This window comes from Nonomuraea sp. MTCD27, from assembly GCF_041950495.1.
Taxonomy (GTDB): Bacteria; Actinomycetota; Actinomycetes; order Streptosporangiales; family Streptosporangiaceae; genus Nonomuraea.
This window is the reverse complement of sequence record NZ_JBGNUW010000012.1, coordinates 285,000-340,713: the sequence shown is the minus strand read 5'-3', so window position 1 is coordinate 340,713 and position 55,714 is coordinate 285,000. Positions and strand designations below refer to the sequence as shown.

Here is a 55,714-nt window from a genome sequence, read left to right as displayed (position 1 = left end):
GACCTACGTGCTGGCGGGCTGGTCGGGGGCGATGATCCTGCACGGGCTGTGGAACGGGCTGGCCTCCTACGGCGGGTTCCCCGGGCTCGTGGTGGCCTACCTGGCGCTGCTGGTCGTGCTGGTGGTGCTCATCGGCGTGGTGTTCAGGGACCGGCGGCGGATCGTGGCGCTCATCCAGCGCTATCTGCCGCCGTACGAGCCGACCAAGCTGGTCAACGAGGCCGACATCTACATGCTGTCGGCCTTCTCCCGGCGCCGCCAGGCCCGGCAGTGGGCCAAGGCCCACGGCGGCAAGCGGGGGCTGCGCGCGATGCGCGACTACCAGCTCGCCGCCACCGAGCTGGGGCTGCTGCACGAGCGGGCGGGCCGCCACATGGTCGACGAGCACACCTTCCACGAGGAGCAGCGGGCGCTGCTGGAGTGCATGAGCACCGCGCGCGCGGACTTCCCGGTGCCGTCGATGCACGCCCGATCGGTGGCCAGGGGCTCACCGCCGCCGGGTTACGCGCCGGGCGCGCCCGGCTGACCGAGGATGCGGGTGAGCGAGACCTCGCGCGGCCCGGGGTAGATCGGGTCGGAGTGCAGGACGAGGGCGTCGGCGAAGGCCTTGGCGGTGGCGAGCAGCTCGCGGGCGGCGTAGGCGTAGGTGGTGGAGGCCCATCGACGGGCCGAGTCGTCGCCCGCCCCGAAGGCCTCCAGCCCCGCCGTCCGGCACAGCGTGACCGCCCTGGGGATGTGGAACTCCTGGGTCACCACCGTCACCCGCTCGGCCCCGAACACCTTGCGCGCCCGCACGCACGAGTCCCACGTGTCGAACCCGGCGTAGTCCAGCACCATCACCGTGTCGGGCACGCCTCTGGCGCGCAGGTAGTCGCGCATGGCCGTGGGCTCGTCGTACTCCTTGCGGCTGTTGTCGCCCGACAGCAGCAGCGCCCGCACCTTGCCCGCGTGATAGAGCTCGGCGGCGATGTCGAGCCGGCGGGCCAGCATCGGGGTGGGCTGCCCGGCGTAGAGCCCCGCCCCCAGCACGAGCGCGGCCTGCGTCTCGGGCACCTGCCCGAGCCACTCCCGGCCCTCGGCCATCACCCGGTGCCCCGAGCTGCCGAGCCAGGCCCACGTCATGGGTGCCAGGGCGAGCACGCTGAGCAGCACGAGTCCCTGGTACGCCCGGCGCAGCCCCTTTCGAGTGGGGCGGACTTTTCCCAGCAAATCGCACCCCTTCTGGGCCGGGGGAGTGGCGAACTTAACACCACATACCCTGGCATATCCGCTCAGGCGATGGCGGCGGCCTCGGTGGGGGAGTGGTGCGCGGGGGCGGTCTCCGGGTCACGCGCCCGCAGCGAGGTGACGACCCTCAGCGCGGCGATCCAGACCAGGGTCGAGCCGAGGACGTGCAGCAGCACCAGGGCGGCCGGCACGGCCAGGAAGTATTGCGTGTAGCCGATCACGCCCTGGAGCAGCTCCACCCCGAGCAGCGCCAGCGCCGCCCGCCGGGCGGGCCGGGGCGCGTTGGTCACGTGCAGGGCGAACAGCAGCGCGAACGTCAGCCCCACCACGAGGTAGGCCACGTCGGCGTGCAGCCGGGCCACGGCCTCGATGTCGAGGTCGAAGCGGGAGGCCCGCTCGTCGCCCGAGTGGGGGCCCGTGCCGCTGACCACCACGCCGGCCACCACCAGCGCGAACACGGACGCCAGCAGCACGTTGCCCAGCCGGCGGATGTCGCGGTGCACGATCCGGCGCACCGGGCCGTCGCCCTCGCCGGCGCGGGCGTACAGCAGCCAGCAGGCGGCGATCAGGCCGACGGAGAAGACGAAGTGCATGCCGACGGTGAACGGGTTGAGCATGGTGTTGACCACCAGCCCGCCCCACAGGGCCTGCACCACGATGCCCGCCGGCTGCAGCCACGACAGCAGCACGAGCGAGCGGCGGCGCTGCGCCATCCGCAGCACGGCCACGACACAGGCGGCCCCCACGGCCAGCACCAGGAACGTCAGCAGCCGGTTGCCGAACTCGACGGCCATGTTGAGCGGCGAGACCTCGGGATGCGCCACCGGGATGAAACTGTCGGGCGTGCACCTGGGCCAGGTCGGGCAGCCGAGCCCGGAGCCGGTGACGCGGACGCCCGCCCCGGTCACCGCGATGCCGGCGTTGACCACCACGGAGGCCAGAGCCCAGGCCCGCAGGGACCGCGTCGTCGGTGCCCAGAAGGACAGCAGAAAGCGCACGAAGACGTTGGAGTTGTCCGCGGGTAGCTTCACGTCATCGATGGTAGGGGCCCGGCCGGTCGGTCCCGCCATCGGGAACGGGCTTCTCAAGACAGCAAGGTATGTGACATATTACTGAGAGGAGGTGGTGATGTCCGACGTGATCGTCGTCGGCGCGGGCGTGGTGGGGGCGGCCTGCGCCTACTATGCCGCGCGCGCGGGGCTCGACGTGACCGTGGTCGACCGGGGGCCCGTGGCGGGCGGCACGACGGGCTCGGGCGAGGGCAACGTGCTGGTGTCCGACAAGGAGCCGGGGCCCGAGCTGGAGCTGGCCGTGCTGTCGAACCGGCTGTGGCGCTCGCTGGCCGGCCTCGGCGGGTTCGAGTTCGAGCCCAAGGGCGGGCTGGTCGTCGCCGAGACCGATGAGGTCCTGGGGCAGCTCGCCGGGCTGGCCGCCAAGCAACAGGTGGAGCACGCCCCGGTGACCGGGACGGAGCTGCGCGACTACGAGCCGCACCTGGCCGAGGGGCTCGCGGGCGGCGTCTACTACCCGCAGGACGCGCAGGTCCAGCCCATGCTGGCCGCCGCGACCCTGCTCCGGCACGGCGCCGAGAGCTTCGGGCACGGCACGCTGCGGCTGCGCCTCGGGGTCCGCGTGACCGGGTTCCTCCGGTCGGGGGACCGGGTGACGGGCGTACGCACCTCTCACGGCGACCTGCTCGGCGGCGCCGTCGTCAACGCGGCCGGGACCTGGGGCGGCGAGGTGGCCGCCCTGGCGGGCGCGAACCTGCCGATCCTGCCCAGGCGCGGGTTCATCCTCGTCACCGAGCCCCTGCGCGAGCCGCTGATCAGGCACAAGGTCTACACCGCCGCCTACGTGACGAATGTGGCCAGCGACTCCGCCGACCTGGAGACGTCGGCCGTCGTGGAGGGCACGCCCGCCGGGACCGTGCTCATCGGGGCCAGCAGGGAGCGGGTCGGGTTCGACCGGACGACGTCGGTGCCGGTGCTGTCGCGGCTGGCCGCGCAGGCGGTGGCGCTGTTCCCCGCGCTGCGCGACGTGCGGGCCATCAGGTCCTACTGCGGATTCCGGCCGTACTGCCCCGACCACCTGCCCGTCATCGGCGCCGACCCGCGCGTGCCGGGGCTGTACCACGCGTGCGGGCACGAGGGGGCCGGCATCGGCCTGGCCCCCGCGACCGGCCACCTGCTCGCCCAGCTCCTCGCCGGCCGGCGGCCCGACCTCGACCTGCACCCCTTCCGTCCCGACCGCTTCGCCGAGGAGGCCGCGTGACCTTCGACATCACCGTGGACGGCCGGCCGGTGCCGGTCGTGCCGGGGCAGACGATCGGCGCGGCGCTGCACGCGGCCGGCGTGCGCTCGTGGCGCACCACCCGGTTCGGCGGGCGGCCGCGCGGGCTGTTCTGCGGGATCGGGGTCTGCTTCGACTGCCTGATCTCGGTCAACGGGCGCGCGCCCGAACGGGCCTGCCTGCTGGAGGCCGCGCCGGGGGACGAGGTGACGACGGCGTGACGTACGACCTCGTGGTGGTCGGCGGCGGGCCCGCCGGGGTGGCGGGCGCGCTCACGGCCGCGCTGGCCGGGCTGCGGGTGGCGCTCGTGGACTCCGGCACGCGGCTCGGCGGCCAGTACTTCCGGCACGCCGCCGCCCCCAAGGCCGCCCCCGGGCTCGACCGGTTCCTGCGCCAGGCGCGGGCGCTCGGCGCCCGGGCCGACGTGCTGCTCGGGCACCAGGTGTGGAGCGTGTCCCGCGAACCGGACGCCGGTCTCCTCGTGCACTGCGTGACCAGACCTTGTCGAGCGGCAGACGCCTCGGGCGAGCGGCCGGCGGTGCTGCGGGCCCGGCGGCTGCTGATCGCCACCGGCGCGCACGACCGGCCGCTGCCCTTCCCCGGCTGGGACCTGCCCGGCGTGCTCACCGCCGGCGGCGCGCAGGCGCTGCTGAAGGGCGGTGGCGTCGTCGCGGGCGGGCGGATCGTCGTCTCCGGCACCGGCCCGTTCCTGCTCCCCGTCGCCACGGGGCTGGCCGGCGCCGGGGCGCGGGTGCTCGGTGTGTACGAGGCCAACGGCGGGCTCGGCCTGGCCCGGCATCCGCTGCTGGCCCTGGGCAAGGCCGGGGAGGCGGCGGGGTACGCGGCCGCCCTGGCCCGGCACCGGGTGCCGTACCGCACGCGCCAGGCCGTGGTCGCCGCCCACGGGGACCGCGAGGTGGAGGCCGTCACCGTGGCCCGCCTCGACGAGGAGTGGAACGTTCTGGCCACCCGGGTCGTGGAGTGCGACGCCGTGGCCGTGGGGTACGGGTTCGTGCCGCAGATCGAGCTGGGGACGCAGCTCGGGTGCGAGACCCGGCACGACGTGGACGGCAGCCCGGTGCTGGCCGTCGACGCGACCCTGCGCACGACCGTGCCCGGCGTGTGGGCGGCCGGCGAGCCCGCCGGGGTGGGCGGCTGGCGGCTGGCCGAGCTGGAGGGCCGCATCGCCGGCCGCGCCATCGCCGCCGACACGACGTCCCCGCCCGGTCGCGACCCCGCCACCCCGCCCGGTCGCGACCCCGCCGCCCCGGCCCCGGGTGACGTGGTCCCGCCGGTGCTCGCGCGGCGGCGGCAGCGGTGGCGGGCGTTCGGCGAGGCGCTGCAGCGGGCCTACCCCGTGCGGCCCGGCTGGCAGGGCTGGTTGCGCGACGACACGCTCGTGTGCCGGTGCGAGGAGGTGCCGCTGGCCCGCGTACGCGAGGCGCAGGCCCTCGGCGCCACCGACGCGCGCTCCATCAAGCTCCTGGCCCGCCCCGGCATGGGCTGGTGCCAGGGCCGCATCTGCGGCTACGCCGTCTCCTGCCTGGCCGGGGAGCCGCCGCAGCCGCCCCGCCGCCCCATCGCCCAGCCCGTCACCCTGGGCGCGCTCGGCTCCCTCGACCTCGACACCCCCGGCGCGCCGGGGCCCGACGACCACCCCGCTCACTGACTTCCCGACATGGAGGACTCCCAGATGGAACATCGCAGCAAGCCCTGGCACGGCGTCATGGTGGCCACCGCGCTGCCCCTGCGCGAGGATCTGTCGGTCGACTACGACGGCTACGCCGAGCACTGCCGCTGGCTCGTCGAGAACGGCTGCGACGGCGTCGTGCCCAACGGCTCGCTCGGCGAGTACCAGACGCTCATCCCGCAGGAGCGGGCCAAGGTGATCGAGACCGCCGTCGAAGCCGTCGGCGGCGACAACGTGATGGCCGGGGCGGGCGCGTACGGCGCCGCCGAGTCCCGCCGCTGGGCCGAGCAGGCGGGCGAGGCCGGCTGCGGCTCGGTGCTCCTGCTGCCGCCCAACTCCTACCGGGCCGACGAGCGCTCCGTCGTCGAGCACTACCGCGAGGTGGCCAGGGCCGGCGTGCCGGTCGTGGCCTACAACAACCCCTACGACACCAAGGTCGACCTGACCCCCGCGCTGCTGGCCAGGCTGCACGAGGAGGGGCTGATCGTGGCGGTCAAGGAGTTCAGCGGGGACGTACGGCGGGCGTACGAGATCGCCGAGCTGGCCCCCGAGCTGGACCTGCTGATCGGCTCCGACGACGTGCTGCTCGAACTGGCCGTGGCCGGGGCGGTCGGCTGGATCGCCGGCTACCCCAACGCGCTGCCCGCGGCCGGCTCCGCCCTCTATCGTGCCGCCGTCGCCGGCGACCTGGAGACCGCGCTGCCCCTCTACCGCACCCTGCACCCGCTGCTGCGCTGGGACTCCAAGACCGAGTTCGTCCAGGCCATCAAGCTGTCCATGGACCTCGCCGGCCGCCACGGGGGCCCGTGCAGGCAGCCCAGGCAGCCGCTGACGGACGAGCAAGCGGCTATTGTGCGGGCGGCGACCGAGAAGGCACTGGCAGAAGGGCTGCGATGAGGACCAAACGGGTTTTCCACGCCGTCGACTCCCACACCGAGGGCATGCCCACCCGCGTGATCACCGGCGGCATCGGCGTGATCCCGGGCGCGAGCATGGCCGAGCGGCGCGTCTACTTCCGTGACCACCTCGACCACATCCGCACCCTGCTCATGACGGAGCCGCGCGGCCACTCGGCCATGAGCGGCGCCATCCTCCAGCCGCCCACCAGGCCGGACGCCGACTGGGGCGTGCTGTTCATCGAGGTGTCGGGACTGCTGCCGATGTGCGGCCACGGCACCATCGGCGTGGCCACCGTGCTGGTCGAGACCGGCATGGTGGAGGTCGTGGAGCCGGTCACGACCGTACGCCTGGAGGTGCCCGCCGGGCTCGTCGAGGTGGACGTGGCCGTCGAGGACGGCATGGCCATGTCGGTGACGCTGCGCAACGTGCCCTCCTACTGCGACCGGCTGGACGCCTCGGTGACCGTGCCCGGGTTCGGGGAGATCCCGTACGACCTGGCGTACGGCGGCAACTTCTACGCCGTCGTCGACCTCGACCGCTACGGCCTGCCCTTCGACCGCAAGGCCAAGAACGAGATCATCGCGGCCGGCCTGGCCACGATGGAGGCGATCAACGCCTCCGACGAGCCCGTCCACCGCGAGGACGACCGCATCCGCGGCTGCCACCACGTCTACTTCGCCGCCCCCGGCTCCGACGCCCACCACTCGCGGCACGCCATGGCCATCCACCCGGGCTGGTTCGACCGCTCGCCCTGCGGCACCGGCACCAGCGCCCGCATGGCCCAGCTGCACGCCCGGGGCGAGCTGCCCCTCGGCCGGGACTTCGTGAACGAGTCGTTCATCGGCACCCGGTTCATCGGCCGGCTGCTGGAGGAGACCGCCGTGGGCGGGCAGGGCGCGGTCGTCCCGTCGATCACCGGCCGGGCCTGGATCACCGGCACCGCGCAATACTTCCTCGACCCGCGCGACCCGTTCCCCGCGGGGTTCGAGCTGTGACGATCACCACGGTCGACTACCACACGGCCGGGGAGCCGTTCCGGATCGTGACCGGCGGGGTGCCCGAGATCCCCGGCGCCGACGTGCTCTCCCGCCGCACGACCGCCATGGCCGAGCTCGACGACGTGCGGCGGCTGCTGTGCCACGAGCCGCGCGGGCACTCCGACATGTACGGCTGCTTCCTCGTCCCGCCGGACGACCCCGGGGCCCACCTGGGGGCGCTGTTCTGGCACAAGGACGGCTTCTCCACCGCCTGCGGGCACGGCACGATCGCGCTGGGCGCGTACGCGGTGCACGAGGGGCTGGTCGAGGCGGTGCAGGACGGCGTGACGGACGTGGTCGTGGACGTGCCCTCCGGGCGCGTCACGGCCCGCGTGCGGACCGCCGGAGGCCGGGTCGAATCCGTGACCTTCGTCAACGTGCCCTCGTTCGTCATCGCCCGCGACGTGCCCGTCGCGGGTTTGAGCGCGGACGTCTCCTACGGCGGCGCCATCTACGCCTCGGTGCCGGCCTCGGCCCTCGGGCTGTCGGTCGAGCCCCGGCACCTGCACGCCCTCGTCGGCCACGCCGCCCGCATCAAGGCCGGGCTGGCCGGCCACCCGGTCGCGCGGCACCCGTCCGACGAGCGGCTGTCCGGCGTCTACGGGGTGATCTTCTACGACGAGCTGCCCGACCTGGACGGCGCCAGGCAGCAGCGCAACGTCACCGTGTTCGCCGACGGGGAGGTGGACCGCTCGCCGTGCGGATCCGGCACCGCCGCCCGGATGGCGCTGCTGGACGACGAGGGGCCGGACGAGGGGCCGGGCGGGGGGCCGGACGAGGGGCTGGACGGCGAGGGCGGGCGCGGCGGCCTCGTCCACCGGAGCATCGTGGGCAGCGTCTTCACCGCCCGGGTGGTCGAGCGGACCGGCGAGGGCGTGGTCGTGGCGATCGACGGCATGGCCTACCGGACCGGGCGGCACGTCTTCGAGCTCGACCCCGACGACCCGTTCCCGACCGGGTTCACGCTGCGATGAGCGGGCTGCCCTACCTCGACGCCGCCACGCTGGAGCGGCTGGTGCCCGTCGGCCGGGCCGTAACGGTCCTGGAGGACGCGCTGCGGGCCGGCCTCGACCCGGAGGCCACGCCGCCGCGGCCCATCGTGGACGTGCCCGCGGGGCAGCTGCTGCTCATGCCCGCGTCCATGCGGCGGTACGTCGGCGTCAAGGCCGTGAGCATCGCGCCCGGCAACGCGGAGCTGGGGCTGCCCCGGATCCAGGGGACGTACCTGCTGTTCGACGGCGCCACCCTGGCCCCGCTGGCGGCCATGGACGGGATCGCGCTCACCTCGCTGCGCACGCCCGCCGTCTCCGCCCTCGCCGTGCGGCACCTGGCCGAGCCGGGGGCCCGGCGGCTGGTGGTGTTCGGCAGCGGGCCGCAGGCGTACGGGCACGTGCTGGCGCTGCGCGAGGTGCGGCCGGTCGAGGACGTGACGATCGTGGCCCGCGACCCCGGCCGCGCCGAGGCCCTCGCCGCCCGCTGCCGCGACCTGGGCCTGACCGCCCGCGCCCGGACTCATCCGCCGGCGGCGGGCCCAACGGTGGGCCCAGCGGTGGGCCCAGCGGCGGGCACAGCGGTGGGCCCAGCGGCGGGCACAGCGGTGGGCCCAGCGGTCGGCACAGCGGTCGGCCCGGTGGCCGAGGCGGTGGCCGCGGCTGATCTCATCGCCTGCTGCACCACGGCCAGAGAGCCCCTGTTCCCCGGTAAGCTCGCCCGCGACGGCGTCACCGTCGTCGCGGTCGGGTCGCACGAGCCGGACGCCCGCGAGCTCGACGGCGACCTCGTCGCCCGCGCCACCGTGGTCGTCGAGGCCAGGGCGTCCGCCCTCGCGGAGGCCGGCGACGTCATCGTCCCGATTCGCCGGGGTACGATCACCTCCCGTCATCTCGCCGGAAACCTCGCCGAGCTGATCGCCGGAAGGGTGGTCGCCGGTCCGGGGCCGCGCGTGTTCAAGAGCACGGGCATGGCGTGGGAGGACCTCGTGGTCGCGGCTGCCGCTTACGAGGCGTGGACATAGAAGGGATGGGCGGATGGCTGCCGAGGACCGGCTCGACCTGCCGATGGTGGGGGAGCGGCAGAGCCTGCGCGAGCAGGTCGCGCACGCGCTGCGTGCCGCGCTGATCACGGGGGAGATGCGGCCGGGGGTGGTCTACTCCGCCCCGGTGCTGGCCGCCCAGTTCGGTGTCTCGGCCACGCCCGTGCGCGAGGCCATGCTCGACCTGGCCAAGGAGGGCCTGGTCGAGGCGGTGCGCAACAAGGGCTTCCGGGTGACCGAGCTGTCCGACCGCGATCTCGACGAGCTCACCGAGATCCGCCAGCTCATCGAGGTGCCCACGGTGGCCCGGCTGGCCGACAGCTCGCGGGCGGAGGAGTTCGAGCGGCTCAGGCCCATCGCCGAGGAGATCGTCTCGGCCAGCGAGCGCGGCGACCTGCTCGCGTACGTGGACGCCGACCTGCGCTTCCACGTCGAGCTGCTGTCGCTGTGCGGCAACGCCCACCTGGTCTCGGTGGTGCGCGACCTGCGCAACAGGGCCCGGCTCTACGGCCTGTCCCAGCTCTCCGAGCGGGGCACGCTCGGCGGTTCGGCCCGGGAGCACCTGGCGCTGCTCGACGCGCTCAAGAGCGGCGACAGCACGGCCGTGGGGCAGCTCATGGGAGAGCACATCGGCCACGTACGCGGCATTTGGGCCGAGCACTGAGCCGAGCACCGGTTCTGAGCGCCAAGTTCTGACATTCAGGGATCAGACACTCCCCGATGGCGGTAATCTCGACTGTGAGCCGACCGAGCGACGCCTCGCGCGAGCGCCGGCGGCCCCGAGATCCTGGTCCTCAGCGGACCGGCCACCCCCGACCTCCGGTGGTGGCACCTGCCTGGTCACGCGGACTCCCGCACTCCGCTGACCGTCCCCGGGCTCGGCACACCCCGCCCACCGAGGCCGAGCCCCCCGCCGCGCGCCCGAGACCCCATCCCACGGGCGCGCGGCGGCCCTCCTCCGGCTGGTTCGGCCCGGCTACTTCCGCCGCCTGCCGCCCGCCCGGGTCGAGCCCAGGCTGGCCGCCACGATGCAGATGATCGCCGCCCACTGCTGCGTGTGCAGGAACTCGCTCAGCAGCAGCACCCCGACCAGCGCCGCCACGGCCGGCTCCAGGCTCATCAGGATGCCGAACACGTGCTTGGGCATCCGCCGCAGCGCCTGTAGCTCCAGCGAGTAGGGGATCACCGACGACAGCAGGCCCACGCCCAGCCCGATCAGCAACAACTCCGGCTCCAGCAGGTCGGCCCCGCCGGTCGCGACGCCGACCGGGGCGATCGCCACGGCCGAGACGATCATCGCGAACGACAGCCCGCTCGTCCCCGGGAAGCGCTGCCCGGCCGCCGCCGACAGCAGGATGTACCCGGCCCACCCGGCCCCGGCCACCATCGCGAACCCGATGCCGACCCAGCTCACCGACTCGGACGCGCCCCACGGCGCCAGCAGTACCACGCCCGCCGCCGCCAGCCCGACCCACAGCAGGTCGATCCGGCGCCGCGAGGCGGCCACCGCCACGCCCAGCGGCCCGAGGAACTCGATCGCCACCGCGATCCCCATCGGCAGCCGGGACAGGGCCTCGTAGAAGGTCAGGTTCATGACGGCGAGCGTCAGGCCGAAGCCGACACCCACCGCCCAGTCGCGCCAGGACAGCCCCTTCAGCCGGGGCCGGACCACCGCCGCCATGATCAACCCGCCGGCCGCGATGCGCAGGAACACCACCGCGCTCGGCGGCAGCGCCGCGAACAGCTCCTTGGCGAAGCCGGCGCCGAGCTGCACCGAGAAGATCGCCAGCAGCACGAGCCCGGAGGGCGGGATCGAGTCGGCCGCGGTGCGCAGCAGGTTTCCGGGCCTGGGCACGCCGGAGCCGCGGTCGAAGGGGTCGTCAAGGGCAAAGTCGGTCACAGGACTCCTCTGGAACGCGAGGCAACCGGCTCAGCCTACTCACCTGGGGAGACATCCCTTGATTTAAGGTGGTACTACTGCTTACTGGATCATTTATCCGGACAAATAGACCATGGACGCATGAAATCCCCCACCTTGCCCGTGAGCCTCTCCCGCCCGCCATTGGCCCTGTCCGTGGCCTCCTTCGTCAGCAGCTTCGACCGCTTCGCCGTGAGCCCCATGCTCGTGCTCATCGCCGCCGACCTCGGCGTCTCGCTGTCGGCCTCGGTCGGCGCCGCCAGCGGCTACTACCTGGCGTACGGGCTGACCCAGCCGCTGTGGGGCCTGCTGTCCGACCGGTTCGGCCGCGTGCGGGTGATGCGCTGGGCGCTGTTCGGCGCCGCGGTGGCCGGGGCGGCCTCGGCGCTGATGCCGGTGCTGGCCACGCTGGTGGTGGCCAGGGTCGTGACGGGCGCCTGCTTCGGTGCGGTGATCCCCACGGGCCTGACGTACGTGGGCGACACCGTCCAGCCGTCGGTACGCCAGCGCGCCCTCACCGACCTGATGGCCGCCGCCGCCCTCGGCACGGCGCTGGCCACGGGATTGGGCGGGGTGGTCGCCGGGCTGGTGGACTGGCGGGTGGCCTTCACCGTACCGGCCGCCTGCGCCCTGGCCTGCGCGGTGTCGCTGCGCTCGCTGCCCGAGCCGCCCCGTGAGGAGTCGGCCCTGAAGGGCGGGACGGGAGTGCGCCGGTACCTGGGGGCGGTGCTGGGGCAGCGGTGGGCGCTGCTGGTGTTCGGGCTCGCCTTCACCGAAGGGGCGATCATGCTCGGCGCCATGCCCTTCCTGGCCACCGCGCTGCAGCACACCGGGCTGGCCGCCGCCGTGGCGGGCCTGGCCATCACCGCGTACGGGCTGGGGCTCTGGGCCTTCTCCAAGCTCGTCAAGGTGCTGTCGGGCCGCTGGCCCGCGCCCCTGCTGATGGTCGTGGGCGGCACGCAGCTCTGTCTCGGGTTCGCGATCGTGGCGGTGCACGTCAGCGTGCCGGCCGTGGCCGTCACCGCGCTGCTGCTGGGCGGCGGCTGGTCCTTCCTGCACTCCTCGCTGCAGACGTGGGCCACCTCGATCGTGCCGGAGGCCAGGGGGACCACGATCGCGTTCTTCGCCTGCGCGCTGTTCGTGGGCAGCGCGGTCGCGTCATGGGCGGCCGGGCCGCTGGCCGAGCACGGCAGGTACGGGCTGCTGTTCGGCCTGGCCGCGGGCGCCGCGATCCCGCTGACCGCGGTGGCCGCCCTCACCCGCCACCGCTACGGCGCCCTGCCGGCCGACCGCCCCGACCCGCTCCCTGAATGACACCGGGTGCCCCGGGCTACTCCCAGCGGAAGGTACGCGACACCAGCCCCAGCGACAGCACCGCCCAGACGGCGAGGACGGCCAGCGGGACCAGCGGCAGCGCCGCGCCCTCGGCGAGCACCGCGCGCAACCCGCCGGTGAGCGCCGAGATGGGCAGCGCCTCCAGGAACGGCCGCACCGCCTCGGGGAACTTCGTCAGCGGGAACACCACCCCGCCCGCCCCCAGCAGCACCAGGTAGACCAGGTTGGCCGCGGCCAGCGTGGCCTCCGCGCGCAGGGTGCCCGCCATGAGCAGCCCGAGCCCGCTGAAGGCCGCGGTGCCCAGCACGATCAGCAGCGCCGCGCCCAGGAACGACCCCTGCGGCCGCCACCCCAGCGCCAGCCCCACGACCACGATGATCACGGCCTGGATGATCTCCACGCCCACGACCGCCGCCGTCTTGGCCAGCATGAGCCCGCTCCTGGACAGCGGGGTCGCCCCCAGCCGCTTGAGCACGCCGTAGCGGCGCTCGAAGCCGGTCGCGATGGCCTGCCCGGTGAAGGCCGTGGACATGACCGCCAGCGCCAGCACGCCGGGCACCAGGAAGTCCACCCGCCGCCCGCCGCCGACGTCGATCAGCGGCGCCAGCGAGAAGCCGGTCAGCAGCAGCACCGGGATGATCATGGTCAGCAGGAGCTGCTCGCCGTTGCGCAGCATCGCGCGGATCTCGGCGCCCGCCTGCGCCGCCACCATGCGCGGGAACGGCGCCGCGCCGGGCGCCGGGGTGAGGTCGAGGGTCGAGTCGGGCGCGGTCATCGCAGCTCTCCCGCGGTGGGATGGTCGGGCGCGGTGGTCGGGCATGGGGCGGTCATCGCAGCTCCCTGCCGGTCAGCTCGAGGAAGACGTCTTCGAGGGTGCGGCGCTCGATGCGCAGGTCGTCGGCCGTGACGCCCTCGGCCGCGCACCAGGCCGTCACCGTGGCCAGCAGCTCGGGGTCGACCAGGCCCTCGATGATGTAGTGGCCGGCCGGTGACTCCTTGGCCGCGCTGCCCGCCGGGAGCGCGTTGAGCAGCTCCTCCAGCGCCAGCCCCGGCCGGGCCCGGAACCTGAGCTGCCGCTCCGCCCCGGTCAGCGAGGCCGGGCTGCCCTCGGCCACCACCCGGCCCCGGTCGATGATCACGACGTGGTCGGCCAGCCGCTCGGCCTCGTCCATGTGGTGCGTGGTCAGCACCACCGACACGCCCGCCGCGCGCAGCTCGCCCACCAGCTCCCAGCAGGCGTGCCTGGCCTGCGGGTCCAGGCCCGCCGTCGGCTCGTCGAGGAAGACCAGCTCGGGCCGGCCGACGACGGCCGCGGCCAGCGACAACCGCTGCTGCTGGCCGCCGGACAGCCGCCGGTAGGGAGTGCGTACGTGCTCGGCCAGCCCCAGCCGCACCAGCAGCGCATCGGGGTCGAGGGGCCGGGCGTAGAAGCGCGAGACCAGCCGCAGCCACTCGCCGCAGCGCATCGCCGGCGGCACGCCGCCCGCCTGCAGCATGACGCCCACCCGCGGGCGCAGCTCGGGCAGGGCGGGCGCCAGGCCCAGCACCCTGACCGTGCCCGCGTCGGCCTTGCGGAACCCCTCGCAGATCTCCACCGTGGACGTCTTGCCCGCGCCGTTGGGACCGAGGACCGCGGTGACCGCCCCACGCTCGGCACGGAGCGTGAGGCCGTCTACGGCGGTGCTGCCGCCGTAGCGTTTGACCAGGTCGACGATCTCGACGGCTGGGGAGTCCATGGCCACGAGTTTAGGGACTTCCCCAGGCGGTCCGGGCCGCAGGTGAACATGACCCCATTTGGACATGTCCAGCCCCGCCGTTCCTTTCGCGCCGTTCCTTTTGCCCGCGCGCACGGAGTGGCAGCCTGGCGGTGAGATCCCCTGCCCAGGAGGTGGCAATGTCTCGACGCAGTGAGTACGCCCCCGGAGTGCCGTGCTGGGTGGACCTGTCCAGCACCGACGTCGGCGCCTCCGCGCGCTTCTACGAGGAGGTCCTCGGCTGGCGGGCGGAGACGATCGACGACCCGGCGGCCGGCGGCTACGGCATGTTCCTCCACGGGGACCGCAAGGTCGCCGGGCTGGTCCCGGCCATGGCCGGCCAGCCGGTCTCGACCTGGGACACGTTCGTCGCCACGGACGACGCCGAGGCCCTCGCCGACCGGGTCAGGCAGGCGGGCGGCACGGTCGCGATGAAGCCCACTCAGGTCTTCGAGCACGGCATCGTGACCGTCTTCCGCGCGCCCGACGGCTCGTTCGCCGCCGGCTGGCAGGCCGGCGACCACCCGGGGGCCGAGCTGGTCAACGAGCCCGTCTCGTTCTGCTGGAGCGAGCTGGTCACCCGCGACCTGCCGGCCGCCGAGACCTTCTACCCGGCCGTCTTCGGGTGGGACCCCCGCCCGCTGGAGACGCCGCCCGGCAAGTACACCGAGTGGCACGTGGGCGGGCACGCCGTCGGCGGCATGCTGGAGATGGACCCCGGTTACCCGGCCGCGACGCCCTCGTTCTGGATGACGTACGTCGCCGTCGCCGACCTCGACGCCACGACGGCGGCGGCCGAGCGGGCGGGCGCCCGGATGCTCGTGAGCGGCGTGGACGCCACTCCCGGCCGGTTCTCGGCGTTCACCGACCCGCACGGCGCGACGCTCTCCATCATCCAGCTTCACGAGATTTCCTGAAATATCTGATAACCGGGAATTCGGAGGACCGGAACGTGGTTTGATCCCTCGGCCCTCGTGGGCCAGGCCTACGAGGGAAGGGGAGCACGCATGTCCGTGGCACAAATCGCCACGCCCACAGCCGTCCAGCCGGAGACGAGGAGCCGCCGCGGGCTGTTGCTGCTGATCCTCGGCGCCCTCTCGGCGATCGGCCCTCTCTCCATCGACATGTACCTCCCCGCGCTGCCCTCCATCGCCTCCGAGATGCTCAGCGCCCCCGCGCAGGTCCAGCTCACCCTCACCGCCTGTCTCATCGGCGTCTCCGTGGGCCAGGTGATCGCCGGTCCCATGAGCGACGTGCGCGGCCGGCGGGTGCCGCTCATGGTGGGGGTGGCCGGGTTCATGGTCGCCTCGCTGCTGTGCGCGTTCGCCCCCTCGGTGCCGATGCTCATCGCCTTCCGCCTGCTGCAGGGCATGCTCGGCGGCGCGGCGCTGGTGATCGTGCGGGCCGTGGTGCGCGACCTGTACGACGGCGCCGCCATCGCCCGCATCTTCGCCACGCTGATGCTCGTCAGCGGCCTGGCCCCGATCCTCGCGCCCATCGCCGGGGCGCAGCTGCTGGCGTTCACCTCGTGGCGGGGCGTCTTCGTGGCGCTCAGCCTCGCGGGCGTCGTGCTGCTGCTGGCCGTGCTGACGGGCGTGCGCGAGACGCTGCCCCCGTCCGAGCGCGAGAGCGGCGGTCTCAAGCACACCGTGCGCACGTTCTGGCAGCTTCTGCGCGACCGCGCGTTCATGGGCTTCGCCCTGACCGGCGGGCTGGCGTTCGCGGCCATGTTCGGATACATCTCCGGCTCGCCGTTCGTCCTCCAGGAGGTGTACGGCGCCACGCCCCAGCAGTACTCCCTCATCTTCGGCCTCAACGCCCTGGCCCTGACCGCCACCGCCCAGCTCGGCGGCCGGCTGTCCGGGCGGGTGCCGCCGACCCTGCTGGTCCGCATCGGCCTGTTCACCGGCCTGATCGGCGCGGTGCTGCTGATGACCGCCGCGCTGGCCGACCTCGGTCTCTGGGGCATCGTGGCCGGGCTGTTCGTCATCATGCTGGGCCAGGGCCTGACGCTGCCCGGCACCGGCGCGCTGGCGCTCGGCTCCCAGCCGGCACAGATCGCGGGGAGCGCCTCGGCGCTGACGGGCGTGCTGCAGTTCGCGCTCGGGGCCGCCGCGGCCCCGCTGGTCGGACTTGCCGGATCGGGCACCGCCGTCCCCATGGCCTGTGTCATGCTCGGGCTCATCACCTGCTCGGCCCTGACATTCATGATCTTGGGCCGGGCAAAGGTTAGGTAAGGCTACCCTGCGTGACAAATTCCATTCCCGTCCCTGCTCGGATCCGTTTGTGAAGCGGGAAGGAATTACGGCACACTGATGTTGTGAAAAACATGCCCACGATGGAGCCAGGCAACGAGCGCGGCACCCGCGCCCGTGTCGCCAGGCTGATTCTTGAGCATGGTCCCGTCGCGGCCGCGGCTCTCGGCGAGCGGCTCGGGCTCACGCCCGCCGCCGTCCGGCGTCATCTCGACGCGCTGCTGGCAGACGGGATGATAGAGCCTCGCACCGTGCGCCCTCGCGGACAGCGCGGGCGCGGACGGCCGGCCAAGCTGTTCGCGATCACCGACGCGGGGCGCAGTGCTTTCGAGCACGCCTATGACGACCTGGCCGGGAGCGCCCTGCGCTTCCTGGCCGAGCGCATGGGGGAGCAAGCCGTGGCCGACTTCGCCCGCGAGCAGGTTTCGAGCCTGCTGCAACGGCTGGAGCCGGTCATGCGGACGGTGCCGGCGGACCAGCGCGTGCAGGTGCTGGCGCAGGCGCTGTCGGCAGAGGGGTATGCCGCCTCGGCCAGCAAGGCCAAGTCGGGCGGCGACCAGCTCTGCCAACACCACTGCCCGGTGGCGCACGCGGCCGCGGAGTTCCCGCAGCTGTGTGAGGCCGAGACGGAGGCGTTCGCGCAGCTGCTCGGCACGCCGGTGCAGCGCCTGGCCACGATCGCCCACGGCGACGGGGTGTGCACCACGCACGTCTCCCCGCAGTCCTTGGCCGATTCCGCACATAGAGACAAGAGCAAGGAGACCGGAAGGTGACTGTCACCGACCGCCCGGAGCTGGAAGGCCTCGGGAATTACAAGTTCGGCTGGGCCGACTCGGATGCCGCCGGGTCGGCGGCAAGGCGTGGCCTGTCCGAGGAGGTCGTACGCAACATCTCCGGACTCAAGAACGAACCGGAGTGGATGCTCGACCTTCGCCTGAAGGGCCTCCGCCTGTTCGACAAGAAGCCGCTGCCTACCTGGGGCTCCGACCTCACCGGCATCGACTTCGACAACATCAAATACTTCGTGCGCTCCACCGAGAAGCAGGCCGCTTCCTGGGACGAGCTGCCCGCCGACATCAAGAACACCTACGACAAGCTCGGCATCCCCGAGGCGGAGAAGCAGCGCCTCATCGCCGGCGTCGCGGCGCAGTACGAGTCCGAGGTCGTCTATCACAAGATCCGTGAGGACCTCGAGGAGAAGGGTGTCATCTTCGTCGACACCGACACGGGCCTGAAGGAGCACGAGGAGCTCTTCAAGGAATACTTCGGCTCGGTCATCCCGGTGGGCGACAACAAGTTCGCCGCGCTCAACACCTCCGTGTGGTCCGGTGGCTCGTTCATCTACGTGCCGCCGAACGTCGAGGTCGAGATCCCGCTGCAGGCCTACTTCCGGATCAACACCGAGAACATGGGCCAGTTCGAGCGGACCCTGATCATCGTCGACGAGAACAGCTACGTCCACTACGTCGAGGGCTGCACCGCGCCGATCTACTCGTCCGACTCGCTGCACAGCGCCGTCGTCGAGATCATCGTGAAGAAGAACGCCCGCTGCCGCTACACGACCATCCAGAACTGGTCGAACAACGTCTACAACCTGGTCACCAAGCGCGCCGTGGCCTACGAGGGCGCGACCATGGAGTGGATCGACGGCAACATCGGCTCCAAGGTCACGATGAAATACCCGGCCGTCTACCTCATGGGCGAGCACGCCAAGGGCGAGACGCTGAGCGTCGCGTTCGCGGGCGAGGGCCAGCACCAGGACGCCGGCTCCAAGATGGTCCACCTGGCGCCCAACACCAGCTCCAGCGTCATCTCCAAGTCGGTGGCGCGCGGCGGCGGCCGCACCTCCTACCGCGGTCTCGTGCAGATCGAGGAGGGCGCCCACGGCAGCGCCAGCACCGTCAAGTGCGACGCCCTGCTGGTCGACCAGATCAGCCGCTCCGACACCTACCCCTACGTCGACGTCCGCGAGGACGACGTCTCGATGGGTCACGAGGCCACGGTCTCCAAGGTCAGCGAGGACCAGCTGTTCTACCTCATGAGCCGCGGGCTCGGTGAGGACGAGGCGATGGCGATGATCGTGCGCGGCTTCGTGGAGCCGATCGCGCGTGAGCTGCCCATGGAATACGCGCTCGAGCTGAACCGGCTGATCGAGCTGCAGATGGAAGGAGCCGTCGGCTGATGGGCCTGAACGAGAAGCCCCTGTCGACCCTGCACGAGAAGGCGTCCTACGACCTGGGCGACTTCGAGGTCCCGACCGGGCGCGAGGAGGCGTGGCGCTTCACGCCGCTCTCGCGCCTGAAGGGACTGCACAACGGCAAGGCCGAAGCCGTCGGTCACGTCCGGGTGGACGTGGACGCGGCCCCGGAGGTCACCGTGGAGACGGTCGGCCGCGACGACGCCCGCGTGGGCAAGTCGTTCGTGCCCTCCGACCGGGTGAGCGCGCAGGCGTGGAACAGCTTCGAGAAGGCCACCGTGATCACGGTGCCGCGCGAGGCCGTCACGTCCAGGCCCACCGTCCTGACGCTGACCGGCGAGCCGGGCGGCGACGGTGCCGGCGCCGCCTACGGCCACATCGTGGTCAAGGTGGAGCCGCTGGCCGAGGCCGTGATCGTGCTCGACCACAAGGGCAGCGCGGTCTACGCCGACAACATCGAGTTCGTCGTCGGCGACGGCGCCAACCTCAAGATCGTCAGCCTGCAGGACTGGGCGGACGACGCGGTCCACGTCTCGCACCACCACGCGCAGCTCGCCAAGGACGCGACGTTCCGCAGCTTCGTGGTGACGCTCGGCGGCGACCTCGTCCGCCTGTCGCCCACCGTCACCTACACCGCCCCCGGCGGCGACGCGGACATGTCGGGCGTCTACTTCGTGGACGCCGGGCAGCACCTGGAGCACCGCCTGCTGGTCGACCACTCGCAGCCCAACTGCAAGAGCAACGTCGACTACCGCGGCGCGCTGCAGGGCGAGGAGGCGCACGCCGTCTGGATCGGCGACGTGATCATCAGGGTCGAGGCCGAGGGCACCGACACCTACGAGCTCAACCGCAACCTCATCCTCACCGACGGCGCCCGCGCCGACTCGGTGCCCAACCTGGAGATCCTCACCGGTGAGGTCGCGGGAGCGGGGCACGCCTCCGCCTCCGGCCGCCTCGACGACGAGCACATCTTCTACCTCCAGGCCCGCGGCATCCCCTTCGACGAGGCTCGCCGCCTGGTCATCAGGGGCTTCCTCGGTCAGCTCATCGAGAAGATCCAGATCGACGAGATCCGCGAGCGCGTGCTCAGCGCCGTGGAGGCGGAGCTCGCGCGATGAGCGGTTTCGAGAAGGTGTGCAAACTCGACGACATCCCCGACGAGGGGGTCATCGGCGTCGAGGTGGGGGAGACCCCGGTCGCGCTCGTGCGCAAGGGTGAAGACGTCTTCGCCCTGCACGACATCTGCTCCCACGCCGAGGTCAAGCTCAGCGAGGGCGAGGTCTACGACGGCACGCTGGAGTGCTGGCTGCACGGCTCGTGCTTCGACATCCGCTCGGGCAAGCCCACCGGACCGCCCGCGACCCGACCAGTGAACGTCTACACAGTGAAGATCGACGGCGATGACGTCCTCGTCTCGCTCTCGAAGGAGTCCTAAGCACATGTCCACCCTTGAGATTCGTGACCTGCAGGTCGCCGTCGACGACAAGGAAATCCTGCGCGGCGTCAACCTGACCGTGAAGTCCGGGCAGACGCACGCCATCATGGGCCCGAACGGCTCGGGCAAGTCGACGCTCGCCTACGCGATCGCCGGCCACCCCAAATACACGATCACCGGCGGCCAGGTGCTGCTCGACGGCGTGGACCTGCTGGAGCTGTCCGTCGACGAGCGGGCCCGCGCCGGCCTGTTCCTGGCGATGCAGTATCCGGTCGAGGTCCCCGGTGTGTCGGTCTCGAACTTCCTGCGCTCGGCCGTCACCGCCGTCCGCGGCGAGGCGCCCAAGCTGCGCGAGTTCGCCAAGGACCTCAAGAACGGCATGGACGCGCTGTCCATCGACTCCGCCTTCGCCCAGCGCAACCTGAACGAGGGCTTCTCCGGCGGCGAGAAGAAGCGCCACGAGATCCTGCAGCTCGAGCTGCTCAAGCCGAAGATCGCGGTGCTCGACGAGACCGACTCCGGCCTCGACGTGGACGCGCTGCGCGTGGTGTCCGAGGGCATCAACCGCTTCCGCTCCACCGGCGAGACGGGCGTGCTGCTGATCACCCACTACACCCGCATCCTGCGCTACGTGAAGCCGGACTTCGTGCACGTCTTCGCGGCCGGCCGGATCGTCGAGGAGGGTGGCCCCGAACTGGCCGACAAGCTCGAGGCCGAGGGCTACGAGCAGTACACGAAGGCATCTGCATGAGCTCCAACAGCTTCGATGTGGAGAAGATCAGGAAGGACTTCCCGGTCTTCTCCCGCGAGCTGCCCGACGGGCGACCGCTCGTCTATCTCGACTCGGGCAACTCCTCACAGAAGCCCAATCAGGTCATCGAGACCATGCGGGAGCACCTGGCGCTGCACTACAGCAACGTCGGGCGGGCCATGCACGTGCTCGGGGCCGAATCGACCGACGCCTACGAGGGCGCCCGCGACAAGGTCGCGGGCTTCGTCGGGGCGCCGTCCCGCGACGAGGTGATCTTCACCAAGAACGCCTCCGAGGCGCTCAACCTGGTCGCCTACTCCTTCGGCAACCCCGCCAACACCGATCCGCGCTTCACGCTCGGCCCGGGTGACGAGATCGTCATCTCCGAGATGGAGCACCACTCCAACATCGTGCCGTGGCAGCTGCTCGTGCAGCGCACCGGGGCGACGCTGAAGTGGTTCGGCGTGACCGACGACGGGCGGCTCGACTACACGCCCGACCTGATCACCGAGCGGACGAAGATCGTCTCGATCGCCCACCAGTCCAACGTCCTCGGCACCGTCAACCCGGTCGCCGAGGTGGCCCGGCGGGCGCACGAGGTCGGCGCGCTGATCATGCTCGACGCGTCCCAGTCCGTGCCGCACCACCCGGTGGACGTCACCGAGCTGGGCGCCGACTTCGTGGCCTTCACCGGCCACAAGATGGTCGGCCCCTCCGGCATCGGCGTGCTGTGGGGGCGGGCCGAGCTGCTCGACGCCATGCCGCCGTTCCTGGGCGGGGGCGAGATGATCGAGGCGGTCTGGATGGACCACTCGACGTACGCGCCGCTGCCGCACAAGTTCGAGGCGGGCACGCCGCCGATCGTCGAGGCCATCGGGCTCGGCGCGGCGGTCGACTACCTCACCGAGGTCGGCATGGAGGCCGTGGAGGCGCACGAGCGCACGCTGACGGCCTACGCCTTGGAGGCCCTGCGCGAGGTGCCCACGCTGCGCGTCATCGGACCCGAGTCGCTGGAGGGCCGCGGGGGCACGGTGTCGTTCACGCTGGAGGGCATCCACCCGCACGACGTCGGGCAGATCCTGGACGACCAGTTCGGGGTCGCCGTACGCGTCGGGCACCACTGCGCCCGCCCGCTGCACCTGCGCTTCGGAATACCCGCGACGACGCGGGCGTCGTTCTACCTGTACAACACCACGGGCGAGATCGATGCCCTGGTGCGCGGCCTCCATCACGTGCAGAAGGTGTTCGCATAGCCATGATCGGTGAGTCGATGTACCAGGAGCTGATCCTGGAACACTACAAGCACCCGCAGGGGCGCGGTCTGCGCGAGCCGTACGACGCCGAGGTTCACCACGTGAACCCGACGTGCGGCGACGAGATCACGCTCAGGGTCAAGGTGGGCGACGCCGGCAAGATCCTGGACGTCTCCTACGACGGACAGGGCTGTTCGATCAGCCAGGCCGCCGCCTCCGTGCTGCACGAGCTGACCGCCGGCTCGACGATCGAGGAGTCGCTCTCGGTGGTCGACGAGTTCACCCGGCTGATGCAGGGCAGGGGACAGGTCGAGGCCGACGAGGAGGTCCTCGGCGACGCGGTCGCGTTCGCGGGCGTGGCCAAGTTCCCGGCGCGCGTTAAATGTGCGTTGCTTTCTTGGATGGCCTACAAGGACGCTGTTGTGAGGAGTGCTGCCGAATGAGCAAGCCAGTGGAGACCCCGACCGGCTTCGACGGTGATGCGACCGTCGAGGAGGTCATGGAGGCGCTCAAGGACGTCGTGGACCCCGAGCTCGGCATCAACGTGGTGGACCTGGGCCTGATCTACGGGCTCAACCTCGACCCGTCCGACGGCGGGCAGCCCGTGGCCACCATTGACATGACGCTCACCAGCGCGGCCTGCCCGCTGACCGACGTCATCGAGGACCAGGCCCACTCGGCGCTGGACGGCATGGTCTCCGACGTGAAGATCAACTGGGTCTGGCTGCCGCCGTGGGGCCCGGACAAGATCACCGACGAGGGCCGCGAGCAGCTTCGTATGCTAGGCTTTAACGTCTGATCTTTTCTGCTGTTACGGCTGGCGTAAAGCGTCAGCCCGTATCAGCGTGCCAATGGGGGTTTGGGAAAGTCGGTGCTCATGCCAAGGAATATCCGATAACATCCCCGGCGTTGGCAATCAGGTACACCTGACGTCTCATCGCGCGTCTCGCATCGCCTGCGGCCGGTGCCCAGGTGTATCCCCCCCTCATTCATCCCGCCCCCATGACGGCGGGTGCCCTTGAACCTGTGCGGCCCGGTGCCGCACACCCTGGCTCGTCCTTTCGCAGAAGTGACGCGCCACTTCGACGGAAAGGCACGACTTTCGTGACCATGCTTGACGCTGTCATGCCCACGCTCGGTGAGACCCCCGAGCCGGGCCCGTCCGAGTTCGAGCTGCTGGGCCTGCCCAAGCCGCTGGTGAACGGACTGGCCAAACTGGGTTTCGACAGCCCGTTCCCCATCCAGAGCGCGACCATCCCTGACGTGCTCGCCGGGCATGACGTCCTCGGCCGCGGCCAGACCGGCTCCGGCAAGACGCTCGCCTTCGGTCTGCCCACCATGGCCCGCATCGCGGGCGTGCGGCCCGCCCAGGGCCGTCCCCGCGCGATGATCCTCGTGCCCACCCGTGAGCTCGCCCTCCAGGTGCACGACGCCCTCGAGCCCCTCGGGCGCGGCCTCGGCCTGCGCATGAAGGTCATCGTCGGCGGCATGTCCATGGGCAAGCAGATCGAGGCCCTGCGACGCGGCGTGGACGTCGTCATCGCCACCCCCGGCCGCCTGGGCGACCTGATCCGGCAGGGCGAGTGCTCGCTGGGCGACATCGAGGTCAGCGTTCTGGACGAGGCCGACCACATGTGCGACCTCGGCTTCTTCCCCGTCGTGACGGAGCTGCTGGCGCAGACCCCGTCCGACGGTCAGCGGCTGCTGTTCTCGGCCACGCTCGACGGCGACGTCGACAAGCTGGTGCAGCGCTTCCTCAAGGACCCGATCACCCACTCCGTGGCGCCGGCGACCTCGCCGGTCGACACCATGGAGCACCACGTGATGCAGGTCTCGCGCGACGACAAGTTCGACGTCACGGCCGAGATCGCCAACCGCGAGGGCCGTACGATCATCTTCGTCCGCACCCAGCACGGCGTGGACCGGCTGTGCAAGCAGCTGGCCAGGGTCGGCGTCAAGGCGGGCGGCCTGCACGGCGGCAAGCGCCAGAACCAGCGCACCCGCATCCTCGCCGAGTTCCGCGAGGGCTCCGTCAACGTGCTGGTCTGCACCGACGTCGCGGCGCGCGGCATCCACGTGGACAACATCAGCCTGGTGCTGCACGTGGACCCGCCGCAGGACCACAAGAGCTACCTGCACCGCGGCGGCCGTACGGCCCGCGCCGGTGAGAAGGGCACGGTCGTCACGCTGGTGCTGCCCAACGAGCGCCGCTCGACCGACGCCCTGACCCGCCGCGCCGGGATCCACCCGTTCCGCCTCAAGGCGACCCCGGGTCACCCCAGGCTCGCCGAGGTGGCCGGCGCCCGCAGGCCGAGCGGCGAGTCCATCCCCGTGTGGGAGCCGGACGTCCGCAAGCCGCTGCGCCCGCGCCGCGAGGGCGGCACCTCCGAGCGCAGGGGTCGTCGTGGCCGCCGGGATTTCGACGGTGACCGCCGCCCGCGCCGGCACGAGGACGGCGACCGTCCGTACGGTTCCGGCGACGACCGCCGCCCGAGGCGCGAGTTCGACGGCGACCGCCGTCCGCGGCGCCACGAGGACGGCGAGCGTCCGGTCGTGGCCGCCGACGACCGTCGTCCGCGCCGGCACGAGGACGGCGACCGTCCGTACGGTTCCGGCGACGACCGCCGCCCGTTCACGTCCGGCGACGACCGCCGGCCGCGCCGGCACACCGACGGTGACCGGCCGTTCGGGCGCACGCAGGAGCCGCGCACGTTCAGCGACGACCGCCGGCCGCGTAGCGGGTTCCGCACCGACGACCGCCCGGTCCGTCAGGACGACCGCGGCCAGCGCGGTGCCGGTTACCGCTCCGACGACCGGGGCACGCGCTTCGGCACCGACCGTGGCCGGCCGTTCTCGGCCGACCGCGACCGCGGCAGCCGCACCGACGAGCGGGGGCCGCGTGACGGCTACCGGCCCGTCGGCGGCCGTACGGACGAGCGTGGCAACGGTGGTTTCCGCCGTAACTCGGGCGGCCGTCGCTTCGAGCGCTGAGCAGGTCTGACAGCACAAACGGCGCTGCCCGCCGTGCCCCCTCCTCCGGGAGGAAGGCACGGCGGGCAGCGCCGTTTTCCGTCCCCGGCGGCTCAGCCCGTCGTCGCATGAAGGCCCGCCCGATGTGGGTGGGATCTCAGCGACAACAGGAGGCCGGGTAAGTTCCATGGGCCGATGTCCCCCGACCCCCTAGGAACGTCCGTGTTCGTTGACATGCCACTCCCGCGACTTCGCGAGTACCTGCCGGAACGCGCCGAGCCCGGCGACTTCGACGCCTTCTGGCAGCGCACGCTCGCCGAGGCCCGCACCCACGACCTCGCGGCCGAGTTCACCCCCGTGCCGTCCGAGCTGACCGTCGCCGACGTCTTCGACGTCACCTTCGCCGGTTTCGGCGGCCACCCCATCAAGGGCTGGCTGCTCCTGCCGCGGCACGCCACCGGACCGGTGCCGTGCGTGATCGAGTACCAGGGGTACGGCGGCGGGCGCGGCCTGCCGATCGACTGGCTGCTGTGGCCCTCCTTCGGCTACGCCGTGTTCGCCATGGACAGCAGGGGACAGGGCGCCGGCGGGTGGCGGCGTGGCGACACCGCCGACCCCTACCCCGGCACCGGGCCGCAGACGCCCGGCGTCATGACCAGCGGCATCCACGACCCGGACGCCTACTACTACCGGCGGCTCTACACCGACGCCGTGCGCGCGGTCGAGGCCGCCAGGGCGCATCCCGGGGTGGGCGAGGTCGCGGTCGGCGGGGCCAGCCAGGGCGGCGCCATCGCGCTGGCCGTCTCGGCCCTGGCTCCCGGCCTGGCCTGCGCCCTGCTGGACGTGCCGTTCATGTGCCACATCAGGCACGCCACCCAGATCACCCACGAATACCCCTACGCCGAGCTCGCCGCGTACTGCCGGGCGTTCAAGGACCAGGTGGAGCGGGTCTTCGAGACCCTGGCCTACTTCGACGGGGTCAACTTCGCGGCCAGGGCCGCCACGCCCGCGCTGTTCTCCGTGGGGCTGCAGGACGGCGTCACGCCGCCGTCCACGGTGTTCGCCGCCTACAACCACTACGCCGGTGAGAAAGACATCCGGATATATCCGTACAACGGGCACGAGGGCGGCGAGTCGGCGCACGCCATGGAACGGGTCGCCAGGGCGAAGAAGGCGCTCGGATGAACAGGTGACGGCGCCGTCTCGCGTGGCGGACGCGGGGCGGCGTCACTCCATGACGCAGACTAGGCTTATCAGGCACGCAGCCGACCGACGAGAGAGACCATGAAGACCTTCGAAGAGCTGTTCGCCGAGCTGTCAGAGAAAGCCACCACCCGGCCCGCGGGCTCGGGCACCGTGGCCGCGCTCGACGCCGGCGTCCATGCCATCGGCAAGAAGGTCGTCGAGGAGGCCGCCGAGAGCTGGATGGCGGCCGAATACGAGTCAGACGACAGGGCAGCTGAGGAGATCTCGCAGCTCCTCTACCACGTGCAGGTGCTCATGATCGCCAAGGGCATCGGCCTCGACCAGGTCTACAAGCATCTCTAGGGCGCCGGGCGCCCATGACCTGGAGACAGACATCGAGAGCGAGACACGTGAGGACCTGACATGCTGCGTCTGGCAGTACCCAACAAGGGCGCGCTCAGCGAGGCCGCCCAGAGCATGCTGAAAGAGGCCGGTTACCGGTCACGCAGGGACAGCAAGGAGCTGTTCGTCGTCGACGAGGCCAACGGCTGTGAGCTGTTCTTCCTGCGCCCCCGCGACATCGCCGTCTACGTCGGGGAGGGCACCCTCGACGCCGGCATCACCGGCCGGGACATGCTGGTCGACTCCGGCGCCCCGGTCGAGGAGATCATGCCACTCGGCTTCGGCGGCTCCACCTTCCGGCTGGCCGCCGCGGCCGGCACGATGACGTCGGTCGGCGACCTCAACGGCCGGCGCATCGCCACCTCCTACGCGGGCCTGCTCGACAAATACCTTTCCGACCAGGGCGTCGACGCCCGCGTGATCAAGCTGGACGGCGCCGTCGAGACCGCCATCCGGCTCGGCGTGGCCGACGCCGTGGCCGACGTCGTCGAGACCGGCACCACGCTGCGCAACGTCGGGCTCGAGGTGTTCGGCGAGCCGATCATGCGGTCGGAGGCGGTGCTGATCAAGCAGCAGAGCGCGCCGGAGACGGCTAACGTCGAGCAGCTCGTACGCCGCTTCCAGGGCGTCGTGCACGCCCGCGACTTCGTCATGATGGACTACGACATCCGCGCCGAGCGCATCGACGAGGCCACCGCGCTCACGCCCGGCATGGAGGGCCCCACGATCTCGCCGCTGCACCGCGAGGGCTGGGTCGCGGTCCGGGCCCTGGTCCGGCGCAAGGGTCACCAGAAGGTGATGGACCAGCTGTGGGACATCGGCGCAAGAGCCATCCTGGTCACCGACATCTACGCCTGCCGCCTGTGAGATATGCCCGCTAGGCCATCGTGCCGGCGGGCATATCCGGACCGTGCGTAACGAGTCAGTCGCTTGGCGTGGTAGTGCCAGGCAAACGTGGTCCTTACTCGAGCAGGGCAACCGGCGCTGGGCGGCGGGTCGATCCCACCGCCCGCACCAGGACCCCCGACGCAGGAAGCAGGTCGCGACGAGCCAGTCGCCCCGGGCGGTCGTGCTGTCGTGCATCGACTCCCGGGTGCCGCCCGAGGTCGTCTTCGACGTCGGCCTCGGCGACCTGCTGGTCGTCCGTACGGCGGCGCACACGCTCGACTCCCTCGTCACCGCGGCCGTCCAGTACGGTCCACAGGACCTGCGCTCCTGCCTCGTCGTGGTCCTGGGGCACCAGCGCTGCGGGGCGGTCACCGCCGCCGCCCGGGCCTTACGCAGGCAGGTCACCCTGCCCGGCGAGCTGCCCCACATCGTCGAGGCCCTCCAGCCCGCCTACTTCACCGCCGACGGCCGGGTCGAGCCCATGGTCCACGCCCACATCCGGCGGACCGTCTCGCGCCTGAGAGCCGATCCCCTCCTGTACGGCAGCGTCACCGTCATCGGCGCCTACTACAGCCTGGACACGGGGCTGGTGAGCCGCGTGACCTGACAGCCCACGTCAGCGAGCACCACGGGGACGTGCTCCCCGTGGACGGCCTCTCGCTCACCGTCGAGCCCTGCCGAACCGTTGCCCCTGCTCGGGCCGGACGGCGCGGGCAAGCCGACCGCCCTCAACCCGCCGCTCGGCCCGCTCACCCCCGGCCGGGGCGCGATCGCCGCGCCCCGGCCGAGGCGGGCAGGGACCGGGAGATGGGCATCATGCTCCGGAACGCCGGCCGTGCGGTGCCATCATGGTGCAGGGTCGGGTCCAGCCGGCGGACCCGTTCAGTAACGCAGCTCCGCCAGCACGGCGTAGTGGTCGGAACCGGGCTCGGGGCCGTCGCCCACGACCTCGCAGCGCACCGGATGCCCCGCGCCGCCCGCCCGGGGCCAGGCGCTCAGCACGTAGTCGAAGCGGCGGTCGGGATAGAGGCCCGGCCGCGCGTACGGGTTGGCGCTGCTCCACGTGTGGCCGGGGCCGCCGTCGCCGGCCAGCTCCCACGCGTCGTAGAACACCACGCCGGGCGTGGCCGGCGCGCTGCGCCCGGTCAGCATCCTCATCTCGTCGCTGTCGGGCCCGGCGTTGAAGTCGCCGCACACCAGCGTGGGATGCCGGCGCGAGGCCGCCTCGCGGACGAACGCGGTCAGCGCCCGCACCTGGGACTGCCGCATCTCGGACTCGTCCAGCCGGAACGAGCCGACCATCGAGCTGAACACCTGTAACGGCCCGCGCGGCCCGGCCAGCTCGCAGAACAGCGCGCTGCCCGCGAACTCGCCGCCGGGCAGGCGGCGCTCGTCCTGCCGGGTGATCGGCCAGCGCGACAGCACCGCGCAGGGCACACCGTCCGCGTAGGAGGCGACGTGCTCGTAGCCGAACGACTGGCCCGCCCACTCTTGCAGCAGGACCACGTCGGCCTCCTGCTCGCGCACCACCTTCTCGATCCGCCCTGCCCGCTCGGCGAACGGGCCGTGCTCGCCCCACACGTTCCAGGTCAGCACGCGCACGCGGGTCTCGATCAGCGGTCCGTACGGCTCGGCCCAGTTCATCGCAGCCCCTCCACGGCTCTGACAGCGCGGTCCACCTGCTCGGGCCCCGTCACGATACTCGTGCCGAAGCGCAGCAGCGAGGGCTGGTACGGCGTCACGCTCGCGACCACCTTCTGCCCGCGCAGCCGCTCCACCGCCTCGAACGGCTCCATGCCCGCCACCGAGCAGCACACCAGCCCCGCCGACAGCTCCGGCGCGCTCGGGGTGGCCAGCCGGACGTGCGGGATCGCGGCCAGGCCCGCCTTCAGCCTGGAGGCCAGCTCCTGCGTGCGCCGCTGGACGCGGTCCTTGCCGATCGCCGTCATGAACGCGAACGCCTGCGGCATCGCCCACCGGTGCTCGAACGCCTTGTAACCGCCGGGCGTGACCAGCTCGGCCGTGTTCGCGCCCGGCGCGCCGCCGCCCTGCCAGGCATCGAACGCGGCCTGGCTGAAGCTGGGCACGATCGGGGCGACCGCGTCCCAGGCCCGGCCCCACACGATGCCCGTGCCGCGCGGCCCGAACAGCCACTTGTGCGTGCCGCTGGCCAGGAAGTCACAGCCCAGGTCGGCCACGCCGTCGGCCAGCGCGCCGAACCCGTGCACCCCGTCCACGCACAGCAGCGCCCGGTCCCGCTCGTCGCGGCCCCTGTTCGCCTCGGCCAGCAGGTCGGCGACGGCGCGCACCGGCACGCGCACGCCGGTGCTCGAATGCACCCAGGTGAGCGCCACCACCCGCGTGCGCGGGCCGAGGCCCTCCTTGATCGCCGAGACCATGCGGTCGGCCGAGGCGCGGGCCGGGTCGTCGTACAGCCTGACCCGGCGGAGCTTCGCCCCCGTGCGGGCGGCCAGCAGGCGCAGGCCCTCGTGGGTGGCCATGAAGTCGTGCTCGGTGGTCAGCACGTCCTGGCCGGGGCGCAGGCCGAGACCGGAGTAGAGCAGGCCCAGGCCCATCGTGGTGCTGTCGGTGAGCGCGATCGTGTCGGCGCGGGCGCCCAGGTAGCGGGCGGCGGCCTCGCGTACGGCCTGGTCGGGCGAGCCGCCCGGCGGGGTGTACTCGGGGTCGGCGTCGAGGGCGTCGCGGTGCGTTCTGATCGCCTGCCGGACCGGGGCCGGCGCGGGTGCCAGCACGAATGCGGCGAACTGCGCGTACGCGGGGTCCAGCGCGAACTGGGCCCGCACGGACGCCCAGTCGGCGGGGTCGAAGGCGGCGCCTTTGGGCGCGGGCGTGTCACCGGTGCACGCCGCCGCGCCTGTCAGGAGCCCGGCGCCGAGCAGGGCCCGTCTGTTGAGCATGCTGGCTTCCTACCCGGCACGGTCAGCTCCTGATCGCGGCAACCTGCCTGATCAGATCGGATACGCGGACGATGCCCAGGCAGCGGTTCAGCTCGTCGGTGACCACCAGGTCGTCGTAGACGCGGGTGGAGTCCCGGCCCGCGGCCTGCATGGCCGCTATCGCCGGCGTCGTGCGCGGCACCGTGCGCGGCGGGTCGGCCAGGCGCTGCGCCGGCTTCGAGCCGTGCAGGGCATGGCCGTAGCGGGCCGCGAACGACAGCAGGAACCGGCTGCGGTCGAGGCTGCCCTTGGGCCGCTGGAACTCGTCCACCAGGATCACGCTGGTGATCGTCGGCTCGTGCCCGAACGCCGCCACCGCCTCCTCCGCCTTGGCCTCCGCCGGGAGCGTCACGGCCGGCAGCAGCAGCTCCTGCACGCGGGGGCCGAGCAGGACCGTGTCGGGCGACTCGTCGGCGATCGGCAGCGGCACCCGTACCTTGCCGTCGGGGCCCGGGGCGAGCAGGGGGCCGTGCGCCAGGCGCACGCCCAGGCCGCGGACCATCCCGACCTGCGCCTCGCGCTCCACGCCCGGGGCCATGACGTGCGCGCCGATGGCGCGGGCCAGCGTGCCGACCGCCCGCGCCACCGCGATGGCCCGGTGGTCGCCGGGGATGCGCGCCACCACCTCGGGGTCGAGGGCCAGCAGGTACGGGGACGCGTCCGCGACCAGGTCCAGGGCCGCGCCGGAGGTGCCGACGTCGGAGAAGCCGAGCAGGTACCCGATCGTGCGCAGGCCGTCGAGCCCCACCTTGAGCAGCGGCCGGTCCTGCTCCTGGCACGGTCCAGTGAGCAGCAGGATCGCCTCGCGCGGATGCCGGCCCGCCCTCCTCAGCGCCTCGTGCAGCGGCGCCAGCGCGCCCGCGCCCGACAGCACCACCCGTACCGGGAGCTCCAGCACCATCGGCAGGGGCGCCGCTCTCAGGGTGCCGGTGTTGTCCACGATGGCCGGGTGCGCGATGACAGCACCCGTGTCGAGATCCACCATGGGACTGGTGAGCAGGGAGGACACGTACAGATGGTGCTCCTGTCACAGCCGCACCAGAAGCCCCCCGAAACAAAATTTACCGACATTTCCGTTTCGGTTCCCTACTGGACCGGAGGGGAACGTCGTTCGTTAGTCTTCGCGCATGAACGCGCGTCCGGCGAGGGGCGGCGGCCGGTGGGTCACGGTGCCGCCGGAGCGTCTGCATCCATGGATCGACGGGTTCGCGGCGCGTCACGGGCCCTTCACGGCGAGCGGGGACGCGCGGGTCGTGCGGCTGCTGGCCGGCGACGGGGCGCTGGCCGAGCTGCACGTGCCCTTCCCGCCTCTGGCGCCGCCGGGGCCGCCGCACGTGAGCCGGTTCGTGGCGCACGCCGGGGCCGAGCGGCGGGTCGGGGTGTTCCTGGTGCGGCTCGGCGGCTACGCGGCCGGGGTCTTCCACGGGAGCGCGCTCGTGGCGTCCAAGGTGGGGTCGCGGCTGGTGCAGGGGCGTACGGCGGCGGGCGGGTGGTCGCAGCAGCGCTTCGCCCGGCGGCGGAAGAACCAGGCCGCCCAGGCGTTCGACGACGCGGTGGAGACGGCGGTGCGGGTGCTGACGCCGTACCTGGGGGAGCTGGACGGGGTGGTGCTCGGCGGGGACCGCAGGGCGGTGGACGCCCTGCGGCCGGACCGCCGGCTGGCGCCGCTGCTGGAGCTGGAGCGGGAGCCGTTCCTCGTGGTGCCCGATCCGCGGCTGGCGGTCCTGCGGGACACGCCCGCCCAGTTCAGGTCGGTACGCGTGCGGGTGGTCGATCCGGATCAGGCGGGGAACGCGTCCCGGTGATCGGCGAGGAAGGCTGACAGGGGGCGGGGCGGGCGGCCGGTCACGTCCCGCACCGCCGTCGTGGTCGCCGCCCAGCGGCCGTCGCCGGTCTCGGCCATGAGGGCGGCCAGGTCGCCGGCGTGGGGCTGGGGGATGCCCTGGCGTTCCAGGTGGGCGGTCATCTCGGGGACGGGCAGGTTCACGTAGCGGACCGGGCGGCCGAGGGCCCTGCCGATCTCCTCGGCGATCCGGTCGTGCGACAGGGACTCGGGGCCGGTGAGGACGAGGTCGCGGTCGGGGCCGACCGGGGCCGTCAGCAGGGCGGCGGCCACGTCGGCGATGTCGCGGGCGTCGATGTAGTTGACCGGGGTGGTGCCGTACGCGCCGTACATGCTGCCGTGCTCGAAGTCGCGCGGCAGGTTCTGCATGAAGCCGCTGGGCTGGAGGATCGTCCAGGGCACGCCCGACTTCCTGAGGTGGGCGTCGACGGCGCCGTGCATGCCCATGCCGAGCTTGGCGCCCGGCTCGGCGTCGCGTACCGACACGGCGACGATCTGCGCCACGCCCGCGCGGGCGGCCAGGTCGATGACGGCTCGGTGCGCGTCGACGTAGCCGGGCCAGAGCGAGCTGTTGAGGAAGAGCCGGTCGCCCGGGTTGAGCAGCCCGCCGATCGTGTCCGGCCGGTCGAAGTCGGCCTTGGCGTAGGGGACGCCCAGGTCCTCGGCGTCGCGCCGGACGACGGCGAGGACGTCGTGGCCGCGCAGCCGCCCGACGAGCGCGCGGCCGATGGAGCCGGTGGCACCGGTTACCACGATCATGGGGACCTCCGTAAGTGGAATCTCGAATTCCGGTTAGCTGGACGCTACACTAAGCGGAATCGGATCGTCCACTTTGGAGTCGTACGTGCGAGCGGATGCCAGGCGGAATCTGGACAAGATCGTCGAGGCGGCCGCCGCGGTCGTCGCCGAGCGCGGCGTCAACGCGCCGATGGAGGCCGTCGCCAAGCGGGCCGGCGTCGGCGTCGGCACGCTCTACCGCCGCTTCCCCGACCGCGGCGCCCTGATCGCGGCCGTCGGCGACCACTACATCCACACGATGGCGGACGCGCTGGACACCGCCGCCGGCGCCACCGCCGACGCGTGGAGCGCGATCTGGGACTTCGTCTGCTGGGCCGCCGAGCCGGGCCGCACGGCGCTGGCCACCGCGCTGGCGGTGCTGCCGGAGGAGGCGATCGTGGACCGGGCCGAGTTCGCGCGGGTGCGGGGGGAGTGGGTGGAACGGTTCGACGGGCTCGTCCGCCGCGCGCAGGCCGAGGGCTCGATGCGGCCCGACGTCGGCGTCGAGGACCTCATCCACCTCTTGAACGTCTTCACCTGCCACCCCGACGACCTGCCGGCCCCGGTGGCCGCCGATCCGGGCCGCTACCTGCGGCTGATGCTCGACGGGATGAAGGCCGGCGCCGCCACGCCGCCGCCCGGCGCCGGAGCGTGACCGCTCCGCGTCGTTGAGACGATTCAAAAAAATCTTGAATGCCGCTATGATGAGCCGAAGTTCTCGGTGGACCGCGTTCTGCGGTCCACCTTCAGCAGCGGATCCTGCGCTTTCCGGTGGGCGGCCGCGTCCAGCGGAGCACCTCGGGCGGCGCACTCCGCTCATTCAGCAGCACGGCTCTTTCAGCAGCACGGCCTCGTGAGGATCGATGGCGACCAGGAACATCAAGGAGGTCGCGCAGCTGGCGCGCGTCTCGGTGGGCACGGTGAGCAATGTGCTCAACCGCCCGGAGATCGTGTCCCCCGCCACACGCGAACGCGTCTTCGAAGCGATCAAGAAACTCGGTTTCGTCCGCAATGAGGTGGCCCGCCACCTGCGGGTGGGCCGCAGCCGCACGGTCGGGCTCGTCGTGCTCGACGTGTCCAACCCGTTCTTCGTGGACGTGGCCCAGGGCGCCGAAGCGGTGGCCGACGACCACGACACGATGGTGGTGCTCTGCAACAGCGCCGGCGACCCCGGCCGCGAGCGCCGCCACCTCGACCAGCTCGAACAGCAGCGGGTGATGGGAATACTGATCACCCCGGTCGAGATGGAGACCCCCTGGCTGGAGGAGCTCGCCGCCCGGGGCACCCCCGTGGTGCTGGTCGACAGCCCGGCGACCGGCCTGCAGTGCTCGGTGGCCGTCGACGACCGGCTCGGCGGGCAGATCGCCGGCGCCCATCTCATTGAACGCGGGCACCGGCGGATCATGTTCGTCGGCGGGCCGCCGTCCATCAAACAGGTGGCCGACCGGCACGCGGGCGTGACCAGCGCCGTCGCCGCCGCGGACGGTGCCGTTGAACTGCTCACCTCCACCGCGCCCACGCTCACCGTGGCCGAGGGGCGGGCGATCGGCGAGCGCGTGGCGGCCCTGCCCGCCGCCGAACGGCCCACGGCGGCCTTCTGCGCCAACGACATGATGGCGCTGGGATTTTTACAGGCCATGGCCTCGCACGGGCTCCGAGTCCCCGAGGACCTGGCCATCATCGGGTACGACGACATCGACTTCGCCGCGGCGGCCGCGGTGCCGCTGTCGTCCGTCCGGCAGCCCCGGGAACTGCTGGGGCGTACGGCGATCGATCTGTTGCTGGAGGAGGTGGCCGAGCCTGAGCAGCATCGGCACCGGCAGGTCATCTTCCAGCCTGACCTGGTGATTCGCGAGTCCAGCGCGTTGTGTCGCGAGGGGTGACCCTCGGCCCTCCGGGCCTCCGGGCCTCCGGGCCTCCGGGGGCTGGTGGCTCGGTGGCTCGGGCTTTCTGCCCGCTTCTGTGCTTCTTGTGTCCGGGCTTCCTGCGTCCGGTGTCGCGGTGATCGGGTGCGCCGGTCGCCGTACGCGTTGCGCCGGACCCCTCCGTACGCCTTCCCGCCGACGCGGCGCGCCAGGGGCCGGGCGGCGCGGGGCACATGAGGCCCCCGTCCGCGTGCGCGTGCGCTTGTCCGATCGCCGAGAGGAGTCATTCCTTGACCGAGATCTACCGCAACCCCCTGGCCACCCCCGAGGACCTGGCCGGATTCCGGATGGAGGGGGACGGCGCCATGTCCTTCCCCCAGGGACGGATGCGGCTGGAGAGCCTCAGGCCGGCCTCCGACGGGCAGGCGGCCAATCTGGTGCTCTGGTGTCCCGAGGAGTTCCCCGCCGACGTGCGGATCGAGTGGGACTTCTGGCCCGTCAGGGAGCCGGGCCTGGCCATCATGTTCTTCCATGCCAGGGGCCGGAACGGTGAGGACGTGTTCGATCCCGCCCTGACCCCGCGCAACGGGCCGTACGAGCAGTACCACCACGGCGACATCGACGCCTACCACGTGTCCTATTTCCGGCGCATGTGGGAGTCCGAGCGCGCCCTGCACACCTGCAACCTGCGTAAGAGCCACGGCTTTCACCTGGTCGCGCAGGGGGCTGACCCGCTGCCGGGGGTGCTGGACGCCCGGGGGCCCTATGCCGTCCGGATCGACGTCAAGGGAGGCGCGGTGAGCTTCTCAATCAACGATTTGGTCTCGTTCCGCTGGCAGGACGACGGCTCGATCGGCGGTTCCGCCCTGGCAGGAGGCAAGGTGGGGTTCCGGCAGATGGCTCCGCTGATCGGAGAGTACGCAAATCTCCGCGTATCTCGTCATTGACTTTGAGTCGATTCAACACTAATTTCGCACCAACCGCCGTTCACTCGCTTGTAACTGGGCAGGAACCACGGTGCAACACTCCACCCCCGTATCCGTGCACATGCCACGAAAGGTGGTGCCGGATGAACCACCCCGCCTTGTCAATCAGGATTCAAGCTGCCTGCTCAGAGCTGATCTGGGCGGTGCGGCTGAATCTGATCTGGCTCGTCTTCACCCTCGCGGGAGGCGTGATTCTCGGGCTCGGGCCCGCCACCGTTGCCGCCTACACCCTGGCTCGGAGGCATGCCCGGAATGAAACGATTCAGGTTTGGCGCGAATTCTGGCTCGTCTACCGACGGGAGTTCGTCCGGGCCTCGTTGCTGGTCCTGCCGGCGGCGCTGGTCGCCACCGTGCTGGTCGGCAACTACCTCTACTTCTCGGCCCTGGGGCCCGACATGGGGGCGCTGCGAATCGCGACCTTCGTGGCCCTCATCGCACTGGCGGGTGTGGGGGCGTACGTAGGGCCGCTCTACGCGCACTACGACCTGCCGCTCTGGGCCTACTGGCCCAAGGCCACCCAGCTAGCGCTGCTGCGTCCGGCATCGTCCGTGCTGTTGCTGCTAGCGCTCTCAGCCATCGCCTTCGCGACCTCGGTGGCGCCCATCCTGGCGCCGATGATCAGCTTCGGCGCGTGGATCTATCTCAACACGTGGCTCTGCCTGCGCTTCTTCCAGGAGAACGAGGCGCGCCTGCTTTCGAAAGGGAACTCATGAGCGCACCCCGTCGCCGGCGGCTCCTTGCCGGTGTGTTAACGCTAACGGCTGCCCTCACCGCCTCGGCCTGCTCTGGCGGTGGCGACGCGCCTCAGTCCGACCCGAACACGATCACGTTCATGGCGAAGCTGTTCGGTACGGCCCCTGAGCCGACCGGCGAGATGCAGCAGGCCATCGAGAAGTTCCTCGGCAAGAAGATCAAGGTCACCTGGGTCCCGAACGCCGAGTACACCGAGAAGATGAACGTCACGCTGGCCTCGGACAGCATTCCGCAGGTCGTGGTCGTGGACCCGAAGATGCCGGCGTTCGTGAAGGCCGCGCAGGCCGGGGCGTTCTGGGATCTGACCGACAAGCTGGACAAGTACCCGAACCTGAAGCCGGCGGACGCGCAGACCGCGCTCAACTCCTCCATCAACGGCAAGACCTACGGCCTCTACCGGATGCGCCCCCTGCTCCGCTCGGCGGTCGTCATCCGCAAGGACTGGCTGAAGAAGGTCGGTCTCGAGGAGCCGAAGACGATCGACGAGTTCTACGAGGTCGCCAAGGCGTTCACGGAGAAGGACCCCGACGGCAACGGCAAGAAGGACACCTACGGCCTCATCATCCCGAAGTGGCCGGGTAACTACGCCAGCGCCAGCCCGTACGACGTGATCGAGACCTGGTTCGGCGCCCCGAACGGCTACGGCGAGCGCGACGGCAAGGTCGTGGCCGGGTTCGACACGCCAGAGTTCATCGAGGCCAACAAGTGGCTCAAGAAGATGGTCGACGAGGGCCTGGTCAACCCCGACTTCGCCACCCTCGACTCCGCCAAGTGGAACGAGCCGTTCTTCCACGGCAGGGGCGGCATGATCATCGACGTCAACATCCGCTCCCGCCAGGTCCTCGACCTGTTCAGGGAGGACGGCGACCAGAACTACGGTGACAAGGTCACCATGGTCGGCAACCTGGCGCGCTCGGACGGCCAGAAGTTCTCCTACCCGTTCACGGGCTACGCCGACTCCCTGGCCATCTCCAAGCAGAGCGTGCGGACCGACGCCGAGCTGGACAACGTGCTGAAGACGCTGGACAAGCTGGCCACGAAGGAAGGCCAGGTCCTGCTGCAGAACGGCATCGAGGGCCGCAACTTCAAGGTCGAGAACGGCGACACCGCCGCGCTGATCAACGAGGACGACACGGCCGTCAAGACCGTCCAGGACAACGTGGACGACGCGTTCACGCAGCTCAGCACCAAGGGCACGATGGACATCGGCGGCATCGCCTACCAGCGCGTCCCCTCCGGTCAGCCGTACCGGGACATCCTCGCCCTGCAGAAGAAGCTGGTGGAGGAGGACCTCAAGACGGCCGTGCACAACGTCGCGCTGCCCGTGGTCCCCCCGACCCAGATCGAGAAGGGCGCGCAGATCGACAAGATCATCCCTGACGCGCGGGTGAAGTTCCTGTCGGGCGCGATCGACGAAGAGGGCCTCAAGGCCGAGATCAAGAAGTGGCACGACGGCGGCGGCACCCAGATCGTCACCGAGATCAACGACCTGCTGGCGAAGCTGCCCAAGTAGTTCACGACCCCCCGCCTGAGGGGCCCGGACCTCGTCCGGGCCCCTCATAGGAAAGGAGGCCGCTGTGGCCACCGACCTGGCGACGCCTCCGGTGAAGGCGGCGCCCAAGCCCAGGAAGCGCAGGCCGGACCGGGTGCCGCTGGGCACCGCGCTGCTGCGCTACCGCTGGCTCTACCTGATGCTCCTCCCGGGCCTCGCCTACTTCGTGATCTTCAAGTACGTGCCGATGTACGGCGTGACGATCGCGTTCCAGGACTTCCTGCCGTTCCTCGGCTACTCGGGCAGCCCCTGGGTCGGCCTCAAGCACTTCGAGCAGCTCTTCTCCGGCCCCGACTTCGGCCGGCTGATGGCCAACACGCTGATCCTGGCGCTGCTGCACATCGTCTTCGTCTTCACCGCGCCGGTCATCGTCGCGCTGATGCTGAACGAGCTGCGGGTCAACATCCTCAAGCGCTCGGTCCAGTCGCTCATCTACATCCCGCACTTCCTGTCGTGGACCATCGTCGCGTCGCTGACGTACGTGCTGTTCGCGGCCGACTTCGGCGTGCTCGCCGGCTGGATGCGGGACCTGCTCGGCGACACCGCGAAGATCGACTACATGGCGCAGGAGCAGTGGTTCCGCCAGCTGATCATCCTGCAGCAGCTCTGGAAGATGACGGGCTGGGGCACGATCATCTACCTGGCCGCGCTGGCCGGCGTGGACCCCAACTTGTACGAGGCCGCCCGCATGGACGGCGCCGGCCGCTTCCGCCAGCTCTGGCACGTCACGCTGCCCGCGATCCGCCCGACGGTCGTCGTCATGGCGATCCTCGCCTCCGGCAACCTGCTGGACTCCGGCTTCGAGCAGATCTGGCTGATGACCACGTCGCTGAACCGCGAGGTGGCGGAGGTGTTCGACACCTACGTCTACTACGCCGGCATCCAGAACGGGAACTACAGCTACTCCACCGCCGTCGGCCTGTTCAAGGGCGTGGCCGGCGTCATCCTGATCTTCGGCTCCAACTGGCTGGCCAAGCGCCTCGGCCAGCGGGGACTGTTCTAGGGAGCCCGGCCATGACCACCATGACTGAGACCAAGCCCAAGAAGCTCGCGGTCAACAACAACAGCTCGCCCGGCAGCCGCGTCTTCGACGTGTTCAACGTCGTCGCGCTCGTCGGCCTGGCGCTGATCACGGTGCTGCCGCTGATCTACGTGCTGGCCGCGTCGTTCGCCAGCGAGCCGGAGATCGCCTCGCGGCCGTTCTTCCTGTGGCCGGAGAAGGTCGTCACCGAGGCGTACGAGTACATCTTCGCCACCCCCACCTTCGTCCGCTCCCTGCTCACGACCGTGATCGTGACGGCGGTCGGCATGGTGGTGCAGGTGATGCTGACCTTCACCATGGCCTACCCCCTGGCCAAGCGGTACCTGCCGGGACGCGCGCTGGTGCTGAACCTGGTCATCTTCACGATGGTCTTCACCGGCGGCATGATCCCCACCTACCTGGTGGTGCGCGACCTGGGGCTGCTCGACAGCTACTGGGCGCTGATCCTGCCGCTGGCGATCAACCCGTTCTACCTGATCATCGTCAAGAGCTTCTTCCAGGAGCTGCCGCAGGCCCTGGAGGAGGCGGCCAGGATCGACGGCTGCAACGAGATGGGCGTCTTCTTCAAGATCGTCCTTCCGCTGTCCAAGCCGATCATCGCGACGTTCTCGCTGTTCTACGCGGTGGCGATCTGGAACGACTACATGTCGCCACTCCTGTACATCACCGACCCGAACAAGTGGACGCTGCAGATCCTCGTCCGCCAGCTCACCAACACCGACGCCGCGGCCGCCCTGTCACAGATGGACCGCACCTGGGTGCCGCCGGAGCAGGGCCTGAAGTTCGCCATCATCGTGATCGCGACGCTGCCGATCCTGTTCTTCTACCCGTTCCTGCAGAAGCACTTCGCCAAGGGCGTGCTGATCGGGGGCGTCAAGGAGTGACCCGCACCGTGCTGCTGGCCGGGGACTCGACGGTCGCCTCCTGCCCGGCCTTCGAGGCGCCCATGTCCGGGTGGGGGGCGCACCTCGGGTCGTACACCGGCGGCCCGGTGCGCAACTTCGCCAAGGGCGGCGCCACCACGGCCAGCCACCGGGAAGAGGGGCTGTGGGCGGCGCTGCTGCGCGAGGTCGCGCCCGGCGACCTCGTGGTGATCCAGTTCGGGCACAACGACCAGAAGGAGCCCGGACTGCCCTACCGCGACAACCTGCGCGCCTTCGTCGCGGAGGCGCGCGGGGCGGGCGGGCTGGCGGTGCTGTGCACGCCGGTGCAGCGGCGCAGGTTCGAGGGCGGTCGGCTGGTGCCCACGCACGGGGACTACCCCGAGCGGGTGCGCGCGCTGGCCGCCGCCGAGGACGTACCGCTGATCGACCTGACCGCCGCCACCACCGAGCTGTACGAGCGGCTCGGCCCCGACGGGTCCAAGGCCCTGTTCACGCACTTCCCGCCGGGCACGCATCCGCTCTACCTGGACGGCGTGGCCGACGACACCCACTTCTGCTTCCGCGGCGCCGACGAGGTGGCCGCGATCGTCGCCGAAGGACTGAAGGAGATCTCATGACCGTACTTCGCTGGCTGGACCGACCGGGTGAGCAGGGGGTGACCTGGGGAGTTCCGTGGCCACGCGGTGCGGTCGAGCGGGGCACGCCGTTCGCGCTGTCCGACGCCGAGGGGAGCGAGGTGCCCCTGCAGAGCTGGGTGACCGCCACCTGGCCCGACGGCTCGGTCAAGTGGTCGGCCCACGCCACGGGGGCCGGGCCCGGCTCCCCGGCGTACCGGCTGGAGCCCGGCCGCGAGCCCGCCGCCCCCGACACCGCGGTCACCGTGACCCGGCAGGGCCGGGACCTGGTCGTCGGCACCGGCGTGGTCACGTGGACGATCGGCGGTGGCACGCTGGCCCGCTCGATCTCGCGCGGGAGCCGCGAGATCGCCAGGGACGTGCGCCTGGTCAGCCTCCGCCAGGCCGAGCCCACCCCCGACGAGGGCGGCTGCGTGGCCCGCGAGCGGGCCGACGGCGTCGTCGAGAGCGTCACGGTCGAGCAGGACGGCCCCGTCCGCGCCGTGGTGCGGCTGGAGGGCCGGCACGGCGACTGGCTGCCGTTCACCGTGCGCCTGTACTTCTACGCGGGTGCCGAGCACGTGCGGATCATGCACACGTTCGTCTGGGACGGCGACCCCGAGCGCGACTTCCTGGCCGGGCTCGGGCTGCGCGCCGACGTGGTCATGCGCGACGAGCCGCACGACCGGCACGTACGCCTGGCCGGCGGCGACGGCTTCCTGACCGAGGCCGTACGCGGGCTGACCGGCCTGCGCCGCGACCCCGGCGAGGCCGCCCGCCGCGCCCAGGTCGAGGGCCGCCCGGCCGGCGAGCTCGACCCGGAGGTCGCCAACCGGTTGCACCTCATCCCGGCCTGGAACGACTACACCCTCGACCAGGGCTCCGCCGACGGCTACACGCTGCGCAAGCGCACCAAGGAGGGCCACGCCTGGGTGACGATCCCGGCCGGCGCCCGCTCCGCCGGGTACGGCTACGTCGGCGGTGTCAGCGGCGGCCTCGGCTTCGGGCTGCGCGACTTCTGGCGCCTGCACCCCACCCGCCTCGACGTCCGGAACGCGGCCACCGACGTGGCCACCGCCACCGTCTGGCTGTGGTCGCCGTCCGCGCCGGCCATGGACCTGCGCTTCTACCACGACGGCATGGGCCAGGACACCTTCGCCGAGCAGCTCGAGGGCCTGGAGATCACGTACGAGGACTACGAGCCGGGGTTCGGCGACGCCCGGGGCATCGCGCGTACGCACGAGCTGAGCCTGCGCTTCCACGACGCCACGCCCGCCGCGCACGAGCTCGCCGCGCACGCCGCCGCCATGAACGAGCCCGGGCTGCTCGCCGCGAGCCCCGAGCGGGTGCGCGAGGCGGGCGTGTTCGGCGTGTGGGGCCTGCCCGACCGCGGCACGCCCGCGCACGCGAAGATCGAGGACCGCCTCGACTTCCTGTTCGACCTGTACGCGCGCGAGCGCGAGCAGCGCCGCTGGTACGGCTTCTGGGACTACGGCGACGTCATGCACACCTACGACGAGGACCGGCACACCTGGCGCTACGACGTCGGCGGCTACGCCTGGGACAACTCGGAGCTGTCGCCCGACCTGTGGTTGTGGCTGCAGTATCTGCGCACCGGCCGGGCCGACGTCTTCCGCTTCGCCGAGTCCATGACCCGCCACACCGGCGAGGTGGACGTCTATCACCTCGGCCGGTGGAAGGGCCTGGGCAGCCGGCACAACGTGCAGCACTGGGGGTGCAGCTGCAAGCAGCTGCGCATCTCCAACGCCGCCTACCGGCGCTTCTACTACTACCTGACGGCCGACGAGCGCACCGGCGACCTCATGGACGAGCTCAGCGTCCCCGAGGAGACGTTCCTGGTCATCGACCCGCAGCGGAAGGTGCGCGAGGACGTCTACACCCCGGACCCCGCCGCCCTGTCGGTCGGGCTCGGCACCGACTGGGGCTCGCTGGCGGCGGCCTGGCTGACCAGGTGGGAGCGGCACGGGGACGAGCGCGCCAGGGACCGGCTGCTGGGCACGATGGCCGACATCGGCGCGATGCCGCGCCGGTTCCTGTCCGGCGACGGGCGGATGGACCTGGAGAGCGGGCGTTTCGACACCTCCCGTGACCAGGTCTCCATCTCGCACCTGTCGTCGTTGTTCGGGCTGCCGGAGATGTGCGCGGAGCTGATCGCCCTCGATCTGGACGTGCCCGGGTTCCAGGAGGCGTGGCTGGAGTACTGCCGGCTCTACCTCGCCACCCCCGAGCAGCAGGAGGCGGAGGTGGGGCAGCGGCTGAGCGGGATCTCGCTGATCCAGGCGCACAGCCGGCTCACCGCGTACGCGGCGGCGCGCACCGGCGACGCCGACCTGGCGGCCTGGGCCTGGCGCAAGTTCTTCCTGGGAGAGGGCGACCAGCTCAACCGCAACCCCTTGCAACATCAGGAGAACTGGGAGCTCACCCTGGTGGACGGCCCGGAGGTGCCGCATCCGGTGCACGAGGCGGCGTTCGTCAGCACCAACAGCGCCGCGCAGTACGGCCTGGCCGCGATCCACAACCTGGTGCTGATCGGCAAGCACTTGACAGAGCACTGATCGGAGAGGTGGGGCTCCCGCCGGGAGCCCTACACTGATCGGTATGCATGCTCCCGATTGACCGGCGTCGCACGCCCAATCCTCGTTTCCTAGCTCGGGAGTGTTCCGGTCACCATGATCATTGCCCATGATATCGAGCTGCGCGCGGGCGCGCGCCTGCTCATCGAGAAAGCCTCCTTCCGGGTCAACCCCGGTGACAAGATCGGGCTCGTCGGCCGCAACGGCGCGGGCAAGACGACGCTGACCAAGGTGCTGGCGGGCGAGGGCCTGCCCGCCTCGGGCAGCGTCACCGCCACCGGCAGCGTCGGCTACCTGCCCCAGGACCCGCGCACCGGCGACCTTCAGGTGCTGGCCCGCGACCGCATCCTGTCCGCGCGCGGCCTCGACCAGGTCATCAGGGAGCTGCGCGAGGCGGAGGTCGGCATGTCCTCCGCCGACGAGCGCACGCGCGAGAAGGCCGTCAGGCGGTACGGCAGGCTCGAGGACCAGATGCACGTCCTCGGCGGATACGCGGCCGAGTCCGAGGCGGCCTCCATCGCCTCCAGCCTCGGCCTGCCCGACCGTGTCCTGGGACAGCCGTTGCAAACGCTTTCCGGCGGTCAGCGCAGGCGCGTGGAATTGGCCCGAATTCTTTTCAGCGGAGCGGAAACTCTCCTTCTCGACGAGCCGACAAACCACCTAGATGCGGACTCAATCGGGTGGCTTCGCGATTTTTTGCGAAGTCATCAAGGTGGCTTGGTGATCATCAGCCACGACGTCGGCCTTCTTGAAGCCACGGTCAACAAGGTCCTGCACCTGGACGCCAACCGGGCGGTCGTCGACCACTACAACGTCGGCTGGAACGCCTACCTCGCCCAGCGCGAGACCGACGAGAAGCGCAGGAAGCGCGAGCGGGCCAACGCCGAGAAGCAGGCCGGGGCGCTGCTGGCGCAGGCCGACAAGATGCGCGCCAAGGCGACCAAGGCCAAGGCCGCCCAGGACATGATGCGGCGCGCGCACCGGTTGCTGTCCGGTACCGAGGAGGAGCGCAAGAGCGACAAGGTGGCGCGGCTGCGCTTCCCCGACCCGCAGCCGTGCGGGCGCACCCCGCTCATGGCCGAGGGCCTGTCCAAGTCGTACGGCTCCCTTGAGGTCTTCACCGACGTCGACGTGGCCATCGACCGAGGTCACAGGGTCGTCATCCTCGGCCTCAACGGCGCCGGCAAGACCACGCTGCTGCGCCTGCTGGGCGGGATCGAGCAGCCCGACACCGGCGCGATCAAGCCGGGACACGGCCTGAAGATCGGCTACTACGCGCAGGAGCACGAGACCCTCGACAGCGGCCGGACCCTGCTGGAGAACATGCGCTCGGCCGGCGGCGAGTTCACCGACACCGAGTTGCGCAAGGTCCTCGGCTCGTTCCTGTTCACGGGTGACGACGTGGACAAGCCGGCCGGCGTCCTTTCCGGCGGTGAGAAGACCCGGCTCGCGCTCGCCATCCTGGTGCTCTCGAGTGCCAATGTCCTGCTTCTCGACGAGCCCACGAACAACCTCGATCCGGTCAGCCGCGAGCAGGTTCTCAATGCTCTGAGGTCCTATTCAGGAGCAATCGTCCTAGTCACACATGACGAGGGTGCCGTTGACGCCCTGTCACCGGATAGGGTGATCTTGCTACCGGACGGAACTGAAGACGCGTGGAGCGATGAATTTTCCGATCTTGTGGCACTTGCCTGATCTTAATTTGAGTGGGTACGGATCTTTTCCCGTGGAGTAGGTAGCCGATCCCGCTGAAATGACTGATCATGGCGGAGTAACGCTGCGGAAGTCCGGCACTACAGGAGGTACTCGTGGCCGAGACACTGAAGAAGGGCACCCGGGTCACCGGGGCCGACCGGGAAAAACTGGCCGGCGATCTCAAGAAGCGCTACGCCGCGGGCGAAAGCATCCGCGCGCTGGCCGCTTCTACCGGTCGGTCTTACGGGTTCATCCATCGCATCCTCAGCGAGTCCGGTGTGACTCTGCGCGGGCGCGGCGGGGCGACCCGAGGCAAGTCCAAGCGCTGACGGCCGCCTCGGAACGTGCGACCGCAGCCGCCCGTCCCTAGTCAGCCGCCGTCGCGCCCGGGCCAGAACCATATTCTGTAGGCTCGGGCGCGACGGTCAGCAGGACAGAGGAGCGGGCGATGGCGGAAGCGCAGGCGCAACAGCGCGGGGGGTACGCGGACGACGGCTCTGCCGCGGCAGGGAGCGGAGTTCGCTTCGAGGTGGACGGTGAGATAGCGACGATCACGCTGGACCGGCCGGAAAAGCGCAACGCACAGACGTTCGCGACATGGTCGGAGTTGGCCCGCATCGGCGAGAGCCTGCCCGGGCAGGTGCGCGTCGTCGTCGTGAAAGGTGAGGGACCGTCCTTCTCGGCAGGGATCGACCTGCGAATGTTCACACCTGAGGGGGTGCCCGGACAGGGCTCGTTCAGTTCGGCGGCCAAGACCGACGACGCCGGCTTCGAGCAGCGCATCAGACAGGCCCAAGCGGGGTTCCTGTGGCTGCGCCGCCCGGAGATCGTCTCGATCGCCGCAGTGCAGGGGCACGCGATCGGCGCGGGGTTCCAGCTCGCGCTCGCCTGCGATCTGCGGATCGTGGCCGACAATGTTTCGTTCTGCATGAAAGAGCCCGCACTGGGCCTGGTGCCCGACCTGACGGGGACCAAGCCCCTGGTCGAGCTGGTCGGCCTGGCCAAGGCGATCGACATCTGCCTGACCGCCAGGACCGTGCACGCCGACGAGGCCATGCGCATCGGCCTCGCCGAGAGAGTGGTCGCCGGGGGCGACCTGGAGCAAGCGGTACAGGACAAGGTCGCGCAACTGCTGTCGACCAACCGGGACGCGGCTGTGGCGACCAAGCGACTCCTCCAGGGGGCGCAGGGACGCACCCTGGAGGAGCAGAGTGTGGCCGAGGGGATCGAACAGGCCGCACGCATCAAGGCCCTCTTCGGGTGATTCATCGCTCAGAGGTGCTCTTGGGGTGATTTTCCGCTCTGAGGTCTCTTGAGTGGTTTCTTCGCGCAAGGGCCTCTTGGGCTGACTCGCGGCTCAGGACTCTTCCGCCTGACTTGCTACGCGATGCCGGCGGGAGCGTCTCTGGAACGCCCGCAGCCGGGCCCAGAGGCTCCGTGCGCGCGCGATCAGCGGCAGTTGGGGCTCCGGGCCGGAACGCGGCGCGATGGGGCCTCAGCGGCGATCACAGCCGCAACCGTGACAATGCGCCCCGCTTTACGGCGGCGTGCCTCCTGTGGCGGCGACTGCAGCGTGTTTCCTGTCGCGGCACCCAGCGGCACCCCATCGCGGCCGGAGAGGGGGCGCCCACGGCGGTGCTCGTGGGATGGGGGCGCAGCGTCCGGTTGGGTGCCGGCGGGGCGCAACGTCCTGGCGGTGGTGGGTGGGCGTGAGCTGCGGGGACGGGGGAAGGGGGCGGTGGAGTGCGGGGTGGGGTTTCGCGCTGAGCTGAGCCGGGAATCCCGGCGTGCCCCTGGGACGCTGTCTCCGGCGGAGGAGGAGGGATCCCCCGGATGGCGATGATGGGTGGCGGCTTCGGGCCCCACGTGATGGCGTCCCTGCGGCGCGACGGATCGGTGACCAAGCAGCGGCTGCGGCCGGGCACCGTGCGGCGCATCGCCCGTTACGCGCGCCCGTACACCCGGCAGTTCGCGGTCTTCCTGGCGCTCGTCGTGGCCGGGGCGGTGATCGTGATCGCCAACCCGCTGCTGATGAAGGCGATCATCGACGACGGCATCCTGCCCAAGCGGCCCGGCGTGGTGGTCTGGCTGGCCGTGGCGATCGCCGCGCTCGCGCTGGTGGACGCCGGGCTGACGCTCGTGCAGCGGTGGTTCTCGTCCCGCATCGGCGAGGGCCTGATCTACGACCTGCGCACCGAGGTGTTCGACCACGTGCAGCGCATGCCGGTCGCGTTCTTCATGCGCGCCCAGACCGGCGCGCTGGTCAGCCGGCTCAACACCGACGTGATCGGCGCACAGCGCGCCCTGACCAGCACCCTGTCGTCCGTCGTGTCCAACGTGGTCAGCCTGATCCTGGTGCTGGGCGCGATGCTGGCGCTGTCGTGGCAGGTGACGCTGGTCGCGCTGGTGCTGCTGCCGATCTTCATCGTGCCCGCGAAATACGTCGGCCGCCGCATGTCGGTGCTGACCCGCGAGCAGATGCAGCTCGACGCCGAGATGAGCTCGGTCACCACCGAGCGGTTCAACGTGGCCGGCGCGATGGTCGCCAAGCTGTACGGCCGGCCGGAGGACGACGCCGAGATGTTCGGCAGCCGCGCCGCCAGGGTGCGCGACGTGGGCGTGACGGTCGGCATGTACGGCACCGTGTTCCGGGTCGCGCTCGGGCTGATCGCGGCGCTGGCCACCGCCCTGGTCTACGGCATCGGCGGCGTCCTGTCCGTCTCCGGGGCCTTCGAGCTCGGCACGCTGGTGGCGCTGGCCGCCCTGCTGATGCGCCTCTACGGCCCGCTCACCTCCCTGTCCAACGTGCACGTGGACGTGATGACCGCGCTGGTGAGCTTCGACCGCGTCTTCGAGATCCTCGACCTCAAGCCCATGGTGGCGCAGAAGCCGGACGCCGTGCCGGTGCCGGAGGGGCCGGTGACGATCGAGTTCGACGACGTGCGCTTCCGCTACCCGGCCGCCGAGGAGGTCTCCCTGGCCTCGCTGGAGTCGGTCGCCAGGCAGGACGCCGGCGGCCCGTCCCACCCGGTGCTCAAGGGCGTGTCGTTCACGGCCGCGCCCGGGCAGCTCATCGCGCTCGTCGGCCACAGCGGCGCGGGCAAGACCACGATGACCTCCCTGGTGTCACGGCTCTACGACGTCAACGAGGGCGCGGTGCGGATCAACGGCCTCGACGTGCGCGACGCCACCCTCGACTCGCTGCGCGACACCGTCGGTGTGGTCATGCAGGACGCCCACCTCTACCACGACACGATCGGCGCCAACCTGCGCTACGCCAGGCCGGAGGCGAGCGACGAGGAGATCTGGGAGGCGCTGCGCGCCGCGCAGATCGGCGAGCTCGTCGAGAGCCTGCCCGACGGGCTGGAGACCGTGGTGGGCGACCGCGGCTACCGGCTGTCCGGCGGCGAGAAGCAGCGGCTGGCGCTGGCCAGGCTGCTGCTGAAGGCGCCGCGTGTGGTCGTGCTCGACGAGGCCACCGCCCACCTCGACTCCGAGTCGGAGGCGGCCGTGCAGGTGGCGTTGAAGACCGCGCTGCAGGGCCGTACGTCGCTGGTCATCGCGCACCGGCTGTCCACGATCAGGGAGGCCGACGAGATCCTCGTCGTGCACGACGGCCGGATCGCCGAGCGCGGCGGGCACGAGGAGCTGCTGGCCCGGGGCGGGCTCTACGCCGAGCTCTACCGCACCCAGTTCAGCTCTGCAGGTAGCCCAGCCGCCTGAGCTCCTCCCTGGCCACCTTCTCCACCAGCTCCAGGTCGTCGCGCCGGAGCCGGGTCCGCCAGGCGCCGACCTTGGGCACGTTGTCGTCGTACAGGAAGACCTTCGGCACCCGCGTCTCCAGGAACTCCGACAGCGTGGCCACCGTCTGCGGCGGCCTGCGGACCAGGTCCTCGTACCGGACGGTGAGGAGTTGCCGCTCGGGCAGCGTGCGGCGCAGCTCGGCGCTCAGGCGTACGGCGCCGCGCCAGCGCAGCGCGCTCTTGCCCGCCGACGGCATGGTCTTCCAGCGTTCGAGGTGCTCGTCCTTGTTGACGCCCAGGAACGCGTTGGGGAACTCGGTCCCCTCCGCCAGCATCGCCGGCTTGAACCAGGCCAGGCACGCCGGGTCGCCCAGCATGCCGGCCACCGCGTCCCTGCCGTCGCGGATGAGCTGGACGAACCGGGCGTCGGGGAAGGCCCGCAGCAGCACCGGAGCGCTGTAGATCAGGTCGGGGCTGGCGTCGCCGAAGCGGGTGACGTCGCTGGTGGAGACGCACGGACCGGTTCCCGTGACGCCGCCGGCCTCCCGGCACGGCTCGGCGCACTCGCCGCAGGAGCGGGGCAGCACCTGCCACGACTCGGCGAGGGCGTCTCTCATGACGCGTACGGCTCCGTCGGTGCGGGCGATGGACGGCTTGCGGGCGAAGGCGTACACCACGTGCGCCACGCTCGCGCGACCCATCGTCACGTGGAAGCCCGGGGAGCGTTTCAGGGCGCGGGCGAGCAGGTCCGCGCCGGAATGCGGCGCTCCGAGCAGGAAGACCGGCCGGCGGACCTTGATGCCGTTGACCACGAGGATGTGGGGCGGAAGTCGCATACGAGAGGTAAGTGTGACACCGTTTGCCACGTGAACGAGCCAACCTCCGTGTCGGTGCTCACGGGAGCGGGCATCTCCACCGACTCCGGGATCCCCGACTACCGGGGCCCGCAGGGTGTATGGACGAAGAACCCGCAGGCGGCGGCGAACGCGCAGATCGATCGTTACCTGGCCGACCCCGAGATCAGGCGCGCCTCGTGGCGGGCCAGGATCGACCATCCGGCCTGGGGCGCCCGGCCGAACGCCGCCCACGCCGCGCTGGTCGACCTGGAGCACGCGGGGATGCTGCGCGCCCTCATCACGCAGAACATCGACGAGCTGCACCAGCGGGCCGGATCCGCGCCGGAGAAGGTCATCGAGCTGCACGGCACCCTGCACCGGGCCGAGTGCGTGTCCTGCGACCTGATCACGCCCATGGACGAGGTGCTCGCCCGGGTCGCCGCCGGTGAGGAGGACCCGCCGTGCCCGCGCTGCGGCGGCATCCAGAAGTCGAACACGATCTCGTTCGGGCAGACGCTCAAGCCCGAGGTGCTGGGCGCCGCGCTGGACGCCGCCCAGTCGTGCGACCTGTTCGTGGCGGTGGGCACCTCGCTGACCGTGCATCCGGCCGCCGGGCTGTGCGGCGCGGCGCTCGACGCCGGCGCCCGCCTGGTGATCGTGAACGCCGAGCCCACGCCCTATGACCCCTTCGCCGATCGGGTGATCAACGAACCGATCGGCCAGGCACTGCCCGCGCTCGTCAAGGAGCTGATCGATGCAGCAAGGTGACACCGTCGCCATCGTCTCGCCCTCCGGCCCGCCCAGCGCCGACCTGCTCAAGCGGGGCGTCGAGCGGCTGGAGGGCCTCGGACTGAAAGTCGTGGTGAGCCCGCACGCGCTCGACCGCCAGGGGCTGGACTATCTGGCCGGCGACGACGCCGACCGGGCGGCCGACCTCCAGGCGGCGTGGTGCGACCCGGCCGTGTCGGCCGTGTTCTGCTGCCGGGGCGGCTACGGCGCGGGCCGCCTGCTCGGCCTGCTCGACTGGGAAGCCATGCGGGCGGCCGGGCCCAAGGTGCTGCTCGGGTCGAGCGACATCACGGCGCTGCACAACGCGTTCGCCATCGAGCTGGGCGTGCCGACGCTGCACGGGCCGATGGCCGCCTGCGACGTCATCGCGGGCGACGAGGCGGGGCCCGAGCCGCGTACCTGGGAGAGCCTGCGGGCGGCCCTGTTCGGCGCGCCCGCGCCGGTGCGGGGCGACCGGGTGCTGGCGCCGGGGCGGGCGGAGGGCGTGCTGGGCGGCGGTAATCTGTCGCTGCTGGCCTCGATGTGCGGCACCCGGTGGCAGCCGTCGTTCGACGGCGGGATCGCGTTCCTGGAGGACGTGGGCGAGGAGCCGTACCGGATCGACCGCATGCTCACCCAGCTTCTGCAGGCCGGGGTGTTCGACGGGGTGCGGGGGATCGCGCTCGGGTCGTGGGTGGGGTGCGGGGATCCGTACCCGGTTCTGCGGGACCGGCTGGGGCCGCTCGGGGTGCCCGTGGTGGCCGGGTTGCCGGTGGGGCACGGGTCGCCACAGATGAGCGTGTGGCTGGGGGCACTTGGTGTTATCGATACCGAATCGTGCTCCCTAACGGACATGAGTGGGAATGAGCAGCAGGCAAGGTAGGAGGGACGAAACCGACAGAAAGGGACACGGCGCGTGAACTGGTTCAGGCGTGACCGCGAGCCCGCGCGCCGGCCGGTCGAGGACGTCGATCTCGACTCGCTGCTCGCGCTCGTCGCGGAGTCCCACGGATATTCCTTCACGTTCGCCCCCGACGGCTCCGCCGTGACGCTCAAGGGCGAGGCCGACCTGGTCGTGCAGCTCAAGGGGCTGCGGCGCGAGGCCGGGCGCAGGGCCAGGGAGGACTGGCCGATGCTGGTCTCCGAGCACCTCGCGCACGCCGTGGCCACCGCCGGCGAGCGGCTGGACGTGTGCGACCTGGAGCAGGCCCGGCCCCTGATGCTGACCCGCGTGGAGTCCGTGGACGAGGTGCCCGACCTGACCCGCGTCGTCGGCCGCCACCTGAACGCCGACCTGGTCGAACTGCTCACCGTCGGCTCGCGGACCGTGCGGCCGGAGGAGGCCGGGTGCTGGCCCCTGCCCACGGGACAGGCCCTCGACCTGGCCGTCGCCAACGTGCGCGGGCAGGAGCGGCTGCGCGTGGAGGGCATCGAGCTGTCGGGCACGCCGGTGACCCGGCTGACCGCGCCGAGCCCGTCGGCCGCCACGCATCTGCGGTGGCTGGGGGACTACCTGACGGTGCCCGCGGACGGGGTGCTGGTGGTGCTGCCGGATCCGTACACGCTGCTCGTGCATCCCGTGGACGGGATCGGTGTGGTGCGGGCTCTTGAGCGGTTGCGGGTGCACGCGGTGCGGACCGACGGGCTCAGCTCGCAGGTCTACTGGTGGCATGAGGGGCGGTTGACCCTCATCAGGGCGGACATCGTCGCGCGGGGCGGGCACACCAGGCTTGTCGTGGCGCCGCCGCCGGAGTTCGCCCGCGTCCTGGCCCGCCTGGCCGTCTGAGGTTCCCGGGTGGCCGTCCGAGGTCCCCGGGCTCGGCTTCCCGCAGGTTCCTGCGCCGTTTTCGCACGTCCGCGCCTTCGTCCCGCCGTACTCCGGTCGGGGAGGGCCGCCGGGCGCGCGGGGCGCCCGGCGGGGCCGGTCAGAGGCGGTTCACGTAGTCGCGCAGGTGGATGGCGGTGAGGGAGGTGCCGGTGGCCAGGAGGTCGCCGGGGGTGCCGGAGAAGACGACCTGGCCGCCGTCGTGGCCGGCGCCGGGGCCGAGGTCCACGATCCAGTCCGCGTGGGCCATGACGGCCTGGTGATGCTCGATCACGATGACCGTGTTGCCGGCCTCCACCAGGCGGTCGAGCAGGGCCAGGAGCTGGTCCACGTCCGCCAGGTGCAGGCCCGTGGTGGGCTCGTCCAGCACGTACGTGGTGCCGTTCTTGGCCATGTTGATGGCGAGCTTGAGCCGCTGCCGCTCACCGCCCGACAGCGTGGTCAGCGGCTGGCCGAGCCCCAGGTAGCCGAGGCCGACGGCGACGAGCCGGTCGAGGATCGTGCCGGCCTGGCCGGTGGGGAAGAAGTCGCGGGCCTCGGCCACCGGCATCTCCAGCACCTCGCTGATGTTCTTGCCGCGCAGCCGGTACGTCAGCACCTCGGGCGTGAACCGCTTGCCCTCGCACTCCTCGCACACCGAGGCCACCTCGGCCATCATCGCCAGGTCGGTGTAGATCAGCCCGATGCCCTTGCACGCCGGGCAGGCGCCCTCGGAGTTGGCGCTGAACAGGCCGGGCTTGACCCCGTTCGCCTTGGCGAAGGCCGCGCGGATCGGGTCGAGCACCCCCGTGTACGTGGCCGGGTTGCTCCTGCGCGAGCCGCGGATCGGTGACTGGTCGGCCACCACCACGCCGTCCAGGCCCGCCACGTGCCCGTGGATCAGCGAGCTCTTGCCCGACCCCGCCACCCCGGTCACCACGGTCAGCACGCCGAGCGGCAGGTCCACGCTCACGTCGCGCAGGTTGTGCAGCGTGGCGTTCCTGATCGGGAGCTGCCCGGTGGGCTTGCGGACCTCCTCGCGCAGCCGTACGCGGTGGTCGAGGTAGCGGCCGGTCAGCGTGCCGGAGGAGCGCAGCCCGTTCAGGTCACCCTCGTAGCAGATGCGGCCGCCGTCCTTGCCCGCGCCCGGGCCGAGGTCCACCACGTGGTCGGCGATCGCGATCGTCTCCGGCTTGTGCTCGACCACGAGCACCGTGTTGCCCTTGTCGGTGAGCTGCAGCAGCAGCCTGTTCATCCGCTGGATGTCGTGCGGGTGCAGCCCGGCCGTGGGCTCGTCGAAGACGTACGTGACGTCGGTCAGGCTCGAGGTGAGGTGGCGCACCATCTTGACCCGCTGCGCCTCGCCGCCCGACAGCGTGGCCGACTCCCGGTCCAGGCTGAGGTAGCCCAGGCCGATCTCGACCAGCGAGTCCAGCGTCGAGCGCAACCCCTCCAGCACCGGGCCGACCGCCGGGTTGCCGATGCCGCGGACGAAGTCGGCCAGGTCGTTGATCTGCATGGCCGAGCACTCGGCGATGTTCCGGCCCTGGATGCGGGCCGAGCGGGCGGCCTCGTTCAGCCGGGAGCCGCCGCAGGCGGGGCAGGGGGCCAGCTTGACCGCCCGGTCGGCGAACGCCCGCGCGGCATTTTGCAGCGACTCGCGGTCCTTGCCCAGGTAGCTGCGCTTGACCCGGACGACCAGGCCCTCGTAGGTGAAGTTGTTGGCGCCGTACTTGATCTTGGTGGCGGGCTTGTGGAGCAGGTCGTCCCACTGCTGCTGGGTGAAGTCCTTCAGCTTGACGTCGGGGTCGAACAGCCCGGAGCCGGCCACGATCTGCCAGGGCCAGCTGTCCACCGCGTACCCGGGGGCCTTGATCGCGCCCTCGTTCAGCGACAGCTCCCTGTCGACCAGCTCGTCCACGTCGATCTCGGACGCCTTGCCCAGCCCCTCACAGGTGGGGCACATGCCCTCCGCCATGTTGAAGCTGAAGGCTGAGGCCGAGCCGACGTGCGGCTCGGCGATGCGGCTGAAGATGATCCGCAGCATGGTGTGCGCGTCGGTGGCGGTGCCCACGGTGGAGCGCGGGTTGGCGCCCATCCGCTCCTGGTCCACGATGATCGCCGCGCTGAGGTTGTGCAGCGCGTCGACGTCGGGGCGGGCCAGGCTCGGCATGAACGCCTGGATGAACGCCGTGTACGTCTCGTCGATCAGCCGCCTGGACTCCGCGGCGATGGTGTCGAAGACGAGCGAGGACTTGCCGGAGCCGGACACTCCGGTGAAGACGGTGAGACGCCGCTTGGGGATGTCCAGGGAGACGCCCTTGAGGTTGTTCTCCCTGGCGCCGCGGACCTGGATGCGGTCGTGGCTGTCCGCGGCGGTGTGGTCGCGGGGCTGGACGGTGCTTGCCTGGTGGCTGGAGCGCACGGAACCCTTCCATCGTCGGCCGACTATTTATGCCGTAAGGGGATTAGCCGGGACAGCTTACATCGGCTCGGGACCGGTCCGGCATGGCGTGGGCGTGCCAACGGTCCGTGAAATCGAAAGGAACGCCGGACGATGGCCGCCTCAGCCCCCGGCCTGCGCGGATAGCGTGTCAGCAATCGCCTGTGGTCGTCCGTCGGAGTTCGTTCAGTTGCGTGAGAATCACCGGGAGGCCGGCGTGCGCGCCGTCCTCGAGAAGGGGAGGCTCGTCTCGCTGGGGGTCGAGCCCCGGCTGCTGCGTGAGCCGGCCGACGTCGTGGCCGGCCTGGTGGCCGAGGCGGTGGACGCGGCCTTCGGCCGGGCGTCGTCCGCCGCCGACGACGGGGTCGTGCCGTTCGTCGAGCCGCTGGCGCTGGCGCGGGAGCTGCGCGCCGTGCGGGCCGAGCTGGACGCCCGGATGGCGCGGGTGACGGCGTCGATCGAGGTGAGCGCGGCCGCCCTGCGCGCCGGAGCCCGCGCCGGGGCCGGGGCAGTGGGCGGGGTGCCGGGCGGAGTGCCCTCGCTGGCCTTCGGCGAGCTGTTCGACCAGCTCATCGACATGCTGGAGACGATCGGCGGCGTGCCGGACGCGGACCTGCGCGGCGTCTCGGAGGGGCCGGTGAGCGCCGTGTGCGCGCCGGGGCCGCGGCTGGTCTCGCTGAGCGTGGCGCCGTGGGCCCTGTACGGCGGGACGAGGGCGCTGGGCGAGCGCGTCGTCCGCTCGGTGAACGCCGCCCTGGACGACCTGGAGGCCGGGGTGCTGCGGCGGCGCGCGGAATCCGGCGCCGGCGCCGACCGGGTCATGGCCAGGGTGGCGGAGCTGCGGGAGGAGGGCGTGCTGCGGATGCGGGCGTACACGCAGGGGATGGCGGGGCTGATGGCCGGGATCCGGCCGCGAGCGTGAAGGGGGAGCGGATGGTGGACGGGCTGGGGGAGCCGGGCCGCGCGGCGGATGGCGGCGCGGGCGCGCGAGGGGGTGCGCGGTGAGCATGGAGCTGCCCGCCGCGCTGGCGCCGATGGAG

At 71.4% G+C, this 55,714-nt stretch carries 55 protein-coding genes (2 of these 55 only partly in view); 44 read left to right on the top strand and 11 right to left on the bottom strand.

What is annotated here, in order from left to right; genetic code table 11:
• A protein-coding gene (locus tag ACBJ59_RS33120; RefSeq protein ID WP_375114126.1) for a PrsW family intramembrane metalloprotease crosses the window boundary here: on the top strand, positions 1 to 526 show its end. It extends 665 nt beyond the left edge of the window; the window shows 526 of its 1,191 coding nt (coding positions 666-1,191); its start codon lies beyond the left edge, outside the window; its stop codon occupies positions 524 to 526.
• Here ACBJ59_RS33120 and ACBJ59_RS33115 read toward each other — a convergent pair.
• Both ACBJ59_RS33115 and ACBJ59_RS33110 read right to left on the bottom strand, forming a co-directional pair.
• Positions 502 to 1,209: a vancomycin high temperature exclusion protein gene (locus ACBJ59_RS33115; RefSeq protein ID WP_375114125.1), complete on the bottom strand. Its 708-nt coding sequence runs from the start codon at positions 1,207 to 1,209 to the stop codon at positions 502 to 504. The genes ACBJ59_RS33120 and ACBJ59_RS33115 overlap by 25 nt on opposite strands.
• A gap of 62 nt (positions 1,210 to 1,271) precedes the next feature.
• Positions 1,272 to 2,258 carry a heme A synthase gene (locus ACBJ59_RS33110; protein ID WP_375114124.1) on the bottom strand — a complete coding sequence of 329 codons (987 nt, stop codon included), beginning with the start codon at positions 2,256 to 2,258 and terminating at the stop codon, positions 1,272 to 1,274.
• A gap of 97 nt (positions 2,259 to 2,355) precedes the next feature.
• Here ACBJ59_RS33110 and ACBJ59_RS33105 point away from each other — a divergent pair, with 97 nt between their 5' ends.
• Genes ACBJ59_RS33105 through ACBJ59_RS33070 form a run of 8 tightly spaced genes read left to right on the top strand, consistent with a single transcriptional unit; the run spans position 2,356 to position 9,839 of the window.
• On the top strand, positions 2,356 to 3,498 hold the full coding sequence (locus ACBJ59_RS33105; RefSeq protein ID WP_375114123.1) for an NAD(P)/FAD-dependent oxidoreductase: 1,143 nt from the start codon (positions 2,356 to 2,358) through the stop codon (positions 3,496 to 3,498).
• On the top strand, positions 3,495 to 3,737 hold the full coding sequence (locus ACBJ59_RS33100; RefSeq protein WP_364120284.1) for a (2Fe-2S)-binding protein: 243 nt from the start codon (positions 3,495 to 3,497) through the stop codon (positions 3,735 to 3,737). The genes ACBJ59_RS33105 and ACBJ59_RS33100 overlap by 4 nt, the downstream gene beginning before the upstream one ends.
• Positions 3,734 to 5,185: an NAD(P)/FAD-dependent oxidoreductase gene (locus ACBJ59_RS33095; RefSeq protein WP_375114122.1), complete on the top strand. Its 1,452-nt coding sequence runs from the start codon at positions 3,734 to 3,736 to the stop codon at positions 5,183 to 5,185. The genes ACBJ59_RS33100 and ACBJ59_RS33095 overlap by 4 nt, the downstream gene beginning before the upstream one ends.
• 24 nt (positions 5,186 to 5,209) lie before the next feature.
• A complete protein-coding gene (locus tag ACBJ59_RS33090) occupies positions 5,210 to 6,103 on the top strand; it encodes a dihydrodipicolinate synthase family protein (protein WP_375114121.1) in 894 nt (297 codons plus the stop codon).
• Positions 6,100 to 7,101 carry a proline racemase family protein gene (locus tag ACBJ59_RS33085; protein ID WP_375114120.1) on the top strand — a complete coding sequence of 334 codons (1,002 nt, stop codon included), beginning with the start codon at positions 6,100 to 6,102 and terminating at the stop codon, positions 7,099 to 7,101. Before ACBJ59_RS33090 ends, ACBJ59_RS33085 begins: the two co-directional genes overlap by 4 nt.
• Positions 7,098 to 8,117 carry a proline racemase family protein gene (locus tag ACBJ59_RS33080; protein ID WP_375114119.1) on the top strand — a complete coding sequence of 340 codons (1,020 nt, stop codon included), beginning with the start codon at positions 7,098 to 7,100 and terminating at the stop codon, positions 8,115 to 8,117. The genes ACBJ59_RS33085 and ACBJ59_RS33080 overlap by 4 nt, the downstream gene beginning before the upstream one ends.
• A complete protein-coding gene (locus ACBJ59_RS33075) occupies positions 8,114 to 9,157 on the top strand; it encodes an ornithine cyclodeaminase family protein (RefSeq protein ID WP_375114118.1) in 1,044 nt (347 codons plus the stop codon). Before ACBJ59_RS33080 ends, ACBJ59_RS33075 begins: the two co-directional genes overlap by 4 nt.
• Before the next feature lie 13 nt (positions 9,158 to 9,170).
• Entirely contained in the window at positions 9,171 to 9,839 is a 669-nt protein-coding gene (locus ACBJ59_RS33070; RefSeq protein ID WP_364120263.1) for a GntR family transcriptional regulator, read from the top strand.
• 312 nt (positions 9,840 to 10,151) lie between these two features.
• Here ACBJ59_RS33070 and ACBJ59_RS33065 read toward each other — a convergent pair whose 3' ends face one another.
• Positions 10,152 to 11,075, bottom strand: a complete 924-nt coding sequence (locus tag ACBJ59_RS33065; protein ID WP_375114117.1) for a DMT family transporter — start codon at positions 11,073 to 11,075, stop codon at positions 10,152 to 10,154.
• Between the two features lie 120 nt (positions 11,076 to 11,195).
• Between ACBJ59_RS33065 and ACBJ59_RS33060 the strand changes: the two genes are divergently transcribed.
• Complete coding sequence (locus ACBJ59_RS33060) at positions 11,196 to 12,407, top strand: MFS transporter (RefSeq protein ID WP_375114116.1); 1,212 nt, start codon at positions 11,196 to 11,198, stop codon at positions 12,405 to 12,407.
• Positions 12,408 to 12,423: 16 nt separating this feature from the next.
• Here the strand turns inward: ACBJ59_RS33060 and ACBJ59_RS33055 are convergent, their stop codons facing one another.
• Entirely contained in the window at positions 12,424 to 13,203 is a 780-nt protein-coding gene (locus ACBJ59_RS33055) for an ABC transporter permease (RefSeq protein WP_375114115.1), read from the bottom strand.
• 52 nt (positions 13,204 to 13,255) lie between these two features.
• Positions 13,256 to 14,164 carry an ABC transporter ATP-binding protein gene (locus tag ACBJ59_RS33050; protein ID WP_375114114.1) on the bottom strand — a complete coding sequence of 303 codons (909 nt, stop codon included), beginning with the start codon at positions 14,162 to 14,164 and terminating at the stop codon, positions 13,256 to 13,258.
• Between the two features lie 158 nt (positions 14,165 to 14,322).
• Here ACBJ59_RS33050 and ACBJ59_RS33045 point away from each other — a divergent pair, with 158 nt between their 5' ends.
• The 15 genes from ACBJ59_RS33045 to ACBJ59_RS32975 all read left to right on the top strand — a co-directional run bounded on the left by ACBJ59_RS33045 (position 14,323) and on the right by ACBJ59_RS32975 (position 28,125).
• Positions 14,323 to 15,099 (top strand): VOC family protein, encoded by a 777-nt coding sequence (locus ACBJ59_RS33045; RefSeq protein WP_375114113.1) that lies wholly within the window; start codon positions 14,323 to 14,325, stop codon positions 15,097 to 15,099.
• A gap of 90 nt (positions 15,100 to 15,189) precedes the next feature.
• On the top strand, positions 15,190 to 16,419 hold the full coding sequence (locus ACBJ59_RS33040) for a multidrug effflux MFS transporter (RefSeq protein WP_375114112.1): 1,230 nt from the start codon (positions 15,190 to 15,192) through the stop codon (positions 16,417 to 16,419).
• A gap of 92 nt (positions 16,420 to 16,511) precedes the next feature.
• On the top strand, positions 16,512 to 17,210 hold the full coding sequence (locus tag ACBJ59_RS33035) for a metalloregulator ArsR/SmtB family transcription factor (RefSeq protein ID WP_364120244.1): 699 nt from the start codon (positions 16,512 to 16,514) through the stop codon (positions 17,208 to 17,210).
• The gene (gene sufB / locus ACBJ59_RS33030) at positions 17,207 to 18,619 is read left to right on the top strand and encodes a Fe-S cluster assembly protein SufB (protein ID WP_364120242.1); all 1,413 of its coding nucleotides are present in this window, start codon (positions 17,207 to 17,209) and stop codon (positions 18,617 to 18,619) included. The genes ACBJ59_RS33035 and sufB overlap by 4 nt, the downstream gene beginning before the upstream one ends.
• Positions 18,619 to 19,752 carry a Fe-S cluster assembly protein SufD gene (gene sufD, locus ACBJ59_RS33025; protein WP_375114111.1) on the top strand — a complete coding sequence of 378 codons (1,134 nt, stop codon included), beginning with the start codon at positions 18,619 to 18,621 and terminating at the stop codon, positions 19,750 to 19,752. Before sufB ends, sufD begins: the two co-directional genes overlap by 1 nt.
• Entirely contained in the window at positions 19,749 to 20,069 is a 321-nt protein-coding gene (locus ACBJ59_RS33020; RefSeq protein WP_364120237.1) for a non-heme iron oxygenase ferredoxin subunit, read from the top strand. Before sufD ends, ACBJ59_RS33020 begins: the two co-directional genes overlap by 4 nt.
• Positions 20,070 to 20,073: 4 nt before the next feature.
• A complete protein-coding gene (sufC, locus tag ACBJ59_RS33015) occupies positions 20,074 to 20,820 on the top strand; it encodes a Fe-S cluster assembly ATPase SufC (protein ID WP_375114110.1) in 747 nt (248 codons plus the stop codon).
• The gene (locus ACBJ59_RS33010; RefSeq protein ID WP_375114109.1) at positions 20,817 to 22,073 is read left to right on the top strand and encodes a cysteine desulfurase; all 1,257 of its coding nucleotides are present in this window, start codon (positions 20,817 to 20,819) and stop codon (positions 22,071 to 22,073) included. The genes sufC and ACBJ59_RS33010 overlap by 4 nt, the downstream gene beginning before the upstream one ends.
• 2 nt (positions 22,074 to 22,075) lie before the next feature.
• Positions 22,076 to 22,516, top strand: a complete 441-nt coding sequence (sufU, locus tag ACBJ59_RS33005) for a Fe-S cluster assembly sulfur transfer protein SufU (protein ID WP_375114108.1) — start codon at positions 22,076 to 22,078, stop codon at positions 22,514 to 22,516.
• Positions 22,513 to 22,872 (top strand): metal-sulfur cluster assembly factor, encoded by a 360-nt coding sequence (locus tag ACBJ59_RS33000; protein WP_364120225.1) that lies wholly within the window; start codon positions 22,513 to 22,515, stop codon positions 22,870 to 22,872. The genes sufU and ACBJ59_RS33000 overlap by 4 nt, the downstream gene beginning before the upstream one ends.
• 311 nt (positions 22,873 to 23,183) lie before the next feature.
• A complete protein-coding gene (locus ACBJ59_RS32995) occupies positions 23,184 to 25,064 on the top strand; it encodes a DEAD/DEAH box helicase (RefSeq protein WP_375114107.1) in 1,881 nt (626 codons plus the stop codon).
• Between the two features lie 201 nt (positions 25,065 to 25,265).
• Positions 25,266 to 26,228: an acetylxylan esterase gene (locus ACBJ59_RS32990; RefSeq protein ID WP_375114106.1), complete on the top strand. Its 963-nt coding sequence runs from the start codon at positions 25,266 to 25,268 to the stop codon at positions 26,226 to 26,228.
• A gap of 99 nt (positions 26,229 to 26,327) precedes the next feature.
• On the top strand, positions 26,328 to 26,591 hold the full coding sequence (locus tag ACBJ59_RS32985) for a phosphoribosyl-ATP diphosphatase (RefSeq protein ID WP_080037115.1): 264 nt from the start codon (positions 26,328 to 26,330) through the stop codon (positions 26,589 to 26,591).
• A gap of 60 nt (positions 26,592 to 26,651) precedes the next feature.
• Positions 26,652 to 27,497, top strand: coding sequence for an ATP phosphoribosyltransferase (gene hisG, locus ACBJ59_RS32980; protein WP_364120215.1), 846 nt, complete (start codon positions 26,652 to 26,654; stop codon positions 27,495 to 27,497).
• 202 nt (positions 27,498 to 27,699) lie between these two features.
• The gene (locus tag ACBJ59_RS32975) at positions 27,700 to 28,125 is read left to right on the top strand and encodes a carbonic anhydrase (protein ID WP_375114105.1); all 426 of its coding nucleotides are present in this window, start codon (positions 27,700 to 27,702) and stop codon (positions 28,123 to 28,125) included.
• A 275-nt stretch (positions 28,126 to 28,400) separates the two neighbouring features.
• Here ACBJ59_RS32975 and ACBJ59_RS32970 read toward each other — a convergent pair whose 3' ends face one another.
• From ACBJ59_RS32970 to ACBJ59_RS32960, 3 genes are read right to left on the bottom strand one after another with little or no spacing between them, the layout of a single operon-like run.
• Entirely contained in the window at positions 28,401 to 29,162 is a 762-nt protein-coding gene (locus ACBJ59_RS32970) for an endonuclease/exonuclease/phosphatase family protein (RefSeq protein WP_375114104.1), read from the bottom strand.
• Positions 29,159 to 30,436 carry an aminotransferase class V-fold PLP-dependent enzyme gene (locus ACBJ59_RS32965; protein WP_375114103.1) on the bottom strand — a complete coding sequence of 426 codons (1,278 nt, stop codon included), beginning with the start codon at positions 30,434 to 30,436 and terminating at the stop codon, positions 29,159 to 29,161. Before ACBJ59_RS32965 ends, ACBJ59_RS32970 begins: the two co-directional genes overlap by 4 nt.
• Positions 30,437 to 30,458: 22 nt before the next feature.
• Positions 30,459 to 31,484: an EAL domain-containing protein gene (locus tag ACBJ59_RS32960; RefSeq protein ID WP_364120203.1), complete on the bottom strand. Its 1,026-nt coding sequence runs from the start codon at positions 31,482 to 31,484 to the stop codon at positions 30,459 to 30,461.
• 118 nt (positions 31,485 to 31,602) lie between these two features.
• On the opposite strand from ACBJ59_RS32960, the gene ACBJ59_RS32955 reads away from it, so the two are divergent.
• Complete coding sequence (locus ACBJ59_RS32955) at positions 31,603 to 32,280, top strand: acVLRF1 family peptidyl-tRNA hydrolase (RefSeq protein ID WP_375114102.1); 678 nt, start codon at positions 31,603 to 31,605, stop codon at positions 32,278 to 32,280.
• Here the strand turns inward: ACBJ59_RS32955 and ACBJ59_RS32950 are convergent.
• Complete coding sequence (locus tag ACBJ59_RS32950) at positions 32,256 to 33,077, bottom strand: NAD(P)H-binding protein (RefSeq protein WP_375114101.1); 822 nt, start codon at positions 33,075 to 33,077, stop codon at positions 32,256 to 32,258. The genes ACBJ59_RS32955 and ACBJ59_RS32950 overlap by 25 nt on opposite strands.
• An 85-nt stretch (positions 33,078 to 33,162) precedes the next feature.
• On the opposite strand from ACBJ59_RS32950, the gene ACBJ59_RS32945 reads away from it, so the two are divergent.
• From ACBJ59_RS32945 to ACBJ59_RS32885, 13 genes are all read left to right on the top strand, one after another.
• Positions 33,163 to 33,750, top strand: coding sequence for a TetR/AcrR family transcriptional regulator (locus ACBJ59_RS32945; protein WP_375114100.1), 588 nt, complete (start codon positions 33,163 to 33,165; stop codon positions 33,748 to 33,750).
• A 208-nt stretch (positions 33,751 to 33,958) separates the two neighbouring features.
• Positions 33,959 to 34,978, top strand: a complete 1,020-nt coding sequence (locus tag ACBJ59_RS32940) for a LacI family DNA-binding transcriptional regulator (protein ID WP_375114099.1) — start codon at positions 33,959 to 33,961, stop codon at positions 34,976 to 34,978.
• Positions 34,979 to 35,250: 272 nt separating this feature from the next.
• Entirely contained in the window at positions 35,251 to 35,907 is a 657-nt protein-coding gene (locus ACBJ59_RS32935) for a DUF1961 family protein (protein WP_375114098.1), read from the top strand.
• Positions 35,908 to 36,029: 122 nt separating this feature from the next.
• Complete coding sequence (locus ACBJ59_RS32930; RefSeq protein WP_375114097.1) at positions 36,030 to 36,659, top strand: YesL family protein; 630 nt, start codon at positions 36,030 to 36,032, stop codon at positions 36,657 to 36,659.
• 119 nt (positions 36,660 to 36,778) lie between these two features.
• Complete coding sequence (locus tag ACBJ59_RS32925; protein WP_375114096.1) at positions 36,779 to 38,212, top strand: extracellular solute-binding protein; 1,434 nt, start codon at positions 36,779 to 36,781, stop codon at positions 38,210 to 38,212.
• Between the two features lie 64 nt (positions 38,213 to 38,276).
• A complete protein-coding gene (locus ACBJ59_RS32920) occupies positions 38,277 to 39,254 on the top strand; it encodes an ABC transporter permease (RefSeq protein WP_375114095.1) in 978 nt (325 codons plus the stop codon).
• A gap of 11 nt (positions 39,255 to 39,265) precedes the next feature.
• A complete protein-coding gene (locus tag ACBJ59_RS32915; RefSeq protein WP_375114094.1) occupies positions 39,266 to 40,177 on the top strand; it encodes a carbohydrate ABC transporter permease in 912 nt (303 codons plus the stop codon).
• Positions 40,174 to 40,794, top strand: a complete 621-nt coding sequence (locus tag ACBJ59_RS32910; RefSeq protein WP_375114093.1) for a rhamnogalacturonan acetylesterase — start codon at positions 40,174 to 40,176, stop codon at positions 40,792 to 40,794. The genes ACBJ59_RS32915 and ACBJ59_RS32910 overlap by 4 nt, the downstream gene beginning before the upstream one ends.
• Entirely contained in the window at positions 40,791 to 43,367 is a 2,577-nt protein-coding gene (locus ACBJ59_RS32905) for a Tat pathway signal sequence domain protein (RefSeq protein WP_375114092.1), read from the top strand. Before ACBJ59_RS32910 ends, ACBJ59_RS32905 begins: the two co-directional genes overlap by 4 nt.
• Positions 43,368 to 43,481: 114 nt before the next feature.
• Entirely contained in the window at positions 43,482 to 45,080 is a 1,599-nt protein-coding gene (locus tag ACBJ59_RS32900) for an ABC-F family ATP-binding cassette domain-containing protein (protein WP_375114091.1), read from the top strand.
• Positions 45,081 to 45,193: 113 nt separating this feature from the next.
• On the top strand, positions 45,194 to 45,409 hold the full coding sequence (locus ACBJ59_RS32895) for a helix-turn-helix domain-containing protein (RefSeq protein WP_020547488.1): 216 nt from the start codon (positions 45,194 to 45,196) through the stop codon (positions 45,407 to 45,409).
• Between the two features lie 119 nt (positions 45,410 to 45,528).
• Entirely contained in the window at positions 45,529 to 46,344 is an 816-nt protein-coding gene (locus ACBJ59_RS32890; protein WP_375114090.1) for an enoyl-CoA hydratase/isomerase family protein, read from the top strand.
• Positions 46,345 to 46,913: 569 nt separating this feature from the next.
• On the top strand, positions 46,914 to 48,803 hold the full coding sequence (locus ACBJ59_RS32885) for an ABC transporter ATP-binding protein (RefSeq protein ID WP_375114089.1): 1,890 nt from the start codon (positions 46,914 to 46,916) through the stop codon (positions 48,801 to 48,803).
• Here ACBJ59_RS32885 and ACBJ59_RS32880 read toward each other — a convergent pair.
• Complete coding sequence (locus ACBJ59_RS32880; protein WP_375114088.1) at positions 48,775 to 49,659, bottom strand: sulfotransferase; 885 nt, start codon at positions 49,657 to 49,659, stop codon at positions 48,775 to 48,777. The two genes, ACBJ59_RS32885 and ACBJ59_RS32880, sit on opposite strands and share 29 nt — an antisense overlap.
• Positions 49,660 to 49,689: 30 nt before the next feature.
• On the opposite strand from ACBJ59_RS32880, the gene ACBJ59_RS32875 reads away from it, so the two are divergent.
• From ACBJ59_RS32875 to ACBJ59_RS32865, 3 genes are read left to right on the top strand one after another with little or no spacing between them, the layout of a single operon-like run.
• Positions 49,690 to 50,427 (top strand): NAD-dependent deacetylase, encoded by a 738-nt coding sequence (locus ACBJ59_RS32875; protein ID WP_375114087.1) that lies wholly within the window; start codon positions 49,690 to 49,692, stop codon positions 50,425 to 50,427.
• Positions 50,414 to 51,310 (top strand): LD-carboxypeptidase, encoded by an 897-nt coding sequence (locus ACBJ59_RS32870; protein ID WP_375114086.1) that lies wholly within the window; start codon positions 50,414 to 50,416, stop codon positions 51,308 to 51,310. Before ACBJ59_RS32875 ends, ACBJ59_RS32870 begins: the two co-directional genes overlap by 14 nt.
• A gap of 33 nt (positions 51,311 to 51,343) precedes the next feature.
• On the top strand, positions 51,344 to 52,213 hold the full coding sequence (locus tag ACBJ59_RS32865) for a hypothetical protein (protein ID WP_375114085.1): 870 nt from the start codon (positions 51,344 to 51,346) through the stop codon (positions 52,211 to 52,213).
• Positions 52,214 to 52,352: 139 nt separating this feature from the next.
• On the opposite strand, the gene ACBJ59_RS32860 is transcribed toward ACBJ59_RS32865, so the two are convergent.
• Positions 52,353 to 54,278, bottom strand: a complete 1,926-nt coding sequence (locus tag ACBJ59_RS32860) for an ATP-binding cassette domain-containing protein (RefSeq protein WP_375114173.1) — start codon at positions 54,276 to 54,278, stop codon at positions 52,353 to 52,355.
• Positions 54,279 to 54,891: 613 nt separating this feature from the next.
• Between ACBJ59_RS32860 and ACBJ59_RS32855 the strand changes: the two genes are divergently transcribed.
• Both ACBJ59_RS32855 and ACBJ59_RS32850 read left to right on the top strand, forming a co-directional pair.
• Positions 54,892 to 55,596 carry a hypothetical protein gene (locus ACBJ59_RS32855; protein WP_375114084.1) on the top strand — a complete coding sequence of 235 codons (705 nt, stop codon included), beginning with the start codon at positions 54,892 to 54,894 and terminating at the stop codon, positions 55,594 to 55,596.
• 79 nt (positions 55,597 to 55,675) lie between these two features.
• Positions 55,676 to 55,714 carry the beginning of a hypothetical protein gene (locus ACBJ59_RS32850; protein ID WP_375114083.1) on the top strand. 420 nt of this gene lie beyond the right edge of the window, so 39 of the gene's 459 nt are visible here — the first part of the coding sequence; its start codon is at positions 55,676 to 55,678; its stop codon lies off the right edge, out of view.

Excerpts from the sequence above, each read along its gene's own strand:
- ACBJ59_RS33105 (WP_375114123.1), top strand. The coding sequence starts at position 2,356 with ATGTCCGACGTGATCGTCGTCGGCGCGGGCGTGGTGGGGGCGGCCTGC.
- ACBJ59_RS33090 (WP_375114121.1), top strand. The coding sequence starts at position 5,210 with ATGGAACATCGCAGCAAGCCCTGGCACGGCGTCATGGTGGCCACCGCG.
- ACBJ59_RS33085 (WP_375114120.1), top strand. The coding sequence starts at position 6,100 with ATGAGGACCAAACGGGTTTTCCACGCCGTCGACTCCCACACCGAGGGC.
- ACBJ59_RS33075 (WP_375114118.1), top strand. The coding sequence starts at position 8,114 with ATGAGCGGGCTGCCCTACCTCGACGCCGCCACGCTGGAGCGGCTGGTG.
- ACBJ59_RS33070 (WP_364120263.1), top strand. The coding sequence starts at position 9,171 with ATGGCTGCCGAGGACCGGCTCGACCTGCCGATGGTGGGGGAGCGGCAG.
- ACBJ59_RS33060 (WP_375114116.1), top strand. The coding sequence starts at position 11,196 with ATGAAATCCCCCACCTTGCCCGTGAGCCTCTCCCGCCCGCCATTGGCC.
- ACBJ59_RS33055 (WP_375114115.1), bottom strand. The coding sequence starts at position 13,203 with ATGACCGCGCCCGACTCGACCCTCGACCTCACCCCGGCGCCCGGCGCG.
- ACBJ59_RS33050 (WP_375114114.1), bottom strand. The coding sequence starts at position 14,164 with ATGGACTCCCCAGCCGTCGAGATCGTCGACCTGGTCAAACGCTACGGC.
- ACBJ59_RS33045 (WP_375114113.1), top strand. The coding sequence starts at position 14,323 with ATGTCTCGACGCAGTGAGTACGCCCCCGGAGTGCCGTGCTGGGTGGAC.
- ACBJ59_RS33040 (WP_375114112.1), top strand. The coding sequence starts at position 15,190 with ATGTCCGTGGCACAAATCGCCACGCCCACAGCCGTCCAGCCGGAGACG.
- ACBJ59_RS33035 (WP_364120244.1), top strand. The coding sequence starts at position 16,512 with ATGCCCACGATGGAGCCAGGCAACGAGCGCGGCACCCGCGCCCGTGTC.
- sufD (WP_375114111.1), top strand. The coding sequence starts at position 18,619 with ATGGGCCTGAACGAGAAGCCCCTGTCGACCCTGCACGAGAAGGCGTCC.
- ACBJ59_RS33020 (WP_364120237.1), top strand. The coding sequence starts at position 19,749 with ATGAGCGGTTTCGAGAAGGTGTGCAAACTCGACGACATCCCCGACGAG.
- sufC (WP_375114110.1), top strand. The coding sequence starts at position 20,074 with ATGTCCACCCTTGAGATTCGTGACCTGCAGGTCGCCGTCGACGACAAG.
- ACBJ59_RS33010 (WP_375114109.1), top strand. The coding sequence starts at position 20,817 with ATGAGCTCCAACAGCTTCGATGTGGAGAAGATCAGGAAGGACTTCCCG.
- sufU (WP_375114108.1), top strand. The coding sequence starts at position 22,076 with ATGATCGGTGAGTCGATGTACCAGGAGCTGATCCTGGAACACTACAAG.
- ACBJ59_RS33000 (WP_364120225.1), top strand. The coding sequence starts at position 22,513 with ATGAGCAAGCCAGTGGAGACCCCGACCGGCTTCGACGGTGATGCGACC.
- ACBJ59_RS32995 (WP_375114107.1), top strand. The coding sequence starts at position 23,184 with ATGCTTGACGCTGTCATGCCCACGCTCGGTGAGACCCCCGAGCCGGGC.
- ACBJ59_RS32985 (WP_080037115.1), top strand. The coding sequence starts at position 26,328 with ATGAAGACCTTCGAAGAGCTGTTCGCCGAGCTGTCAGAGAAAGCCACC.
- hisG (WP_364120215.1), top strand. The coding sequence starts at position 26,652 with ATGCTGCGTCTGGCAGTACCCAACAAGGGCGCGCTCAGCGAGGCCGCC.
- ACBJ59_RS32970 (WP_375114104.1), bottom strand. The coding sequence starts at position 29,162 with ATGAACTGGGCCGAGCCGTACGGACCGCTGATCGAGACCCGCGTGCGC.
- ACBJ59_RS32965 (WP_375114103.1), bottom strand. The coding sequence starts at position 30,436 with ATGCTCAACAGACGGGCCCTGCTCGGCGCCGGGCTCCTGACAGGCGCG.
- ACBJ59_RS32955 (WP_375114102.1), top strand. The coding sequence starts at position 31,603 with ATGAACGCGCGTCCGGCGAGGGGCGGCGGCCGGTGGGTCACGGTGCCG.
- ACBJ59_RS32950 (WP_375114101.1), bottom strand. The coding sequence starts at position 33,077 with ATGATCGTGGTAACCGGTGCCACCGGCTCCATCGGCCGCGCGCTCGTC.
- ACBJ59_RS32940 (WP_375114099.1), top strand. The coding sequence starts at position 33,959 with ATGGCGACCAGGAACATCAAGGAGGTCGCGCAGCTGGCGCGCGTCTCG.
- ACBJ59_RS32930 (WP_375114097.1), top strand. The coding sequence starts at position 36,030 with ATGAACCACCCCGCCTTGTCAATCAGGATTCAAGCTGCCTGCTCAGAG.
- ACBJ59_RS32925 (WP_375114096.1), top strand. The coding sequence starts at position 36,779 with ATGGCGAAGCTGTTCGGTACGGCCCCTGAGCCGACCGGCGAGATGCAG.
- ACBJ59_RS32915 (WP_375114094.1), top strand. The coding sequence starts at position 39,266 with ATGACCACCATGACTGAGACCAAGCCCAAGAAGCTCGCGGTCAACAAC.
- ACBJ59_RS32905 (WP_375114092.1), top strand. The coding sequence starts at position 40,791 with ATGACCGTACTTCGCTGGCTGGACCGACCGGGTGAGCAGGGGGTGACC.
- ACBJ59_RS32900 (WP_375114091.1), top strand. The coding sequence starts at position 43,482 with ATGATCATTGCCCATGATATCGAGCTGCGCGCGGGCGCGCGCCTGCTC.
- ACBJ59_RS32890 (WP_375114090.1), top strand. The coding sequence starts at position 45,529 with ATGGCGGAAGCGCAGGCGCAACAGCGCGGGGGGTACGCGGACGACGGC.
- ACBJ59_RS32885 (WP_375114089.1), top strand. The coding sequence starts at position 46,914 with ATGGCGATGATGGGTGGCGGCTTCGGGCCCCACGTGATGGCGTCCCTG.
- ACBJ59_RS32880 (WP_375114088.1), bottom strand. The coding sequence starts at position 49,659 with ATGCGACTTCCGCCCCACATCCTCGTGGTCAACGGCATCAAGGTCCGC.
- ACBJ59_RS32870 (WP_375114086.1), top strand. The coding sequence starts at position 50,414 with ATGCAGCAAGGTGACACCGTCGCCATCGTCTCGCCCTCCGGCCCGCCC.
- ACBJ59_RS32860 (WP_375114173.1), bottom strand. The coding sequence starts at position 54,278 with ATGCTGCGGATCATCTTCAGCCGCATCGCCGAGCCGCACGTCGGCTCG.